This window comes from Lysinibacillus sp. EB271-A1-10B, assembly GCF_058791335.1.
This window is the reverse complement of sequence record NZ_JBYTDL010000024.1, coordinates 1-57,671: the sequence shown is the minus strand read 5'-3', so window position 1 is coordinate 57,671 and position 57,671 is coordinate 1. Positions and strand designations below refer to the sequence as shown.

At 37.4% G+C, this 57,671-nt stretch carries 54 protein-coding genes, 1 tRNA gene, 1 rRNA gene and 2 riboswitches; of the genes, 13 read left to right on the top strand and 43 right to left on the bottom strand.

The window, feature by feature from the left end:
• Positions 1–109: 109 nt before the first annotated feature.
• Both AC3WSK_RS22140 and AC3WSK_RS22135 read left to right on the top strand, forming a co-directional pair.
• Positions 110–451, top strand: coding sequence for a P-II family nitrogen regulator (locus AC3WSK_RS22140; protein ID WP_079563650.1), 342 nt, complete (start codon positions 110–112; stop codon positions 449–451).
• Positions 452–464: 13 nt separating this feature from the next.
• Positions 465–1,760, top strand: a complete 1,296-nt coding sequence (locus tag AC3WSK_RS22135) for an ammonium transporter (protein WP_427484786.1) — start codon at positions 465–467, stop codon at positions 1,758–1,760.
• A 93-nt stretch (positions 1,761–1,853) separates the two neighbouring features.
• Here the strand turns inward: AC3WSK_RS22135 and AC3WSK_RS22130 are convergent, their stop codons facing one another.
• Positions 1,854–2,354, bottom strand: a complete 501-nt coding sequence (locus AC3WSK_RS22130) for a methylated-DNA--[protein]-cysteine S-methyltransferase (RefSeq protein WP_079563648.1) — start codon at positions 2,352–2,354, stop codon at positions 1,854–1,856.
• A 104-nt stretch (positions 2,355–2,458) separates the two neighbouring features.
• On the opposite strand from AC3WSK_RS22130, the gene AC3WSK_RS22125 reads away from it, so the two are divergent.
• The 3 genes from AC3WSK_RS22125 to AC3WSK_RS22115 all read left to right on the top strand — a co-directional run bounded on the left by AC3WSK_RS22125 (position 2,459) and on the right by AC3WSK_RS22115 (position 4,992).
• Positions 2,459–3,190, top strand: coding sequence for an ABC transporter ATP-binding protein (locus AC3WSK_RS22125; RefSeq protein WP_079563647.1), 732 nt, complete (start codon positions 2,459–2,461; stop codon positions 3,188–3,190).
• Entirely contained in the window at positions 3,187–3,939 is a 753-nt protein-coding gene (locus tag AC3WSK_RS22120; RefSeq protein WP_079563646.1) for an ABC transporter permease, read from the top strand. The genes AC3WSK_RS22125 and AC3WSK_RS22120 overlap by 4 nt, the downstream gene beginning before the upstream one ends.
• Positions 3,940–4,017: 78 nt before the next feature.
• The gene (locus AC3WSK_RS22115) at positions 4,018–4,992 is read left to right on the top strand and encodes a proline dehydrogenase family protein (RefSeq protein ID WP_079563645.1); all 975 of its coding nucleotides are present in this window, start codon (positions 4,018–4,020) and stop codon (positions 4,990–4,992) included.
• Positions 4,993–5,229: 237 nt separating this feature from the next.
• Here AC3WSK_RS22115 and AC3WSK_RS22110 read toward each other — a convergent pair whose 3' ends face one another.
• The 11 genes from AC3WSK_RS22110 to AC3WSK_RS22060 all read right to left on the bottom strand — a co-directional run bounded on the left by AC3WSK_RS22110 (position 5,230) and on the right by AC3WSK_RS22060 (position 21,894).
• On the bottom strand, positions 5,230–5,772 hold the full coding sequence (locus tag AC3WSK_RS22110) for a hypothetical protein (protein ID WP_079563660.1): 543 nt from the start codon (positions 5,770–5,772) through the stop codon (positions 5,230–5,232).
• A 172-nt stretch (positions 5,773–5,944) separates the two neighbouring features.
• A complete protein-coding gene (locus tag AC3WSK_RS22105) occupies positions 5,945–6,556 on the bottom strand; it encodes a response regulator transcription factor (RefSeq protein ID WP_079563644.1) in 612 nt (203 codons plus the stop codon).
• 16 nt (positions 6,557–6,572) lie between these two features.
• The gene (locus AC3WSK_RS22100; protein WP_427484787.1) at positions 6,573–7,721 is read right to left on the bottom strand and encodes a sensor histidine kinase; all 1,149 of its coding nucleotides are present in this window, start codon (positions 7,719–7,721) and stop codon (positions 6,573–6,575) included.
• A 138-nt stretch (positions 7,722–7,859) separates the two neighbouring features.
• Positions 7,860–8,891 (bottom strand): Delta(5) desaturase DesA, encoded by a 1,032-nt coding sequence (desA, locus tag AC3WSK_RS22095; protein WP_079563643.1) that lies wholly within the window; start codon positions 8,889–8,891, stop codon positions 7,860–7,862.
• Between the two features lie 443 nt (positions 8,892–9,334).
• A complete protein-coding gene (locus tag AC3WSK_RS22090; protein WP_427484804.1) occupies positions 9,335–9,835 on the bottom strand; it encodes a GNAT family N-acetyltransferase in 501 nt (166 codons plus the stop codon).
• A 73-nt stretch (positions 9,836–9,908) separates the two neighbouring features.
• Positions 9,909–13,340, bottom strand: coding sequence for a methionine synthase (gene metH / locus AC3WSK_RS22085; protein WP_492414492.1), 3,432 nt, complete (start codon positions 13,338–13,340; stop codon positions 9,909–9,911).
• The gene (locus AC3WSK_RS22080; RefSeq protein ID WP_492414493.1) at positions 13,333–15,180 is read right to left on the bottom strand and encodes a bifunctional homocysteine S-methyltransferase/methylenetetrahydrofolate reductase; all 1,848 of its coding nucleotides are present in this window, start codon (positions 15,178–15,180) and stop codon (positions 13,333–13,335) included. Before AC3WSK_RS22080 ends, metH begins: the two co-directional genes overlap by 8 nt.
• A gap of 341 nt (positions 15,181–15,521) precedes the next feature.
• Positions 15,522–15,621, bottom strand: a riboswitch (SAM riboswitch).
• 125 nt (positions 15,622–15,746) lie between these two features.
• A complete protein-coding gene (locus AC3WSK_RS22075; RefSeq protein ID WP_079563640.1) occupies positions 15,747–17,135 on the bottom strand; it encodes a protoporphyrinogen oxidase in 1,389 nt (462 codons plus the stop codon).
• 243 nt (positions 17,136–17,378) lie between these two features.
• Entirely contained in the window at positions 17,379–18,668 is a 1,290-nt protein-coding gene (locus tag AC3WSK_RS22070; protein WP_079563657.1) for a globin-coupled sensor protein, read from the bottom strand.
• Between the two features lie 617 nt (positions 18,669–19,285).
• Positions 19,286–20,572, bottom strand: coding sequence for a tetratricopeptide repeat protein (locus tag AC3WSK_RS22065; RefSeq protein ID WP_427484790.1), 1,287 nt, complete (start codon positions 20,570–20,572; stop codon positions 19,286–19,288).
• 308 nt (positions 20,573–20,880) lie between these two features.
• Positions 20,881–21,894, bottom strand: a complete 1,014-nt coding sequence (locus AC3WSK_RS22060; RefSeq protein WP_079563638.1) for a YdcF family protein — start codon at positions 21,892–21,894, stop codon at positions 20,881–20,883.
• A gap of 281 nt (positions 21,895–22,175) precedes the next feature.
• Here AC3WSK_RS22060 and AC3WSK_RS22055 point away from each other — a divergent pair, with 281 nt between their 5' ends.
• Together AC3WSK_RS22055 and AC3WSK_RS22050 are read left to right on the top strand one after the other, a co-directional pair.
• A complete protein-coding gene (locus tag AC3WSK_RS22055) occupies positions 22,176–22,637 on the top strand; it encodes a hypothetical protein (protein ID WP_492414494.1) in 462 nt (153 codons plus the stop codon).
• A complete protein-coding gene (locus tag AC3WSK_RS22050) occupies positions 22,625–22,912 on the top strand; it encodes a DUF2653 family protein (RefSeq protein ID WP_079563636.1) in 288 nt (95 codons plus the stop codon). Before AC3WSK_RS22055 ends, AC3WSK_RS22050 begins: the two co-directional genes overlap by 13 nt.
• A gap of 53 nt (positions 22,913–22,965) precedes the next feature.
• Here AC3WSK_RS22050 and AC3WSK_RS22045 read toward each other — a convergent pair whose 3' ends face one another.
• The 4 genes from AC3WSK_RS22045 to AC3WSK_RS22030 form a co-directional block, all read right to left on the bottom strand.
• Positions 22,966–23,334, bottom strand: a complete 369-nt coding sequence (locus tag AC3WSK_RS22045; protein ID WP_427484792.1) for an ion channel — start codon at positions 23,332–23,334, stop codon at positions 22,966–22,968.
• Between the two features lie 457 nt (positions 23,335–23,791).
• Positions 23,792–25,414: an S-layer homology domain-containing protein gene (locus AC3WSK_RS22040; RefSeq protein WP_079563634.1), complete on the bottom strand. Its 1,623-nt coding sequence runs from the start codon at positions 25,412–25,414 to the stop codon at positions 23,792–23,794.
• Positions 25,415–25,609: 195 nt separating this feature from the next.
• Positions 25,610–26,776, bottom strand: a complete 1,167-nt coding sequence (locus AC3WSK_RS22035) for an endonuclease Q family protein (protein ID WP_079563656.1) — start codon at positions 26,774–26,776, stop codon at positions 25,610–25,612.
• 77 nt (positions 26,777–26,853) lie between these two features.
• Positions 26,854–27,024 (bottom strand): hypothetical protein, encoded by a 171-nt coding sequence (locus tag AC3WSK_RS22030; protein ID WP_170939060.1) that lies wholly within the window; start codon positions 27,022–27,024, stop codon positions 26,854–26,856.
• A 147-nt stretch (positions 27,025–27,171) separates the two neighbouring features.
• On the opposite strand from AC3WSK_RS22030, the gene AC3WSK_RS22025 reads away from it, so the two are divergent.
• The 3 genes from AC3WSK_RS22025 (at position 27,172) to AC3WSK_RS22015 (ending at position 28,488) form a co-directional block, all read left to right on the top strand.
• A complete protein-coding gene (locus AC3WSK_RS22025; RefSeq protein WP_427484795.1) occupies positions 27,172–27,750 on the top strand; it encodes a TetR/AcrR family transcriptional regulator in 579 nt (192 codons plus the stop codon).
• A gap of 70 nt (positions 27,751–27,820) precedes the next feature.
• Positions 27,821–28,174 carry a DMT family transporter gene (locus tag AC3WSK_RS22020; protein WP_079563632.1) on the top strand — a complete coding sequence of 118 codons (354 nt, stop codon included), beginning with the start codon at positions 27,821–27,823 and terminating at the stop codon, positions 28,172–28,174.
• Positions 28,174–28,488 carry a DMT family transporter gene (locus tag AC3WSK_RS22015; protein ID WP_079563631.1) on the top strand — a complete coding sequence of 105 codons (315 nt, stop codon included), beginning with the start codon at positions 28,174–28,176 and terminating at the stop codon, positions 28,486–28,488. Before AC3WSK_RS22020 ends, AC3WSK_RS22015 begins: the two co-directional genes overlap by 1 nt.
• A 381-nt stretch (positions 28,489–28,869) precedes the next feature.
• Here the strand turns inward: AC3WSK_RS22015 and AC3WSK_RS22010 are convergent, their stop codons facing one another.
• Together AC3WSK_RS22010 and AC3WSK_RS22005 are read right to left on the bottom strand one after the other, a co-directional pair.
• Complete coding sequence (locus AC3WSK_RS22010) at positions 28,870–29,664, bottom strand: heme ABC transporter ATP-binding protein (RefSeq protein ID WP_079563630.1); 795 nt, start codon at positions 29,662–29,664, stop codon at positions 28,870–28,872.
• Positions 29,665–29,670: 6 nt separating this feature from the next.
• Complete coding sequence (locus AC3WSK_RS22005) at positions 29,671–30,717, bottom strand: FecCD family ABC transporter permease (RefSeq protein WP_079563629.1); 1,047 nt, start codon at positions 30,715–30,717, stop codon at positions 29,671–29,673.
• 264 nt (positions 30,718–30,981) lie between these two features.
• Positions 30,982–31,173, bottom strand: a riboswitch (cobalamin riboswitch).
• Between the two features lie 166 nt (positions 31,174–31,339).
• Here AC3WSK_RS22005 and AC3WSK_RS22000 point away from each other — a divergent pair.
• Positions 31,340–31,936 carry a biotin transporter BioY gene (locus AC3WSK_RS22000; protein ID WP_492414495.1) on the top strand — a complete coding sequence of 199 codons (597 nt, stop codon included), beginning with the start codon at positions 31,340–31,342 and terminating at the stop codon, positions 31,934–31,936.
• A 350-nt stretch (positions 31,937–32,286) separates the two neighbouring features.
• Here the strand turns inward: AC3WSK_RS22000 and AC3WSK_RS21995 are convergent, their stop codons facing one another.
• From AC3WSK_RS21995 to groES, 15 genes are all read right to left on the bottom strand, one after another.
• Complete coding sequence (locus AC3WSK_RS21995) at positions 32,287–32,829, bottom strand: NADPH-dependent FMN reductase (protein ID WP_079563627.1); 543 nt, start codon at positions 32,827–32,829, stop codon at positions 32,287–32,289.
• A 277-nt stretch (positions 32,830–33,106) separates the two neighbouring features.
• Positions 33,107–33,724: a nitroreductase family protein gene (locus AC3WSK_RS21990; protein ID WP_079563626.1), complete on the bottom strand. Its 618-nt coding sequence runs from the start codon at positions 33,722–33,724 to the stop codon at positions 33,107–33,109.
• Between the two features lie 94 nt (positions 33,725–33,818).
• On the bottom strand, positions 33,819–34,796 hold the full coding sequence (locus AC3WSK_RS21985; RefSeq protein ID WP_427484796.1) for a ring-cleaving dioxygenase: 978 nt from the start codon (positions 34,794–34,796) through the stop codon (positions 33,819–33,821).
• Positions 34,797–34,846: 50 nt separating this feature from the next.
• A complete protein-coding gene (locus AC3WSK_RS21980; RefSeq protein WP_079563624.1) occupies positions 34,847–35,281 on the bottom strand; it encodes a MarR family winged helix-turn-helix transcriptional regulator in 435 nt (144 codons plus the stop codon).
• 226 nt (positions 35,282–35,507) lie between these two features.
• On the bottom strand, positions 35,508–37,742 hold the full coding sequence (locus AC3WSK_RS21975; RefSeq protein WP_492414496.1) for a YcdB/YcdC domain-containing protein: 2,235 nt from the start codon (positions 37,740–37,742) through the stop codon (positions 35,508–35,510).
• 139 nt (positions 37,743–37,881) lie between these two features.
• Complete coding sequence (locus AC3WSK_RS21970; protein WP_079563655.1) at positions 37,882–39,171, bottom strand: glycoside hydrolase family 18 protein; 1,290 nt, start codon at positions 39,169–39,171, stop codon at positions 37,882–37,884.
• 121 nt (positions 39,172–39,292) lie between these two features.
• Positions 39,293–39,847: a hypothetical protein gene (locus AC3WSK_RS21965; protein ID WP_492414497.1), complete on the bottom strand. Its 555-nt coding sequence runs from the start codon at positions 39,845–39,847 to the stop codon at positions 39,293–39,295.
• Complete coding sequence (locus AC3WSK_RS21960) at positions 39,847–40,392, bottom strand: hypothetical protein (RefSeq protein ID WP_492414498.1); 546 nt, start codon at positions 40,390–40,392, stop codon at positions 39,847–39,849. The genes AC3WSK_RS21965 and AC3WSK_RS21960 overlap by 1 nt, the downstream gene beginning before the upstream one ends.
• Positions 40,392–40,901 carry an RNA polymerase sigma factor gene (locus AC3WSK_RS21955; protein ID WP_170939059.1) on the bottom strand — a complete coding sequence of 170 codons (510 nt, stop codon included), beginning with the start codon at positions 40,899–40,901 and terminating at the stop codon, positions 40,392–40,394. The genes AC3WSK_RS21960 and AC3WSK_RS21955 overlap by 1 nt, the downstream gene beginning before the upstream one ends.
• Positions 40,902–41,295: 394 nt before the next feature.
• A complete protein-coding gene (locus AC3WSK_RS21950) occupies positions 41,296–42,027 on the bottom strand; it encodes a hypothetical protein (RefSeq protein ID WP_079563619.1) in 732 nt (243 codons plus the stop codon).
• Positions 42,020–43,357, bottom strand: coding sequence for an AAA family ATPase (locus tag AC3WSK_RS21945; protein WP_492414499.1), 1,338 nt, complete (start codon positions 43,355–43,357; stop codon positions 42,020–42,022). The genes AC3WSK_RS21950 and AC3WSK_RS21945 overlap by 8 nt, the downstream gene beginning before the upstream one ends.
• Positions 43,358–43,892: 535 nt before the next feature.
• The gene (locus tag AC3WSK_RS21940) at positions 43,893–44,435 is read right to left on the bottom strand and encodes a DUF6241 domain-containing protein (RefSeq protein ID WP_492414500.1); all 543 of its coding nucleotides are present in this window, start codon (positions 44,433–44,435) and stop codon (positions 43,893–43,895) included.
• Positions 44,436–44,604: 169 nt separating this feature from the next.
• Positions 44,605–44,958 carry a site-specific integrase gene (locus AC3WSK_RS21935; protein WP_492414503.1) on the bottom strand — a complete coding sequence of 118 codons (354 nt, stop codon included), beginning with the start codon at positions 44,956–44,958 and terminating at the stop codon, positions 44,605–44,607.
• Between the two features lie 378 nt (positions 44,959–45,336).
• Entirely contained in the window at positions 45,337–46,968 is a 1,632-nt protein-coding gene (gene groL, locus AC3WSK_RS21930) for a chaperonin GroEL (protein WP_492414501.1), read from the bottom strand.
• Positions 46,969–47,315: 347 nt separating this feature from the next.
• Positions 47,316–47,600, bottom strand: a complete 285-nt coding sequence (groES, locus tag AC3WSK_RS21925) for a co-chaperone GroES (RefSeq protein WP_079563614.1) — start codon at positions 47,598–47,600, stop codon at positions 47,316–47,318.
• Between the two features lie 172 nt (positions 47,601–47,772).
• Here groES and AC3WSK_RS21920 point away from each other — a divergent pair, with 172 nt between their 5' ends.
• A complete protein-coding gene (locus AC3WSK_RS21920) occupies positions 47,773–48,537 on the top strand; it encodes a CPBP family intramembrane glutamic endopeptidase (protein ID WP_079563613.1) in 765 nt (254 codons plus the stop codon).
• A gap of 102 nt (positions 48,538–48,639) precedes the next feature.
• Here the strand turns inward: AC3WSK_RS21920 and tatC are convergent, their stop codons facing one another.
• The 3 genes from tatC to AC3WSK_RS21905 all read right to left on the bottom strand — a co-directional run bounded on the left by tatC (position 48,640) and on the right by AC3WSK_RS21905 (position 50,531).
• Positions 48,640–49,461, bottom strand: a complete 822-nt coding sequence (tatC, locus tag AC3WSK_RS21915) for a twin-arginine translocase subunit TatC (protein WP_079563612.1) — start codon at positions 49,459–49,461, stop codon at positions 48,640–48,642.
• 17 nt (positions 49,462–49,478) lie between these two features.
• Positions 49,479–49,664, bottom strand: coding sequence for a twin-arginine translocase TatA/TatE family subunit (locus AC3WSK_RS21910; protein ID WP_010857065.1), 186 nt, complete (start codon positions 49,662–49,664; stop codon positions 49,479–49,481).
• Between the two features lie 231 nt (positions 49,665–49,895).
• On the bottom strand, positions 49,896–50,531 hold the full coding sequence (locus AC3WSK_RS21905; RefSeq protein ID WP_132364235.1) for a redox-sensing transcriptional repressor Rex: 636 nt from the start codon (positions 50,529–50,531) through the stop codon (positions 49,896–49,898).
• A gap of 225 nt (positions 50,532–50,756) precedes the next feature.
• Between AC3WSK_RS21905 and AC3WSK_RS21900 the strand changes: the two genes are divergently transcribed.
• On the top strand, positions 50,757–52,700 hold the full coding sequence (locus tag AC3WSK_RS21900; protein ID WP_492414502.1) for an ABC-F family ATP-binding cassette domain-containing protein: 1,944 nt from the start codon (positions 50,757–50,759) through the stop codon (positions 52,698–52,700).
• Between the two features lie 472 nt (positions 52,701–53,172).
• Here the strand turns inward: AC3WSK_RS21900 and tsaD are convergent, their stop codons facing one another.
• The 7 genes from tsaD to rrf form a co-directional block, all read right to left on the bottom strand.
• On the bottom strand, positions 53,173–54,192 hold the full coding sequence (gene tsaD / locus AC3WSK_RS21895) for a tRNA (adenosine(37)-N6)-threonylcarbamoyltransferase complex transferase subunit TsaD (RefSeq protein ID WP_427485173.1): 1,020 nt from the start codon (positions 54,190–54,192) through the stop codon (positions 53,173–53,175).
• Entirely contained in the window at positions 54,189–54,641 is a 453-nt protein-coding gene (gene rimI / locus AC3WSK_RS21890; protein ID WP_079563608.1) for a ribosomal protein S18-alanine N-acetyltransferase, read from the bottom strand. The genes tsaD and rimI overlap by 4 nt, the downstream gene beginning before the upstream one ends.
• On the bottom strand, positions 54,634–55,341 hold the full coding sequence (gene tsaB / locus AC3WSK_RS21885; protein WP_079563607.1) for a tRNA (adenosine(37)-N6)-threonylcarbamoyltransferase complex dimerization subunit type 1 TsaB: 708 nt from the start codon (positions 55,339–55,341) through the stop codon (positions 54,634–54,636). The genes rimI and tsaB overlap by 8 nt, the downstream gene beginning before the upstream one ends.
• Positions 55,338–55,787, bottom strand: a complete 450-nt coding sequence (gene tsaE / locus AC3WSK_RS21880; RefSeq protein WP_079563654.1) for a tRNA (adenosine(37)-N6)-threonylcarbamoyltransferase complex ATPase subunit type 1 TsaE — start codon at positions 55,785–55,787, stop codon at positions 55,338–55,340. The genes tsaB and tsaE overlap by 4 nt, the downstream gene beginning before the upstream one ends.
• 469 nt (positions 55,788–56,256) lie before the next feature.
• Positions 56,257–56,592 carry a hypothetical protein gene (locus tag AC3WSK_RS21875; RefSeq protein ID WP_079563606.1) on the bottom strand — a complete coding sequence of 112 codons (336 nt, stop codon included), beginning with the start codon at positions 56,590–56,592 and terminating at the stop codon, positions 56,257–56,259.
• A gap of 378 nt (positions 56,593–56,970) precedes the next feature.
• Positions 56,971–57,046, bottom strand: a tRNA-Asp gene (locus tag AC3WSK_RS21870).
• Between the two features lie 551 nt (positions 57,047–57,597).
• Positions 57,598–57,671: ribosomal RNA gene (gene rrf / locus AC3WSK_RS21865) — 5S ribosomal RNA — on the bottom strand; the annotation flags it as partial.

Genomic DNA, 57,671 nt, shown 5'->3' with positions numbered 1-57,671 from the left:
TCGAATTATTACATGTAATAAAACGTAACATGAATATTCAAATAATTATTGCGCCGTTTTTCATAGCGTTTTAACATGTAAATTAAATTTACTCAAGGAGCTGATATGGATGAAAAAAATAGAAGCAATCATCCGTCCCGAAGTTTTCGGCGCGGTCAGGGATGGTCTTGCACAGGAAGGAATTGCAGGGCTCAGTGTTTCAGAAATTGCTGGCTGCGGTCGTCAATTAGGGCGTACAGGGTTATTTCGTGGAAATACCTACGAAATTGAATTTTTGTCGAAGTTGAAATTAGAAATGATTGTTGATGATGAAAAAGTAGATTCCATTGTTGAAGTTTTATTACGTAAGGCAGCAACTGGCAAGGTTGGAGATGGCAAAATCTTCATTTTTCCAATAGAACAAGCAATTCGTATCCGTACAAAAGAAGTCGGATCAATTGCAGTAGAATAAGGGGGCGATATATATGGATGAGATAACAATATCTATAAATTTAGTTTGGATGATGCTCGGTACAATTTTAGTATTCTTTATGCATGCAGGATTTGCAATGGTTGAAGCAGGCTTTACACGCTCAAAAAACGCAGTCAATATTATTATGAAAAACTTCCTAACTATATCACTTGGCGGCATTGTCTATTTTCTCTGTGGTTACGCTATTATGTTTGGTGATTCAGTTGGCGGTATCTTCGGTACAAGTGGCTTTGCCTTAAATGGTGTAGATGATCTTTCCTTCTTTATTTTCCAAACGATGTTTGCAGCAACTGGAGCAACAATTTTATCTGGAGCAGTGGCAGAACGTACTAATATTTTTGCTTATATTTGCGTAATTATTCTCATGTCGTTACTTGTTTATCCTGTTGTTGGTCATTGGGTTTGGAGCGGTCATGGATGGTTAACAAATCTTGGTTTTATCGACTTTGCTGGATCAACCGTTGTACATTTAACAGGTGCAGTTGCGGCATTTGTAGCTGCGGTAATGGTCGGTCCTCGTCTCGGTAAATATGAAAATGGTCGTGTTAACGTTATTACAGGACATAGTATTCCATTAGGAGCTTTAGGCGTATTTTTACTTTGGTTTGGTTGGTTTGGCTTCAATGGTGCCTCAACATTAGCTGCTGATCCTAAACTTGTTCCTAGCGTAATTGCAAATACATTTTTCGCTGCTGCTACTGGTGTTGTGGTTACAGCCCTTTATACGAAATTTCGATATGGTCATATCGATGGGTCACTCACATTAAACGGTGCTTTAGCAGGGCTTGTAAGTATTACCGCTGGTGCAGCTAATGTTAGTATTGTCGGTTCACTCATTATCGGATTAATTGCTGCTCCATTATTGGTCGAGGGCGTCCGCTTCATTGAATGGAAATTAAAAGTCGATGATCCTGTTGGTGCCATCGCCGTCCATGGTATCTGTGGTATTTGGGGTACTCTAGCAGTTGGCTTGTTTGATATTGGTGGTCAAGGATTATTTTATGGAGGAGGTTTCGGCCAATTAGGAGTGCAAGCGATTGGGGTTATTGCTACCATTGCTTGGGTTAGCGTTTCAGTAGCTGCTGGTTTACTTATTATAAAAGCATTTGTCCCATTACGAGTTTCTGCTGAAGATGAAGTCACTGGCCTAGATGTCATCGAACACGGTGCTCCGGCTTATGAGTTTCAGGATATTTTCAAGGGCTCTGCAATGCGAGGAGAAACATTTGCTCATCGTTTAACTCATTTCGGTAAAGCAAATAACAATGTCCAAGAAGAACATGTATAGTATTTATTGAACTCCATCTTCTTTAATACAAAAAACAAGAATCTGCAATCTCTTCGGCCAACTGTTTCCCCAAAGGTTATGCAGATTCTTGTTTTATGCTCTCTCTAGCTCCAGTAAAAATTCTTTCATAGCAAGCCCACTACGGAAGCCGGTTAGTTTACCATCTTTGCCAATCACACGATGACAAGGAATAATCGCTAATATTGGATTGGCGCCGATTGCACTACCTACAGCTCTTACTGCTTTCGGATTGCCGATACGGTGTGCAATATCTGAGTATGTTGTAGTTGTACCATACGGTAGTTCCTTCAAAGCATCCCATACTGCTAGTTGAAATGGCGTCCCTTTAACATGTATTGGTAAATCAAACTCAGTAAGTTCCTTATTGAAATAAGCCGATAATTGCTTAACATATTGCTGTAACTTTTCTTTATTTTCTTCAAAACGAAAGCCTTTAAATGGCTTTTTCGCCCACACTTCCACCTCTTCGAATGGCGCATTTGGTGTTCCGATATATACTAGTCCATCATCTGAGGCAATGATATACATTGTGCCTTGTGCATATGTTAAAGTATCTACATATAATATATCCATTCTCTATCCCCCTTAACTTTATTACCCAATGTTAAATAACTTTAGCTTCCCTTTGTTTCATGCTACAGTTATTTTACCTATTAGTATAAAGGAGTTTTAACTTTATGAATACGTCATATGAGCCTGCCATTCACTTTCAACAGGTTAGCTTTTCAGCGAATGACAAGACAATCTTACGATCAATTACTGGGTCATTCCCTAAAGGAAAAATCACTACATTAGTCGGCCCTTCAGGTGCTGGTAAAACAACTTTACTTAAATTGTGCAATGGACTATTATCACCTACTGATGGTCAAATATTAATTGATAATCAAAACATTTCTACATATGAACCAACCGCTTTAAGAAGACATGTGAGTATGGCTCTTCAAGCGGCCCCTATGATAGAAGGTTCTGTATTTGATAATCTTGCACTTCCTCGCTCGTTACAAGGAGAAAAGCTTACAGAGCAGGAAGCGATCCAATATTTACATGATGTCGGACTTGATCAAAGCTTTTTACAACGCCCTACGAATAAATTATCAGGTGGACAACGACAAAAAGTTTCTATTGCTAGAACACTTATTAATCAATCCTCCATTTTATTGCTAGATGAAATTACATCTGCACTAGACCGTCAATCCGTGCAAGAAATTGAGACGCTTATTGCTACAATCAATAAAAAGTTTAATGTCACAATAATTTGGATTACTCATAATTTACAGCAAGCACTAACAATCGGCCACTTTACATGGGTCATGATGGATGGGGAACTAATTGAAACTGGACAAAGCTCCTTACTTCACGCACCTAAAAATCCACGTGTCGCTGAATTTGTACAGGGGGTGAATGAATGACGTATACTTCGCTTTCCTTAACGTTAATTTTTGTGTTAATTCCACTTCTACTGTCAAAAACCTTAAAGCTAGGACTTGAAAAAGATACTCTCATCGCTACTATTCGTTCTATTATTCAATTACTTGCCGTCGGTTACATTTTAAAATTTGTCTTCGATGCTCAAAGCTATATTTATATCTTCCTCATGATTGCATTAATGATTTTAGCAGCAACACTCAATGCTCGTAAAAAAGGGAAAGGCATTAAAGGCATTACATGGAAAATAGCAGTAACTCTCATTACCGTTGAATGTGTTACACAAGGGGTATTGCTTGGTTTTGATATTGTACCATCAACAGCGCAATATATTATTCCAATTAGCGGCATGATGATTGGTAATTCAATGGTATTATCAGTACTGTTTTTAAATCGTTTTACATCAGAAATTGCAAGTCATCAGAACGAAATTGAGTTAATATTATCGCTTGGCGGCACACCAAAACAGGCTATTCATCGACAGCTAATGCAGGCGATAAAAGCAAGTATGATTCCTACGATTGAAAGCCAAAAAACAATTGGTCTTGTTCAATTACCAGGTATGATGAGTGGCCAAATAATCGGTGGAGCAGACCCTATTCATGCGGTGCAATTCCAACTATTAATCATTTTCGCCCTGCTAACAGCAGCGACATTATCAAGCATAATGATTGGTTTTTTAAGTTATCCTGCACTTTTTAATGAACGCATGCAAGTTCTTGAAACGAAATAATCGTTATATTAAAAACAATATATATTTTCTAAATTATGTTATAATAAAAAGAAAAATGCAGCAGTGAGGAGAATGACCATGTTATTACGCGATTTTTTCATCCATTTATCTGAAAACCAACTATTAAATAGTACTGCAAAAAAATATGGCCTAAAATTAGGAGCACAAAGTGTAGTAGCTGGTACAAATATTGAAGAAACGATTGCTAGTATCAAAGAGCTAAACGCGCATAATATCTCTTGTACAGTAGATAATTTAGGGGAATTTGTTTCAACCGAAGAAGAAGCAACAAAAGCTAAAGAACAAATCCTTGCTGTTATCGAGGCTATTCACGAAAATAGCGTTGATGCGCATATTTCGTTAAAGCCATCTCAATTAGGTTTAGATATTGATGTTGATTTTTGCTACGACAACTTATATGAAATTGTAGAAAAAGCAGCAGCATATGATATATTCGTAAACTTTGACATGGAAGACTATGATCGTTTACAAACTTCTTTCGATATGGTTGAAGAGCTTTCCAAAACGTTTAATAATGTGGGTACTGTTATCCAATCTTATTTTTACCGTGCAAAAGACGATATTGAAAAATTCCAGGACTATCGCCTTCGTATCGTAAAAGGTGCTTATAAGGAGCCTGTAGAGGTTGCTTTCCAAGATAAATTAGATATTGATTTAAATTTCATTGAGTTAATTGAATATCATTTACTACATGGTAAATTTACGTCCATCGCAACACATGACCATAATGTTATTGCACACGTAAAACGCTTTGTAGAGGACAATAATATTCCACTAGATAAATTCGAATTCCAAATGCTTTACGGCTTCCGTACAGATTTGCAAAAAGAGCTTGCAAAAGAAGGCTATAACTTCTGTGTATATGTACCATTCGGCGAAGATTGGTACGGCTACTTTATGCGCCGTTTAGCGGAGCGTCCTCAAAATCTTAATCTTGTTACAAAACAAGTATTTACGAAAAAAACGAACACAGTCCTCGCTGTAGCAGCAGGTGCATTCGTTCTTGGACGTTTAACAAAACGTAAAAAATAAGGTCTAACATAATGAAGCCAGAAGCTTAATTGATTAAGCTTCTGGCTTTATTCTTTCAAGAACGTACTTTCCACAGGCAAACACTAAACCGCTTCCCTCACTTACTGATTTATTTCAGATTCTCAGTTTATCTGTTGTTCTCGCAAGTAAAATTCCATTTATCGGAAATATATTGAAAACGTGTAATAAAAATAATCAGTGAGGGTGATGAAAAGCCCCACTGATTAAAGTTTTATATTATTCAACATGTAAAGCAATGGTAGAAACAATGGCTTCTGCTGCATACTCCCATTTACCATCAATAAGACTACCTAATTTTTGCCCAAGCTCTTGGATCATTTCTAGCGTAATCGGGATATCATTTTTTTGCGCTAATGTAGCAATAAACGGAGCAGATAAACTTGTCCATCCGCCTCGATCAATTTTGATCTCCACTTGTTTTACTTCTCCGTTTTCTTTTTCAATGCGATAGTATAGCTGATCATCTGGACGCCAGCTTAAGTGATGGGATATTTGCCCATTTACAACTGTTAGATGATCCATTTTCGAAATAGAAACAGGTTTTACATTAAATTCATGACCTAGTACATTTAGTTTTTTGATTTCAGGTCCAACTAATGCTGCCTGAACAGCTTGATCCATACTACTTTCTAATGGGATAGATGAATCTGTCTCAACTATATCGTTGCTTGCAGCCAAAACGGCTGAAGGATTTGCGCTTGTCACGACAAATGTTGTTGCTAAAAAAGCTATTGAAGTAATTTTCGAAATTTTTTTCATAATCATTTCCATCCTTCCCATTAAAACGTTTTACTTTTACTAAATATTATCATTAGTAGTTAAAATATACAATATCAATTATTCTTTTATAATGACAAAAGGCACTGAATTTTAATTATTCAATGCCTTTTGTCTATTTTTTTCTTATTTTTTTCTTAGTATAAGTGTATTACTACTTATTCCACCCTTTTTCCTTAAAACGAGCGATGGCTTCAATACGATTTCCAACATTTAATTTTTCTAAAATAGTGGAGATATAGTTGCGGACAGTTCCTGCTGATAAAAACAATTCTGCAGCAATTTCTTTTGTCGTCTTGCCCTCTGCAACAAGTGTCAGTACCTGGCTCTCGCGGTCAGTTAAAGGATTTTCACTATCATCCTCATAGACAAAATCAACGAGTTCAGGCGCATATATTCTTCTGCCGTCCATAATTGTCCGAATGGCACTGGCCAATTCTTCTATCGGACTATCCTTTAGTAAATAGCCACGAACGCTGGCTTTTCTTGCACGCTCAAAATAACCTGGCCTTGCAAATGTCGTTAATATAATCACTTTACAATTAGAACCTGAGGCATGCAGTTCCTCGGCAGCATCCAATCCAGTTTTTACTGGCATTTCAATATCCATAATACAAATATCAGGCTGATGCTCTTCAACAAGCGCCAATGCTTCCTCACCATTTTTTGCTAAGCCGACGACCTCCATATCATCCTCCATACTAAGTAATGAACGGAGTGCGCCTAATAGCATACCCTGATCTTCAGCAATTACAATTCGTATCATGTCACAGTCCTCATTTCTATATGTTCTTCAGATTTTCTTTGACCTTCTGATGCGTAATCGCCACTGGAATCGACACTGTTAATGTAGTGCCCTCTTCACTTTCGATTTTAAAAGAACCGTTTATAAACTCTAACCGTTCTCGCATTCCCTTTAATCCGTTACCCGTTTTCCATGCTTGTTTTTTGGTGATTCCTTGCCCATTATCACGAACAACTAAATATACTTCCTTAAAATTTTGATGGAAGGCAATTTCGCATTTTGTAGCACCACTATGTTTAACGACATTATTGACTGCCTCTTTTAAGCACATGGATAATACATTTTCTACAAGCGGTGGAACTTGTAATGCATCTTTATCACCATCAAATACAAATTCCATTTCAGCAGCCTTTAATATTTGGGCAATACGCATAAGTTCGTCCTCAAACCTAGCCGTTCGCATACCCGATACTAATTCACGTACTTCTTTTAATGCGATACTCGCCGTTTGACGAATATCCTTAATCTCTGTTAGAGCCTGCTGTGGATCACGTTCAATTAATCTTGAAGCTAAGTCGCTTTTTAAGCCTATCATCGACAACTTTTGACCGAGCGTATCATGTAAATCCCGAGCAATACGTTGGCGTTCTTCAAAAACAATTAACTCAGCTATTCGTTCATTAGCAGTCTCAAGCTGACCTTCTAAATTTTCGCGTTTATTTTTTGAATAAATCGTTAGTGGGAGAAGCACAACCGCTAAAATTGTTAAAACAACAAATGGTAGTTGTGATAAAAATAACTGTAGCTCAACAAAAAAGCCAACACCTGTAGAAATAACCGTAAAGCCAATATGTAGACCGTATATAATAAAGAAGCCAACCGGTTTACGAAGATTTCCAATAAAGAAAGCTGTGAAAATTGATAAATACACATAGCCATACAATATCGTCATAACGATATTAATAACCATTTCAAAGCTAATCCACATATAAACAAGACCGTTTTTCGAATTCATGGAAAATCGGTAGAAAATAAAATATAGCATTAAAAATGTAATGCCAATTGATATTTCTAGATAAGATGATTTTCTAAAAATGAAGAAAAACGGTAGGAAACAGAAAATAATCCATAAATATATACTGAGCATTGGACTATTCGGAATAATACTTTGCCATTTCCTCAACATAATCTCACGCTCTTTCCTACTTTTCCCTCATTATAACAAGAAAATTTATTTTATGCCTGCACATGATGTTTACTGAGCCTGTTGTACAATGTTTACGTAAAACAGCCATCCCTTAGAAGAGATGGCTGAAAAATTTTACTAAGCAGCTAAACTGCCTCTTTCTTTTCGCTTAATTATTTCATTAACGTCTTTAAAGGTTACAAACTTGCCTTGCTCTTCATCATACAACTTGTAGCGTAATGATTCTAAGCTTGTACGTAACGTAATTGTCGTTGCAGTGTGTAATGGCGGTATGTCATTATGCGCCTTTTCAAGATTATAGTTCGGTACACGAGGAGCTAAATGGTGTACATGGTGGAAACCAATATTGCCTGTAACCCATTGTAATAGCTTTGGTAATTTATAATACGAGCTACCTTCAACAGCAGCCTTTACATAATCCCACTCTGAGTCATGCTCAAAATAAGAATCTTCATACGTATGTTGGATAAAAAATAACCAAATGCCAAGAGAAGCAGCCACAAACAATGTTACTACATGCACTAATAAAAATGCTTGCCATCCCATAAAGAAAATTAAGGCTGCACAGATTCCTACGATGGCTACATTTGTTAAATACGTATTAATACGTTCTTTCTGTTTAGCATCATTTCGATTACGACGGTTTAAAATTAACACCATAAACAGTGGACCTAAGCCAAACATTACGAATGGATTACGGTAAAAACGATACCATAAACGTTGCCCTTTAGATGCTTGTATAAATTCTTCCACTGTCATCATATCAATATCACCGATACCACGCTTATCTAAGTTCGAGCTAGTTGCGTGGTGAATTGTATGCTCACGTTTCCATTTTTCATATGGGAATGATGTTAACACCCCAGTTACAAAACCAACCCAGTCGTTTGCTTTTTTACTTTTGAAAAATGAGCCGTGTGTACAATCATGGAAAATAATAAAAGTTCGTACGACAAATCCAGCAGAAATTACACTTAACCCAACTGTTAACCATGGTGAAACATCCACTAACATATAGCCAGCTACCCAAAGGGCAATTAAAGGTATAATCGTATTAACCATTTGAAAGATACTTTTAGCCGTATCAGATTTTGCAAATGGTGCTACATCTTGGCGCAGTTTTTTTGTTTTTTCTTTATCTGTTGCCATTATATTTACTCCCTCGTTTCCTTTTTTTCTTATGACCTCATCATAAAACAAGAGTACAATCATGCAACAGAAGCAAACATCATAAAAAGGATATGACATTTGTCATATCCTTTTATAATGTGTACAAAGGAATAAATATAAATTAATATGGCTCATCACTATAAAGTGGAGTTGATTTCCGTTCCGGCTGGGCGCTTTGTTGCTGTCGCTACGCTTTCGCACAGTTAAAACATTTGTTGTTGCTGTCGCTACGCTTTCGCACAGTTAAAACATTTGTTGTTGCTGTCGCTACGCTTTCGCACAGAGCAAAGCTTCCTGGGCGCCCAGCCTACACTCAAATCAACCTATTATACAACGCGTATTTCATCTTCAACTTTTGGTGATAAGAATGTGGCATTGATATGAGTAGGCAAGCTGAAAAGATATGTCATGTCGAATACTTTCTACACTTTTGGTCCAGTTAACTGTAGCTGATAAAATACAAGATCTAGCCACTGTCCAAATTTGTAGCCTGCGTTTTTTATTGTCCCCGCATATTCGAAACCTAGTTTTTCATGTACTTTTATGCTCACGATATTTTCACCATCAATGCCCGCTACGAGTGTTTTCACATCTTGCTCTTTAGCAATTCGAATAAGCTCATACATTAATTGGATAGCTATTCCCTTTTGATAATGATCTTTATGCACATATACAGAGTGCTCCATTGTGTGCTTATAGCCTGGATATGGACGGAACTGACTATATGTTGCAAAGCCGGCTACTGTGCCATTGACGTCAAAGACTAGCAGTGGATTACCGATTGCTTGCTGGTCCTTGAACCATCGTCTTTTTTCTTCTAACGATTGAGTTTCATATCGATAAACGGCTTTGCTCGTTAAAATAATGTCATTGTAAATATCTAAAACACCAGGTAAATCTTTCTCTTCCATTAATCGAATCATCATGCTCACGTCCTACTTCAATTATGCCGAGGCTTTAACCTCTTTACATAAAGTTATAACACTTTTCCTAGCATTACACATTAAAATACCGAGCATCTGGATGTGCAAAGACTATTGCTGAAACAGAAGCTTCAGGCTCCATCATAAAGCCTTCCGTTAAATGCACACCAATGTCTTCTGGTTTTAATAAGCCAAACAATTTCTCTTGATCCTCCAAGTTCGGACATGCAGGATAGCCAAATGAAAAACGCTGCCCTTGATATTTTGCGGCGAAACGATCACGCATTGTAAAATCTGTCTTATCCGAGAAGCCCCATTGATCACGAATTTCTTGGTGCATACGCTCCGCAAAGCCTTCCGCAAGCTCAAGTGCTGTAGATTGTAATGCATGACTTTCAAGGAATTTCCCTTCCTCTTTTAGCTGACGAGCTTTCGTCATAACCCCTTGTCCAGCTGTTACTACCATTAAGGAAATATAGTCCATTTCACCGCTTTCAACTGTTTTCAGGAAATCTGCAAGACATAAAAACGGTTCAACTTGCTGACGCGGGAAGGTAAATCGTTCAATTTCTGTTTTGCTATCTGCTGGATCATAAACAACTACATCATCCCCATCGGCTTGTGCAGGGAAAAACTGATACACACCCGAAGGCTTCAATAAATCACTTTGTAAATAATCGTCGACTAAATCTTTTAACTCTGTTGCCCTTGCATCGCCAGCATCAAGCAATTGCTGTACTTGACCTTTTAAGCCTAGGTGATGTCCAAGTAATGTCCGCATATTAACATATGGATATAAATGCGAAACCGCATAATCTCTCTTTACATGGCGTCGCAAATCAGCCGGAAGAAAGACAGAAGCTCCCTTTACCGTGCGTACAGGCTTAACAGTTACTTCTTTAGCCGGGCGAGCTGCTCTTTTTTCGTCTGCCTCTAAGCGTTTTTTGCGAGATTCCTCAATTTCAACTAAGAAATCCGCACGTGTACCTTTCCCCATTAACCGATTTACTTGCTCTAATCCTTGCATCGCATCCTTTGAATAAATGACAGGACCATTATATTCGCCAGCGATTTTTGTTTCAGTAAAGCGACGAGATAATGCCGCTCCCCCTACTAAAATAGGAACATCAATACCCGCTTCCTTGAAATCTTGAGCTGTAATAACCATTTGCTGTGCTGATTTTACAAGTAAGCCTGAAAGCCCGACGAAATCTGGCTTCTCCTTACGAATCGTTTCTATTAACTGAGCAGGTGTTACTTTAATGCCAAGATCAATTACCTTATAGCCATTATTACTTAAAATAATATCGACAAGGTTTTTCCCAATATCATGCACATCGCCTTTTACAGTAGCAAGTACCATTTTCCCCTTGCCAGCACTCTCTTCATTTTTCTCCATGAATTGCTCTAAATGTGCCACTGCTGCCTTCATAACCCCTGCTGATTGTAATACCTCCGCTACGATGAGCTGATTATCGTTAAATAAACGGCCAACCTCTGCCATTCCGTCCATTAATGGTCCATTAATAATATCAAGCGGTGTTTCAAAAATTTCACGAGCAGCATCTAGATCCTCAATAAGCCCTTCCTTTGTACCTTCTAAAATATAGTAAGCTAAACGACCTTCTACTGTTTTTGGAATATCTGCCTCTGTTTTTTCCTTCTTTTTATCACGATAGAAATCCGTGAAAACAGCTAATGTTTCATCATTTGTATGGAAGAGTAAATCATTGGCTAGCTTAATTTCCTCCTCAGGAATGGATGCATAACGTTCTAGCTTCTCCGTATTCACAATTGCATAATCTAATCCAGCCTGTGTACAGTGATATAAATATACGGCATTTAATACTTCACGACCTACTGGTGGCAATCCGAACGAAATATTACTAACACCAAGTACCGTTAATGTACGTGGCATTTTTTCTTTAATCAGGCGAATTCCTTCTACCGTTTCAAGTGCTGAACCAATATACTGCTCATCTCCCGTTCCTACTGGGAACATTAATGGGTCAAAGATAATATCTTCAGGAGCAATACCCCACTTTTCTGTTAACAATTTATAGGAACGTTCAGCAATCTCAAGCTTACGCTGTCGATCAACCGCCATGCCTTGCTCATCAATTGTCCCCACTACTAAAGAAGCACCATATTTTTTCACTAGCGGTAAAACTGCGTCAAAGCGCTCCTCGCCATCCTCTAGGTTTATAGAGTTAATAATCGCTTTCCCTTGAGAAAACTTAAGTGCTTCCTCAATTACTTTTTCATCTGTCGAGTCAATTACAAGAGGTACTTTTACTTTTTTTACAACCTCCTGCATAAAGCCACGCATATCTTCTAGTTCATCGCGGTCAGGGTTTGCTAAACAAATATCGATAACATGTGCTCCATTTTTCACCTGGGCACGCGCGATTTCTGCAGCTTCCTCAAACTTCCCGTCAATAATTAAATTTTTAAACTTACGAGAACCGATTACATTTGTCCGTTCACCAATAAATAACGGACGCATAGAATCGTCATACACCAATGGATCGATACCAGAAACTACATGACCATGTGTGGCATCTGGTAATTGACGAGGCTTTTGGTCCTTTAGCACTTCTCGAATAGCAGCAATATGTGCTGGAGTTGTACCACAGCAGCCTCCGATAATATTTAGCCACCCCTTTTCTGCAAAGCCTTTTAGCTTTTGTGACAGCGATTCAGGTGACTCATGGTAGCAACCTTCCTCGTCAGGTAAGCCTGCATTCGGGTAACAGCTAATATAGCCTGTTGAAAGCTCTGCTAGTGAACGGATATGATCCGTCATAAACTCTGGTCCAGTTGCACAGTTTAAGCCAACTGATAATGGCTTAATATGCTCGATGGAAATATAAAAAGCATCAATTGTTTGACCGGCCAATGTTGTTCCCATCGGTTCAATTGTTCCCGATATCATCACAGGTAGCTCTTTTTCAGTTGCCTTAAAAGCACGAGATACCCCCAATGTTCCTGCCTTAACATTCAACATATCCTGACTAGTTTCTAGCAACAGAACGTCGGCTCCGGCTTCGATTAATGCCTTGGCCTGAACATAGAAGTTTTCCTCTAACTCATCAAATGTAATACCACCTGTAACTGACAAGGTTTTTGTAGTTGGTCCCATAGCCCCCGCTACAAAACGTGGCCAATCGGATGTAGAAAACTCATCTACTACTTTGCGTGCAATTTCCACAGCACGTGTATTGATTTCTTCTGCCTTCGCACCAAGATCATATTCATTTAATACAAGTGGTGTACTTCCAAATGTATTTGTACAAATAATATCTGCTCCAGCTTCTAAATATTTTCTATGAACTTTTTCAAGCACATCTGGTCTAGTTAGCACGAGATTTTCATTACAGCCATCATATTCCTCGCCGCCAAAATCCTCTGCTGATAAATTTTCATTTTGTAGCATTGTACCCATTGCGCCATCAAGAATTAAAATTCGTTTCTCTAGTTGTTCTTCAATCAAGTGCTTAGCCATTTATACTTACCCCTTTTTTCTGTTCATCCAATTGCTCAATAAATTTCATCAATTCTAGTGTCATGTCATAGCGTAAAAATGGTGTGATGAGGTAAATACCATTGAAATATTCCGCTGCTACTTCTACTAATTCCTTAGCAATTGCAATTCCTTCTAGTGTTGCGCGTTCTTTATCATCGCCACATTCCTTCATACGGGTTAACACATCATCGGATAGTTTGATACCTGGCACTTCATGATGTAAAAACTCCGCACTTTTATAGCTCGTTACTGGCATAATGCCTATATAAATTGGTGTTTCTAAATGCTTTGTCGCCTCGTAAATTCCCACGATTTTTTCCTTTGTATAAACAGGCTGCGAAATAAAATAATCTGCGCCATATTCAATTTTCTTCTCTAATCGAGATACCGCGCGATCTAGTACACGTACATTAGGATTAAAGGCTGCCGCTACAGAGAAATTCGCCTTTTTACGAAGTGGTTTCCCCGAGAAAGATACACCTTCATTTAACTGTTTTATTAATTGGATTAGCTCCATTGAAGATACGTCATAAACGCTTGTGGCCCCTGGAAAATCGCCCACCTTCGTCGGATCTCCAGTCACTGCTAAAATATCGTGAATGCCTAGTGCATTTAATCCCATTAAATGTGATTGAAGTCCAATTAAATTACGATCCCGGCATGTTATATGAGTTAACGGTCGTACCCCGTGTGTTTCTTTCAGTAAGGCACCCATTGCGACATTACTAATCCTTGGGGAAGCAAGTGAATTATCTGCCATCATGACTACATCTGCGCCCGCCTCATATATTTTTCTTGCTCCTGCAATAAAGCCTTCAATTTCTAAATGTCTTGGTGTATCTAACTCCACTATAACGGAGCGTTCACGTTTTACTTTTACATGTAATGGTTCGTAATTTGCTGGCTCAGCCTCACGGACAATCTCTACTTTTTCTGGCTTTGCATACTTTTCTTCGACTGGGGATAACTCCTCTAAGTACTTTTTCGCTGCAGCAATATGCTTTGGTGTCGTACCACAACAACCACCAATTAAACGTACCCCCTGATCACGAAGCTCTACAGCTGCTCGACCAAAATAATCTGCCTCCGACTCATAAACGACACGGCCATCCTCTACATCAAGAAGAGACGCATTCGGATACGCTGACATAAATGCTTTCTTAGGAAGCTCTACACCTTCAAATGCTTGTATTGTATGGTGGGGACCTAAGCGACAGTTAACACCTACGAGATCAGCACCTAGCGCTTCAAGTTCATGTAAAGCGTTATTTAAGCTCATTCCATTTTGTAAAATCCCTGGTTCGTGCATAGAAATTTGAGCAATAATCGGTAATTTCGTTTTAGCTCGTAGCATTGCTAAAGTCGCTGTTAACTCTTCAAAATCATAATATGTCTCCAGTAAAAGGCCATCTGGATTTCCTGCAAGTAAAACGGTTGCCTGCTCATCAACTGTTGCTAAGATTTCCTCTAACGTTGCATCGCTTTTTCGAATACCACGGATTCCCCCAATAGTACCTAAGACAAATTGTCCACCATCTGCCGCTGCTCGTTTTGCAATCGTTATAGCAGCTTCGTTAAACTGCTGCACACGAGATTCTAATCCATAGCGGGCTAATTTTATGGCATTAGCTCCGTAAGTGTTCGTTTGAATAATATCGGCACCTGCCGCTATATACTCTCTATGAATCTTTTCAATTAATTCAGGTCTTTGTATATTCATTTCCTCGTGGCAATACTCCAAGCCATAGCCGTATAAAACTGTACCAATTGCACCATCTGCTGTAAGAACATGCGTTTTTAACCTTTCAAGCAATCCCATAAAACTAGCCTCTCTTCCTTTATTTATCAATTATGCCTCGGCATAATTGCATCCGGAATCGGCTTTGTGCTTAGGCCTGCACGAGGGCCGACACGATGTCGGTCATTTCGGTAATGCCACAGGAGGTGGCGTTTTTACCGATGCAGGTCAGTTAGCCATTATCGCATGGGTGCGATCGTTTTAGGCTAACATCCCCAAAGCACTCCTTTCCGATTCCGTGACAACCGCCGGAGGCTTTAACTTCTTTCAGTGGATATTTGGTACCCGCTGAAAGAAGTTAAAATAAAAAAGCCTTCTTTTACAAAAAAAGAAGGCTTTAACGTTTCGTCATTGTTTTTTCCTTCTCATCTTCGACACTATGGTCCTCTGGATTTAGCACCTGACAATAAGTTGGTTGCTGAAGCTTCATAGGGCCAGTCCCTCAGCTTCTCTTGATAAGAATGTTGTATGAATTTTTTAAATAATTAAAAGAATCATATCGTTTACGAACGATTGAGTCAAGACTATTTCACAGAACAGAGGTAAAACTTCACGAAAAATACCAGATTTTGATTTAAATCAAACAATTACGATAGTTTTTCAGCAAGCTCCTCACCAATTTTTTTACCATTTTGAATACACGCACCTATGCCTACTCCGAAATAAGAGCACCCCGCTATTGATAAATTCGGATAGTTTTTCTCAAGCTCTTGTACGAGACCTTGCAACGCTTCACGATGTGCCAAATCATATTTTGGCATTTGGTCGATCCATTTTGTCACATCCACAATTGTTGGTGTTTCCTCAATACCCAAGCTTTTTCTTACATCCTCTAGAGCAACCGCTGCTAACTCTTCATCTGACATCAAACGCAATCTCTCATACTCAGGGTTAATGCTCTTATAAAAAAGTCGAACTAGTAATTTTCCTTCTGCTGACGTGTGTTTCCACTTGCGACTTGTCCACGTTGCTGCATTACAAATAACATCTGAATTATGTGACGCAATATAGCCTGTTCCATCCGCCGGTAATCTATTATCGGGTACATCAAACCCTAAGTAAATCGTAATGGCGGATGCAGTATTGAATTGTTCAAAATAGCCGTTCAAAGATTCATCCTGCACTAAGCTTTGTACCGCTTCATTTGGCAGTGCCATGACAACATGATTTGCTTCAATTATTTTACCGCTTGCTAATGTAACGGAGTACTGATTCTCCTGCTTTTTAACACTTGTAGTGGCAATCCCTTTTATAATTTCTACATCCGTTAATGTTTCTTCAAGTCGATCAATTAGTGATGATAAACCATTTTTAAATGAAATAAATTTTTTATTAGCGGCTTTCAAAAATTGTTCCCTGTTTGCATCAAAGCCTTTAATAATACTACCGTAATCGTTTTTGTAATCGATTAAATACGGTAAAGTGGAAGCAATTGAAAGTTGATTTAAATCTCCCGAGTATACACCTGCAAGTACGGGCGCTATTTGGTTTTGAACAAGCTCCTCACCTAAATAGTACGTTAGAAATTCCCCAATCGAACTTTCCTTAGTAAACCCTTCATTTGGCATGGTTAAATCCGTTAATGCTTCTTTTTTACCTTGCTCTGATACAAGCGTGCTTTCCTCAAGAGATTGTAAGCTCATAGGAATACCAAACGTTGAATCCGCTGGGATAGCATGTAGCTCATTATTTGTGTAAATATACGAAACACCCGTTTCGTTATACACAAGATTTTGTTCAAAATTAAGTTCTTCTACTAATTCCATAACACCTTTATGACGCGCTACTATAGAATCAGCACCTGTTTCCAAGATAAAGCCTTGTTCATATGCAGAATGAAGCTTGCCACCAAGGTATGTATTTTTTTCAACGAGTACAAGCTTTACATGTAAGTTTTTCTCCTGAACTTGGCGTTGTAAATAATGCATCGTACACAAACCCGTAATTCCGCCACCTAATACAACAACTGTTTTCATATTAACCGCCCCTATTTTTAGTTCTTAATTTCAGTATAAACTTTTTTTATCGAAAATTACGTTAAACCCTTTACAAATTTAGCAAAAATGGAGCTATCCAGCACATGGGATAGCTCCATTTTTTTCTATGTTCAATTAGTATATATTGAATTTAACAGCATATTTTCACCGGTATCTTTTATCTACCTAGCGGATCGTATATATTAATAGTTGATATAGTGTTATTTATAGCTTTTCACTTCATTAATTTAAATTTTGTGCAAAACTAGCTAGTTCTTCAGCGGAATTTTTCACTTCATTAAAAGCAATACCTAATTGACTTAGTACTTCTACTATTGCTTGTACTTCTTTTTCCATCTGTCCATTTTGTTCTTTGGCTTCGGTCATAGCGTCCAATATGTTAGTAAATTGACCTTCCGTTTGAACCATATTTTCCTCACCAGAAGTTACCTCTTCTTGAATATTACTAAGCGAGTGAACAAGTTTATCAGTCCGCTCATTCGTTTTATGTAGTAAAGTCGCAACCGATGTGACAGATTCCTTTGTTTGAATCGATAGCTTTCTCACTTCATCTGCAACAACACTAAAGCCTTTACCCGCTTCTCCAGCGCGAGCCGCTTCTATTGCCGCATTTAAAGCCAACAAGTTTGTTTGATTAGCAATATTTGTCACAACATTCATAATCGATTCCATTTCCCTTGACATATCTGCCAACTGTGTAATATTTTCCGCTATACCATCAAGCGAGTTAATAATATTACTCATATTTTGCGATTGATTCTTTAATCGTTCACGACCCTCTAATGCCTGACTCTCAGCCATAGTCGACACTTGAAGTGATTTTTTTGCCAGTTGTTTAATTTCATCCGATTGTTCGCTTAAGCGATAAAACGAGTTGTTTGTTTCCAATGATATTGTGGCAAGACCTTCCGAAGACGCTACGATCTTTTTCTCTATTACTTCTTTTCTACGTTCTATTTTTTCATGAAGTTGCTCAATGGTATGCTCAAAAGCCTCTAAAACTAACTGTTGCTCAAAATTAGATATTTTCGAGATAGCCCTAATTGTATTAAGTTGATCCATTGGATGATGAACATGTTCTTCAACTAAGTCAATAAATGATGCCGTTAAATCTTGAAAAGCACAAATATACCATTGTGTTTTAAGCCCGATATGTACATGTACTTTAGCAATTTTAACTCTTCTTTGATAAAAATCATCATCAATCGTACCATTAAACATTTCAATAATATGACGTCTTAAAGTAATTTTCAGCTTCTCTACAGAACTATGTTTATTAATAATATCTACTAGAGTACGTTCAGTTACAATCATTTCATAAAATCGATTAACAATGTTATCAATATTGCCTTCTACAAAAGGTTGAAAGGCTTTTAAATATTGTAAATCTCGCTTCGTCAATTTAAGCAAATCAATTTGCTTTTTTATTGAATGGCGATTCGCTATATCCATTTTTACAATGTATTGCTCTAAATCTAACGCCGTTGTCTTTCTCTGTTTTTGAAAAATCACACATTTACCCTCTTTCATGCCGTGTACTTTTAAAAGCTGAGAAAAATTTAATTCCATTCACTAAAAAATAAAAAAACATCACCATAAAGTAGAATTGATTTCCATTCGGGCTAGGCGCCTTCCTGTGGAATTGTCATCCCTAACTTTTAGTGAGAACACCCTCAGGATATTTATATATATATTACCTGTGACTCTGTCTTTTGTTACGGGCTACAATCAACTAAAAATGGTAACTTTATAATTAGCTATCGCTACTAACTACCTTTCAAAATCCCTCATATACCTTATACATTTTATAAATAGCTGTCAATTTTCAAATATACATTTTTTACCATTAATTGAACAAAAAGTACCTGTTGTCTTACTTATTATCTAAAACAGAAAAAAAGCTACCACAATACTTTTGGGTAGCCAATTGACATCATCTCTGTTTTTTTTATGCTTATTTTTCCTTTGTTTTAGTTCGAGGTAATACCACTTTATTATATTGATATTTTTACCACCAATCACAACCGATAATATATACCTATCTATTGCACCGGAATTGAAACTTATTATCCATTCAACAAATAGCGATAATTAATTCTAAAAACCTATTACTTTTTAATAAAAAATACTTACTTTCCTTTCAATTCTTGCAGTAAAATTGCCGCCTCCGCACTTCCTGCATCTGCTGCAAGTCCATACCATTTTATAGCCTCTTTAATATTTCTAGCTATTCCTTCTCCTTTATTGTATATGTGCCCTAGTTGTAATTTTGCTTCCGAATCACCTTGAAGGGCGGCCTGTTTAAACCAATGAATACCTTTTTCAATATTCCGTATACCTGTTAACCCTTTGCTCCAAATAAAGCCCAAATCATAAAAGGCATCGACATGATATTGCTTTGCTGCTCTTTCATACCAATATAATCCACGGTTCACATCTTTCGGTTGCCCTAACCGACCCTCTAGATAGATACCTCCAAGCCTATATTGTGCCTCAACATAGCCTACTTCAGCAGATTTTTTATAATAGCTACAAGCTTGCGCCTCGTCTTTGTCGACTCCTAATCCCTGCTCGTATATAATTCCGAGTGTAAACATGGCCTCTGCCACACCTTGTTGTGCGGCAAATTCGAACCACTTCTTCGCAAGTACCAAATTTTCTGGCACTCCCTCACCGTTAAAATACATATCCGCTAAATTATTCGCGGCATCTGGATGCCCTTGCTTTGCTGCAGCCTCGTACAGCGAAAAAGCCATGTTATAGTTTTCTTCTACACCTATACCTTCAAAGTGAAAATTACCTAGTGCATATTGTGCATCAGCATTATCTTGTGATGCTGCTAACTCGAACCACTTCACGGACTTTTCTGGTTGGAAATATGTCCCGTCGATTGCACTATAATATTCACCAAGTTGAAACTGTGCATCCGCATCCTGTTCCTCGATGGCATCTTTGTATAAGTCAATGATTACTTCATGATCAAGATCTTCTTCGTCAAATGCTTCAACTTGCTCATTTTGATGAATAAAATACCATTCCAATATATCAAGTACATCATCAACAACCTCAACGCAATTAGCTAACTTCTCCAATGAAGAAATTTGCCAAATGAAAATATAAATAGGGAGTGGAATTGCTTCACGCAGTAAATCATCATATTCAGCTAAAAGCGTTAGCACATTCTCCTGTACTGACTGTGTCTGTTCTGGATGAATAATTTGTAAATGTCGTTGTTGTTTTTTTTTCAATAGCCCCTGCACAACTTGATATACAATTTTGTGCAAGGCTGCTAACTGTACTTCTTTGACTGCTATCAAATCAATGTTTTGCGCAAAACACGTATCTTGTGTTTGCGCGAGCTTTTGTAGGGACCCTATTCGCTCTTTATTTTTTTTTGCTAAAAATTGCCCATACATTCGTTTCCCCCCTCGCACACTACTATCAATTTCACCTTGGCATAATTGTTGCTGTCGCTACGTTGCACTGCGCTTTCGCACAGAAAGCATTTGTTGCTGTCGCTACGTTAACACTTCGCTTTCGCACAGATTAATCGCCACAGGAAGTGGCACTCTTAGACTGAGTCCCCCTATTTCAGCAGGTATTTAGACACACTCTGAAAAAGGAGCCCCATCCGCATTCATTTCACCACCTTGAAGTGGGAGTCTTCTACTGAATGAAAAAAATGCACCTTGCCACTATTATATGGAAGACAGCTCTATATTGGTTACACATATGCTCTCAATATTAAGCCAATAAACAATGTAATAAACAAAAAGACAGTTACATGAATCCATTTATACATTTCTAATAAACCAATAAATTCACGAGTAAATGCATTAGGTACATAATAAAAGGCTGTCTTTGAACCAACACCTTGTGCATCAAGCTTCGCCTTTTTAGCATAAATACTTGCACGGAAAACATGAAAATTATTCGTTACGAATAAGGATCGATATTTTTTCCCCTGAGCATGTTTATCCATAATTTCTTTAGAGAATGCCATATTCTGCTCAGTATTTGTCGATTGATCTTCCATAAATACTTTTTGAGACAGTATTTGATGTTCGTCAACTATATATTTTTTCATAGCATATGCTTCTGATACTTTTTCATCACTTCCCTGTCCACCTGAGACGATAATGTAAGGTCGTTCATCATATTTTTTAAACTGCTTTACTGCCTCGTCTAAACGGCTAGCTAAAAGCGGCGGTACTTTATCTCCTATTAGCCCTGACCCTAACACAATAATATAGTTAGGCTCATAAAAGATAGGCGTAAAATGATATAGAGTAGCGTAGGCCATTATGCTTGTATATAAAAACATTGTATAACCGAAAACCAAGAACCCATAGAAGAAAAGAATATGCCAAAGATCATTTTCGATATTCATAAAAATCACAAATACATACCAAATCATCATAATAAAAAAACTCAAACCAAAAACAGCTAACAATAGATTTCGTACTTTACGTCCTTCTTTTTCAAGTAAAACTCTACTATTAAAAAACGTAGCTATCGATAAAATAAACATAATACTCGGGAAACTTCCAAGTATTACGACTATACCCATCTTCGACACAATCCCCTGCTCATTCGGGAGAAATACAGGATGACTAAGTACATTGCCTAAAATAAACAACCCTACAAGGCCCAGAACTACTGCATTGAAAAACCGTCTTCTTTCCGTTATATAAAAAATTAAAAAAATTGAAATTAATAGTAATAATGTTGAGATCATCGTTTCACTCCTTTCTTTCCATATACCCTTTTTAAGGCTTATCCTCTTAACTCGAGGTTGATTTCCGTTCCTACTAGTGGCGGACGTCCAACCTCACTACAATTAACGATATACGTAATGCATGTCCAATATTTGGATTAGCATTGTCACTACTTGTTCAAATTTGTGCATATACATAAATTGATGAAAGCGTTTATTTTATTTTTTGAGATGGTTCATGTAAAATTACTATTAGATTAGTTTATGACAAAACTAAAAATTATATTGGAGGAATGTAAGTAATGAAAAAAATTCTTGCCGCTCTTTTTGCAGCGACACTTATGTTTGCAACTGTAGGTGCAACATTGTTCATCTCAGATACACCAACTGCAGAAGCTAAATCCTATAAGTCAGGTAAAAAAGGCTTCTCAAACAATAATAATAACAATAGCTCAAATTTCCAAAAATCTCAGGATAAATCTAAAGATCAAAATAATGCAACAACAAATAAAAGCACTAACAAAACGGATTCAACAGCTAAGAAAGGCGGCTTCTTCTCAGGCGGTCTTATGAAAGGCTTAATGCTTGGTGGCTTAGCTGGCTTACTATTCGGAAGTCTTTTCAGTGGTATGGGTATGCTTGGTAATATTTTAGGCTTATTAATTAACTTTGCAGCCATCATGGTTATCATAATGCTAGTTGTAAAAATTGTTAATATGTTTAAAGATAAAAAGCGTAAAGAGGAAGCACAATGGCACAAATAATTAATGAGCAAGATATAATTAATGCAATTTGCTTATCTCAGGCTTACTATAAAAACATTCGCCCTGAGGATGTATTTGTAGAACTAACATACGATGATGACGCGGGCTTCGGTGCAGAAGTTGAAACGAATGGTCAAGTCGAGATGTTCAATACATCAGCAATGATTGGCGCACTACGTGTATGGATTAAAGACGTCCTACATGGTGATCCATTTTCAACAGGAATCGAATTAGTCTTAGACGATGAAGAAGGCATTATTGCTAGACTATCGTAAATAAGTAAAGAATAGCAGTTCAGTAAATCTTATAGATTTATTGAACTGCTTTTTTATTTTTTCAGACGTTGTATTGCTTGTTCTTTCTTTTCTTCCTCAATTGTAAAATCGACTATTGATCTGCCGAGCATTAATAGCGTAATAAACATGACGCCTGTTCCAACGATTAAATAAATCATCGTAAATATCTTTGAAAAATTACTAGTAGGATACAATCCCGTCTCAACACCGGTTGGAATTAAACTCACTACTGCAAAATACATGGCATCAATCCAATACCATCCTTCCGTTCCTTTATAAAACATTGTCCCTGAAAGAATGATAAAAAATAACGTTGTAAACAAAGATAGAAACTGCGGACGCTTGAATGACTTCCACATGCCTACTAACAATCTTTTCGCAGATAAAATAAATGACAGCATCGCATTCTCCTTTGATCCATTTTCACTCCAGCGTTATTACAACTCTAAATTCGTTTCTCGCCATAACGGTTGATTTCCGTTTCGACTGGGCGCTTTGTTGCTGACGCTTCGCTTTCGCACAGTTAAAACATTTGTTGTTGCTGACGCTTCGCTTTCGCACAGAGCAGAGCTTCCTGGGGGCGTCCGATGAGCCGCTTTTGTTGTTGCTGTTGGTCACGGAGGCGTTACCACAAAACGTGATGCTTTTAGCCTTCGTTCCTCTAAATCGCTAATCCCCAAGGAGTCCCCAGCCGTAACGAAGATCAACTGATCCATATGGTAAACTTTCCAACAAACATCATCCCAAACTTTGAATGAGGAACTCCTAAATTGTACTAGATATCCATCGCAATAAAAATAACATATGCAAACGCCTAAAGGTAGAGGTTTCTATTCACAACCTCTACCTTGAATGATTTCATTTCTTTAATAGACTATTAAAGTTCACAAATATTTTCGCTGCATGGCCACGTTTTGTAGGAGCCTCGGGTGAAAATCCCCCTTCACTACCTATAATAATACCTTGTTCATACAACATAGTGATTGCATGTTTTGTTTCTTCATCATAAGAGGCAATATCTGAGAATGGAGCTTTCCCTTTCACCACATAAGGTTTCTTTTGCTGATATACGTAAGCACGATTAATCATTACTGCTAGTTGAGCGCGAGTAACTGGCAGCCCTGCGTTAAACGTCCCATCCATCCCCTTAGTTAGCCCATATGCATAAGCTGCTGCAATTTCTGACTGAGTTCCGACATCATAGCTTGCAATGTCTGTAAATGGTGCCTGTTCCTTCGTCGTTAAACCGAGACTTCTAACAAGCATCGAAACGGCCTCTGCACGAGTTAAAAATTGCTCAGGCTTAAACGTACCATCTGGATAACCGTTCATAATACCCGCTTCAGCTGCATTCAATATAAACCCCTCTGCCCAATGCTTTTCTATATCAGGAAAGCTTAAAGTTCTTCCAGTAGTAAAAGTAACTGTTGGACTTTGAACACTTTCATTCCCAGCCGCATCAACCGCTTTAATTGCTACTGTATATGCTGTATTCGCTATTAAATTATTCAAAGTTATAGCGTTTATTGCAGCATCTTGTGTAAATGTCAGCTTACCGTTTACATATACTTTGTAACTAGTGACACCTACATTATCCTTTGCTTCCTGCCAGCTTATTTTTACCGTTGTACTATCCATCATGTTTGCTTGGATCGTTTTTGATACATCCCATAACGTACTTGTTTTAATCGCTGGTAAAAACGCCTCGTTCGCTACTGCTAAATAGCCTGCTTCACTTAAATGAATATTATCAGGGTTTGGTAAATAGCTTGGAACATCTTTTGCTACAATATTGTATGTCGGTACAAAAATGGCACCCGCTTTTTCAGCAGTTGTTTTTATCGTTGCATTCATAACTTTTAATAGCATTTTAAATTGTTGCTGTACATCCTCACTATAGTACGGAAAAGAATTATAATAGCCCATCACATAAATTTGAGCATTCGGATTAAGCTTCTTAATTTCTTCTAAAATAGCAGCAATATTTTTTATTGCTCCCTGGGAAGCTTTTAGCATCATTGCTGCATTAATGCCTGTTGTCTGAGACTCTTCTAAAATAGGTATTAAATCATTGGCACCAACGGTTAGTGTAATAATTTCAGCCTCTTTAATAGATGTGCGAACCTTTGCCTTCTCGCTTGGATAACCGAATCCTACCACTGACTTTTCCACATTATTTTGTATATCCTTTAATATATCACTCGTTGTATAGCCTGAATTGGCAAAACCCTTATTATAAGACGTAATTAAACCATCTTGCTGTAAAGCTTGTGCAACAAAATCCGTGTAACCTAACCCAATCATACCAACCTCATTCATACCATGTGCTAAGGAATCACCCAGTGCCACATAATCTGCTTGAACTACCCAACTTGGCGCTATGTAGTCTCTTTGTTCCTCAGCATTTACACCTATTGGTACTACTAATTGACATGCCAGAATGCTAGCCGCTAAAAACCGAAATTTCTTTGATGATTGCACACCCTCACTCCTCCAAATTTTACTAATTACTATTTTAATATACAGGAGATGGAAATAGGCTAAAAAAGCGTAATTATTTTTTCGTGGTCATCACCAAAAGTTGTGATGACGTTTGCTAAAATGTACGCCAAGTCTTCGTTCCGGCTGGGCGACTCCTTGGGGATCAGTGAACTGCGCCTATGTGATGAACCTTCTTTATTCCAGTTGAACCTTCCCATAAATGCCGCCACCACCAACTTCGATTGTCAATTGCCCCGTTCTTGCTAATTCAATCATCTTGGCAATTTTATGTGGCACGATTTGTTCGAGTTGTTCTAGCGTAACTCGATGCAAGATGTTCATCTCTGTACCAAATGCTTGTACTAATCGTTCCATCATTTTCGGCCCTAATCCTGGAATAAAGTCTAGTGGTACTTGGTGAATATATGGTGGTCGTGCACGTTTATCAGTTCCTTGCTCTGAAAGCTCCTTTATGCGTGTTGCAACCCCTTTTATAATTTGCGTGCTTTCGCAGTTTGTACAAATTATTGTCGAGTTGCTGAGTTGCTCACCACATTTTGCACAGACGGTTTGATGATATTTACCAAGCAAAGGATTTAAACCATAATTGGCTGTTACTGCTCGACCTTGTTGCTCATGAAGCGCCATCCTTAATTCTGTAAAATTTGCATTAGAAAGTCTCAATTTTTGATACTCACGTGCAATTTTCCCAAGTGAATGTGCATCAGAATTGCTGACAAATGTATATGCTTGCAGTTCTCTAATGTTACTCACCATATCAGTATTGGAGCTTAGCCCAAGCTCTATCGCATCTATAAGCTGAGGGTCAAAAACTTCTGTTAAACTACGATGTACACCTTTACCGAACAAACTTTTAAATGGTGTGAAGACATGGGCAGGAATAAAAAGACCGCCTAATTCATGAACCTTTTGCTGCAATGTGCGCCCATCGCAATAAATTCGCTGAGAGCTTAAATGGATATTTTTCATATGATTAGACATCCAGTCTGAAAATTCCCTCATAAGCGAAAGTGTTGGAAAATAAGCAAGCACATGAATGGGTCCAAGGCAATGCTGATCATAAATCTCAATTTCAGAACCTGGAATAAGTGTAGTTTCTTGAAAACGAAGTCCTCCCTGTTCCAGCTCCTTCAATTCGCCCTGTTCTATCATCTTTGCCATTTCATCCATTACTTCTGGTGAATGACAATCAATAATCCCGATAATCTCTAGTCCCTTTCTTGCGCTTGAATTCTCTAAAATTCTTGCTAATGTTAACGTTTTACTGCCAGTTATTTTAACAGCACGCCCACTTGAAGTGCGTCCAATATGAATATGTAAATCTGCATAGAAATCCTGCATCATTGTAACCAACCCCTATCCACTCTTTAAAGTGAAATAAAAAAACCTCACATTGCTGCAAGGCATTTTATTCGTAATTATGATGGATGATTGCTGTGAGTACTATTATTTGACTCAAAGGCACCCGAGCCCTGTGATGACATTGTTGAAGAATCATAGGCTACTAAGGTCACCCCAATGTTCTTTTCTAGCTCATTAATTCTTTCAAGCTGTTGCTGATTTAGTTGCGCAATTTTTATCTCTTCCATTTTCATCAAATCCTTTCACGAATAAAGTTCCCTAAACAAGAAACATATATACACGAAATAAATGACTGACTGTCAGTCATTTTTCATTGACTTTATTTCAGCTATTTTGTAACATAATAAATAAGCAGGCTAAAAGCGAGGGATTCCATGTCAAAAGAAGAGAAAATTATTCAAGCTGCAATTGAAGTTTTTCGTGAAAAAGGAATTGAAAAGACAAAGGTTTCAGATATCGTAAAAGCTGCAGGTATTGCGCAAGGGACATTTTATCTTTATTTCCCATCACGGCTTTCAGTTATGCCTGCCATCGCAAAAGTTATGGTTGAGAAAATTATTGCTGATATAAACGATGGTATTTCAACACAGGAGCCTTTTGCAAAGCGGCTTGAAAAGTTAGTAGATATTGTTTTTTCTCTAACAGAGGAATATCGAGATGTATTTGCACTTATCTATGCTGGTATTACACAAACCGAGCATATGAAAGAATGGGAAAATATATATGCTCCCTATTACGAATGGATGAATAATTTCTTATACGAAGCTCAACAAGAAGGAACGATACGTGAATCTCTAAACACTACACGTTCTTCTAAACTTATCATCGGTCTAGTAGAATCTGCTGCTGAACAAATTTACTTGTATGATGACAGTGAAGAAGAAACAATTAGACTTCAAAAGCTTGAGCTCCTCGACTTTTTACATCATGCACTCGGTTTACGTCACGCCTAAGTGACGTTCTCTTTTACACTAAAAATGACTGAATGTCAGTCATAATCATGGATAAATGAAAGGAATAACTATGCAAAAAGATTGGATTTATGTTGGATTAACTAGTTTGTTTGAATTGTTTTGGATATTTGGTTTTAATGTTGCCGGTGCTTGGTGGCATTGGATTATTATTGTGTCCTTAATTGCATTGGATTTTCATTTCTTATCGAAGGCTTGTGAAAACCTACCTACTGGCACAGTTTATGCGACTTTCGCAGGGGTCGGTGCGATTGGTACTACATTAATGGACATTTTTATTTTCGATGGTGAGTTTAATACGATTAAAGGAATTTTCATGTTCATTTTAGTATTGGGTGTTATCGGTCTTAATTTAGCTGATAACCCTTCGAAAGATTATGATGAAAAGAAAGGAGCTAATGCATAATGGGCTGGTTACTTGTTTTATTAGCCGCAATTTCAGAAATTATCGGTGTTGTAGGTTTACGCTTTTATAGTCAGAACAAAACTATACGTAATTTATTAATATATGTTGGCGGCTTTGGTATGTCCTTTGTGCTTTTATATACCTCCTTTAACTATCTACAGTTAAGCATTGCCTATGTAGTGTGGATTGGTATTGGTACAGTTGGGGCTGTTCTCGTGAATATTATATTCTTCGGTGAATCTAAAAACCTGACGCGAATTATTAGTATCATCGCCATTATCATTGGTGTGGCAGGCTTAAAAGCAGTATCTTAATTTGACTTCAATTCTTTAATACTGTGAATAAGCCTTTTGAAATAAACTTTTTCGTTGAAACTTTATTTTATAACTATGTAAATAGTGTATCTTGAGGATTTTATCACTATTAATTAGAGTGACAGGCCAGAAGATATATACTATATACAGTGGTTGATCTTCGTTACGACTGGGCGACTCCTTGGGGCTCATCGGACGCCCCCAGGAAGCTCTGCTCTGTGCGAAAGCGAAGCGGGCAGCAACAAATGTTTTAACTGTGCGAAAGCGAAGCGTCAGCAACAAAGCGCCCGGTCGGAACGGAAATCAACCCCTCGCTTTGCCAAAAACCATAATTACAACCTTAATTTTTTTGACATAATAGGCTTTGATATATCAATCACTTTATGTAGTTTCTAAAGCTTCCTTCGTGAATTGCTCTGGGATATACGTTAAATATGGCTTACCTGTCAGTGAATGTGTTTGAATATCGGCATAAACCCCAAATACATCTTGTAATAATGCCGGTGTAAGTACTTCTTCTGGCGTGCCAAAACAAACAATTCGACCTTGCTGTAAAACATAAATTTGATCGCAATACATAGCCGCAATGTTTAAATCGTGGATTGCAGCAACAACTGTTAATTGTAAGGTTTGGATTAGATCCATAAGCTGCAATTGATGCTGAATATCTAGATGATTTGTTGGCTCATCTAAAATAAGCACTTGTGCTTGCTGAGCAAGGGCACGTGCAACCATCACACGCTTTTTTTCGCCACCTGAAAGAGAGCTATAGCTACGTTTCTCTAAATGAACGATACCCGTTTGCTTCAGTGCATCCTTTACGATTTGAAAATCTTGCTCTTGATCAAGCTCCAATAGTTTTTTATGGGGTGTTCTTCCCATACTCACTAAATCATGCACTGTAAAATCGAATAAGACCGGTGTTTCTTGACTCACAACTGCTAGATTTTTAGCTATATTTTTACTCGATTGCTTTAGAATATCTTGTTCATTTAATAACACTGTTCCACTTTCTGGTTTTAACAAACGATACATATTCTTTAATAGCGTTGACTTCCCACTACCATTAGGACCGATCAACCCAACAAATTGCTTGTCCTTTATTTGAACATTTACTTCATGTAATATGCGTTCATCAGAAATGGAGAATGATATTTGTTTCGCTTCTAATGTCATATATTTTTAATCTCCTTCACCGAAAGAATAATTGTTACGACGTAGCAGCCAAATGAAAAATGGACCTCCGCAAAAAGCCGTGATAATTCCTATCGGCATTTCCTCAGGGGCAATTAATATTCGAGCAAGTGCATCAGCCCAAACTAAGAAGATCCCCCCTAATAATGCGCTAATCGGTATGACATACTTATGATTTGAACCTACAATTAGCCGTACAATATGTGGAATGATTAAACCAACAAACCCAATTGAGCCACTTACAGCAACCAGCACACCCGTTAATAATGATACTAATAAAATAAGCTGTATTCGAAATTGTTGTAAGTTAACCCCTAATGTAACTGCTGCTTCTTCTCCAAGAAGTAATAAATTTAAGCTGCGATAGTTGAGCCATAACAAGGCAAATACTACAATAAAAATGACTGCAGGAATTACAAGAATACTCCATTTCGCACCTGCTAGGCTTCCTAGCATCCAAAACATGACTGCCTTCATTCCCCCCTCTTGCTTCGACAGCATTAAGATAAAATTTGAAATAGCAGATAAAATAAATGACACCGCCATCCCTGAAAGTAAAAGTCGAAAGACGGACACTCTACCGCCAACATGTGATAAGAAGAAAACTAACCCCATTGCTGTGAGAGAGCCTAAAAAAGCTGATACGGACAGAGCATAAACGCCCAGAAATGAAAAGGCACCTAAAATGATGACAGCCGTGGCACCAACCGTCGCTCCAGAAGAAATCCCTAAAATATATGGTTCTGCAATTGAATTACGAACGAGTGCCTGAATAGCTGCTCCTGCAATTGCCAAGCCTGCTCCGACGATAGCAGCGAGTAATACACGCGGAGCCCTTATTTGCCAAATGATAATTTCCTGTGAGCGACTCCAATCTTGTACGATTGAGCTTTGTATAATAGGGATTTTAGAAAGGATAACCTTCCATACATAAAGTGGTGTAACGGAAACCGATCCAACCATAATTGCAATTGTCATTGAAATTATAAGTACTAGAAAAAGGGTCATTGAAAGTAACATAAATTTTCTATTCATCTGTTTATTAACTCCTAATCATTAAACATCAATTTCACCAAGCCGTAATTGTAGCTGATGCTTCGCTAACATTAGCAGAACGAAGATAAATGAAAGAAAAAAGGGTATTCCATACACATGCGCATGGAAATACCCTAGAATCAATTAAACCTCGGCATAATCGCGTCTTTCAGCGTGTGTTTGGACACCCGCTTAAAGAAGTTAAACATAGTTAGATTATCTTCTACTATTGTCCGTAATCGCTTTCATCCTCGTGGGCATTACAGGAATTATAACTAAATGGCAGGTCTCCTGACTTCGAATCAATGCACCTATGATTGCCTTCCCATCCTAGAACAGTGGCTAAGTCATCATAGAACTCCTCGTTACAGTTGCGGGACAGTGTCGGATTTGCACCGACTTCCCTTTTAAGTGACACTTTGTAAAAGATGTCACACCATTAGCATCGAATAATTTAAAATTATGACAATTCTATCATATATTTCAATAGTTAGTCTATACTATCAATCATTTATCAAGTTAAAAAACACCTTTACGTTAACCGGAAATAACAATCAAGTTGACACAAAAACTTTATTTTTTTACACTATTATTATCAACTTTACTTTTTAGGGGTGAAATAATGACAACCGTTGTGGAACATACACATCAAAAATTAAGAACAGTAGATATTGCATACATTGGACTATTTTCAACATTAATGATGATAGGAGCTAATATTACGTCCATTGTACCTTTCATGGTTGTAGGCGGCGTACCGATCACATTGCAAACATTTTTCGCTATTTTAGCGGGACTTATTCTCGGTAGTAGAAAAGGGGCTCTCGCTTGTACTGTTTATATGTGCATCGGTTTAGCAGGCGCACCTGTATTTGCACGATTCAGCGGTGGCTTTGGACAAATTTTAAGTCCTACATTTGGTTTCATTGTCTCTTTTATATTAGCTGCATTTGTCGCAGGGCTTATTGTAGAACGCAGTGGAACGAAGAAAAGCTATATAGTTGCTGCATTAGTTGCAACTGCTATTAATTATTTACTAGGGACAAATTGGATGTACTTTGCCTATAAGCTATTGGCTAGTGCGCCTGATGCTTTCACTTATAAAATAGCATGGCTTTGGATGATGCCTCCTTTGCCAAAGGATATTATTTTAGCTATATTCGCGGGTATTTTTGCATACCGTCTTCAAAAGGTATTAAAAATAATTCCAATTAAATAAAGAGATAAAAAAACTGTCCAAAAGTATATAACATACTTAATTGGACAGTTTTTGGTTCATCACCAAAAGTTGTAAATGACTTTTGTTAAAACGTTTATAGTTGATTGTAGTGTAGACTGGGCGACTCCTCGGGGATCAGCGATAGGGGAACGAAAGCTAAAAGCATCACATCCTGTGATAACGCTTTCGTGACCAACATCGTGTTGGCCCGAGACCCTGCAGCGAAGCGAAGCGGCTCATCGAACGCCCCCAGGAAGCTTTACTCTGTGCGAAAGCAGCGTCAGCAACAAAGCGCCCAGTCGGAACGGAAATCATCCACACGTTTCGGTGCTGATTCCAGTTTTTTATTTTTAAACGTATGTTTTCATCCAGTTTAAGAAGTTAGCAATAACTACATCTAGGAATTTAATAGTACCCTCATCTGTTAAATTGCCTTCAGCATCAAATTTAGTGTGTACTGCGCCGATATAAACATCATTACCACTAAGCAATGGTGAATTTACTCCAGGTGAGAATAAAATATCTCTTAAGTGTAATTGTGCTTTAACAGTACCTAAATTACCCATTGATGCGCCCATCATGAATGATGGCTTGCCAATCATTACTTTATCAACGCGAGATAACCAATCGATGGCGTTAACCATAACACCTGGCACTGTACCATTATATTCTGGAGTCAGCCAAAGAACGGCATCCGCCTCTTTTACTTTTGCTTTAAAATCTAATACTGTTTGCGGTGCTTCATTTTCGATATCTTGGTTATACATTGGTAGGTCATTTAAGCTTAATACTTCAAGATCTAATTTCTCCGCATAACGCTTTTGAATAAATTTCGCTAACTGCAGATTATAAGATTCTTTACGGATACTACCTACGATTGCTACTACTTTCACAATATTTCCTCCTAAATGTGCATTACTTTATTATTTGGATCATCACCAAAACGTGTGGTTGATTTCCGTTCCGGCTGGGCGCTTTCCTGGGGGCGTCCGATGAGCCGCTTCACTCGCGATGCTCGCTCCAGGGTCTCATCTGTGACGCTAATCCCCAAGAAGTCGCCCAGCCTCCACTCCAATCAACTTATTTACATAGTATACGCTTTAACAAAAGTAACCCACAACTGGCCACAAACCTACCATTTGTGAAACTCCCTATTTTATACAGCTTCTTTTAATAATAGGTTGCAAATTCTTCAACTGGTTTACGATAACCACGCAAGCGACGACTACTTTCTTTTTCCTTACCAATTGTAATCATTAGCGCAATTTCTTGTGTTTCCGGAACATTAAAAAGGGCTCTCATTTGTTGCTGATCAAAGCCAATCATTGGACATGTATCCCATCCACGATTTTTGGCTGCCAACATAAATAACATAGCTGAAAGTGAAGCGTTACGAATGGCTTCCGCTTTCTTAAACTCCTCGCCGCGCTCTTCATAAAATTTTGTATTTTCTTCGACAAGATTTTCTAACTCACAAGCATTAATAATGCCTAAGTCTACCATCCCTTGACTAAGGTTAGCAGTATTTTTATAGGCTTCTTTATCTCCTAAAACAAGTATAACCGCTGAGGCTGAGTGCACTTTATACTGCCCATATGCCGCTTCTCTTACTTTTTCTTTTTTTTCTTCATCTAAAACAACGATGTAATTAGTATGCTGTAAATTAAAGGCAGATGGAGCAAGTTTGACATCCTCCAAAATGGGACGTATATCTTCTTCGCTCATTTTAATGCCCTCTATAAAATTATTCACAGAACGACGCTTATCTATTACCTTTGCAAATTCCATCCAATTGACCTCCAATCATTTTCTTTCAAAAATATGTAATTTCCATTCAGCGAGGCTTGTGTTTCTCTACTGAATGGAATTAAAAATATTACTCTTATTCTTTATCGAACGTAATCGTACTTCTTACAGTGTCTATAGGACGAACAAGCTCTTCAATTTGTGCACGCTTTGGCTCTAAAAACGGTGGCAACGATAACTTTTCACCTAATGTTTCATAAGGCTCATCCCCCATAAATCCTGGACCATCAGTAGCTAGCTCAAATAAAATTTGTGGTGCAACTCGCGCATAAAGTGATTCAAAGAAGTGACGGTCTACATAACCCGAAGTATTGAAGCCAAAGCTTTCAAATCGTTCAGTCCATTCATCTAATACAGCGCGATCATCTACGCGGAATGCAGCATGATGTACTGTACCGAAGCCTTGACGAGCTACTGGTAAAACTGCGTTAAACTCTACAACGATTTGTGCACCGTTTCCGCCTTCACCAACCTCAAATAAATGGAAATCCTCTTCCTCTGCAATTTCTGTAAAGAGCATCACTTTTTCTAGCATTTCTTTGAAATATTTAAAATTAGCAACTCTTATAAAAACCGGACCTAAGCCTGTAATTGCATACTCAAGAGGAATCGGTCCATCTTGCCATGGAGTACCTGATGCAACGCCTGTATTGTTTTCATCAGAAATAAGTTGATATTGCTGATCATCAAAATCTACGAATGATAAAGTTTTCTTGCCAAATTGCTCTTGTATACCTGTATGTTTAACATTTAATCGATCAAAACGTTTTACCCAATAGTCCAATGCCGCATCTGTAGGCACGCGGAATGAAGTTTTGGAAATTTCATTAGTTCCATGCACACCTTTTGGGATGTTTGGGAAATCGAAAAATGTCATATCAGTACCAGCACTACCTTTATCATCTGCAAAGAATAAATGATATGTTTGGATATCATCCTGATTTACTGTTTTTTTCACTAATCGCATCCCTAATACATAAGTAAAGAATTTATAATTCTCTTCCGCACTACTTGTAATAGCTGTAACGTGGTGAATTCCTTTTAAATGATTCATTTTATGTTCCTCCTATTTATCTCGAATTCGAGATATATACGTAAAATTTTTTATTTTTCAACTGCGTTTAAACCAACCTTTTTTAAAGACAGGATCATTGTGTCCATCTCCTGTTGATCTAATACTTCAAAAATCTCATTAATTTTTTGTTCATGCTTTGGAAATATTTCTTCCATCAACGTTTGTCCTTCATATGTTAATAAAACATATGTGACACGACGATCCTTTGGGCAAGCTCGTCGATACACAAAACTTTTTTGTTCGAGCTTATCAATAACATACGTAATACTACTGCTTGCAATTAAAATTTTCTTTCCAATCACTTGAATTGGTTGCTCACCATGGTGATATAAAAACTCAAGTACTGAAAATTCGGTTTGATTTAAATCGTATTGAAGTAAATCTCTCTTTGTTGCATCCTGAATCGTTTGATACGCCCGGAACAAGACCGTAAAAGCTTTTAAATTACGATTGTTTTCCTTCATACGACTCCCTCTTCTCATTTACTTCGAATTAATTTATCTTTAATTCGAGATAATAATAACATATAAAATTATTAACGGCAATCCTTTTGTTTTACTGTAATCATCAATTATGCCTCGTCATATTTGTAACTGCCGTTTCGCTTTCGGTACAGAAAACAACTGCTGAAAGAAGTTAAAAAGGGCATCCCCTAAAATAGGAGATGCCCCTTCATATATCGATTACTGATTAATAGTAGTAATGGCGGCCGTTGTCTTCCTCATTAATAGCCTTTGCTAGACGAACTGTAGAAATCGCCAAATCTGCATACGTCACTTTCCCAGTAGCATTGAATTTATTTTGCTGTCCATCAATTAGACCCATCGCACTTGCTAAAGCAATATAACCTGCGTATTCCTGTTTAATTGAGCTTGCATCAGCGAAGTTTAATTTGTAAATGTCACTATGCTTAGCAGCACTCTCTAAATTTAATATACGTACTAACCATTCTGCAAGCTCTTGACGAGTCAATTCTTTATCTACTGCAAATTGATCCGCAGGTTGTATAATATTCATGCCTACAGCTTGTTCAACGACTCCATATAATGGATGCTTTTTGTCAATGTTATTAAAGGATTGCTTCTCGTCACCTCTTCCATAAGGACCAAAATCATAATATCCGTATGTTAATGATTTAACTAAAATTTTCAAAGCTTCGCCCTTGTTTACAGCTGTATCAGCGTTAAAGTTCGCTGGGTCTTTAACTTCTAATACATTTTGTTGTAGTAAATAATTTAATTCTCCTCCAGCTGTTGGATGTGAAATAGCTGGTTTTTCTTTGGCATCATCAACATCTTGAAGCCATTTACCAGTTGTTGCATCAATACTATTGAATAAGCTTCCATCATAAACTGGAGAGTATACTAAATCATAGTGATGTTTATCCTCTCCATCCTGTTTTGCATACTGAAGCTCCAAGCCTAGCCCCTTATTGAACGTTTCTTTTGCTTTATCAGCAGGAATAGCTTTATTCACAGCTGGCCAATTATCAATCTTGTGATTACTAATATTTAATGAACTTAATTTCCCATCTGCACTAATACCTACAGAAATTTCATCCCCTACTACAGCAATACCATTGACAATACGTGGGAAGGAGAAGTAATAACGTTTACTATCTTTATCATATATTGTTTCTTCTATTGGTTTTGAATAGTTATGAAGATAGGACGGAGCCCACTCTTTTAAGTAGTCTATCGCTTTTGCTAAAGCAGCTTCTTTTGCGATCGGTTCAACTTTCTGATCTGTCTCCATGAAATCTCTACGTATATCCCAGTAGTCTGTAATCTCACCCGTTGCCTTGTTCACTTCGAATGATGCGCCATAGCCACTATTTGCTAAATGATACATATAATTCACTGAATAAATTGTCTCACCATTGTCATTTTCTCTTTCATTAACCGACTCAATTTGTAGCTTCACTTTGTCTGAATCAACTTTCAAGAAAGACTTAGCTAACTCTTCAACTTCTGCTACTGTAACGTCCTTCTTTCTAGGTTCAAGTGGTTGCGATGCCAGTTTTTCTACACCTTTTGCCGTTGGTACTTGAGAAGTAAAACCATTTAATGTATGCCACTGCCCATTTAATGCATGCACACCCGTGAAGTTTGTTGGTGGCATATACACAAGCTTCGCAATAGATTCGCCTGTTTGGTAGTTATAATCCACCATATAGCGTAAATCTACTGACAAATTTTCGCGAACTTGTGCAAGTATATCTGATTCATTCTTTTTCTGATCTACATTATCAAATGTTGCCTTACTAGTTGACTCAGTATTACGATACATACTTACAACTTCACCATTTGCTAGAACAGTAATATTGAGATTCTCATTACTTAATGGTACACCATTATGTGTTGGCGAATAATTGAATGAATACGTAATTGGTTCAGATAAAGGTCTACTAAAACTAAAACCAAAATCACCAAACCAATCGTCTTCACGAAGCTTGTAATTTGCAGTATTCGGCAATTTCTTTAAGAAGTCTTGGGCAATTTTCTTTGCCTCAGCCTCTGAATACTTCACTGGATACAATGCATCCGCTATATTGGCAGGTTGATAGTGGAAATATTCTAATTCTAAATTTTCGCCTTTAAACGTAAAATCACCAAAAACATCTTTGCCATTGATTGTCTTTTGGAAGCTTAAGTCATAGCGTATTGTAGCATCATCATTAAAGTAATGCGCTTCCCCCATTGAGAAATCTTTCTCTGATACAAATTTGAACTTGCCTGGGAATAATGTATTCAATTGCTTAATAAGCTCACTTTTTGTAACCTTTGTTTCTGTTGAAGCTACTTGGATTGCAACTCTCTCTTGTGATTCTTTTACATTTGCTGAAGCTTGTGCCATTGGCGAAATTACACCCACTGAAAATGCAGTAGACGCTAGTATGATACCTAACTTTTTGAATTTATCCAAAATATACCTCCTAAAATATCATTTACCATTATTATAATATATATTTCCATAAATGGAAATGTCATTTCCAGATAATTAATATTTATTAGAAAAGGGAATGAGCTCCTTTTGCAGAGAAAGTATTTACTCCTTAAGATTCTCATTTCTTTACTACATCAAAATTTGATCCGATCAATAGCCAATTTTGCGGGAACGGTAGACCTAATTTCCAGTAGCCCACTCCTCTAAGGTTGTACCTTTTGATTAAATTGAACTTCGCTTGAATAGATCTTGCATCCTCGAACCAAACCACATGTGCTCTACCTTGCTCATCATAGTATTCAAAGAACGGAGCTTGAGATCTCAAATCAAACTGAATAGCGGCATTATATTTTTTAGCAATCTCAATTGCTTTTTGTGGACTAATTGCTTCTGCATTCGGGCCCCCTTGTACAAAAGGCAATGTCCAGTTATATCCATATAAATTCTGTCCAAGTATAATTTTGTTACGAGGTATCTCGCTTACTGCATATTTTACAACCGCCTCTACCTCGGGAAGTGGCGATACAGCCATAGGTGGCCCTGCAGAATACCCCCATTCATAAGTCATTAACATAACAAAATCCACTATTTCTCCATGTGCTTTATAGTCATGCCCCTCCGTCCATGGACCACGCTCACTAGCACTTGTTTTTGGGGCTAGTGCTGTCGATACGGTATAGCCTTGTGGGTGGAATCGACTCACCGCTCTCCTTAAAAAATTGTTATACGCTTCTCGTTGATCGCCCGGCAAATTCTCAAAATCGAAATGAATATCTTTAACGCTTCCTAAACGCTTTGCCTCTTCAAGAATATTACTAAAAAGCAAATCCTGTACTGCTGTACTTTGAAAAATATCTCGCGCTAAATCACCGCTAAAACTAAAATTCTCCAAATTTGAGACAACCATCGCTAGAGAAGCTCCTGTATCATTAGCAATCTGCGTCACCCCTTGACTCGGGGGACTCTTAAGCGTTCCATCCCGCCTTGCCTCATAGCTAAATAAAGCTAGATACGTTAAAAACGGACCCGCTTCTCTTGCTTGGCTCAATAATGCCTCACTAACGAATGTCCCTCTCGGCTCTAAATACGCCAATGTTTCAGCTTTTGTTTTTGGTTGAGGTGGAATATAAAGTCGCATACCAATCGATAAAGGCTGACTCGGACTAATATTATTGACTTGAGCAAGTGTTAAATAATTAATGCCAAAGCGTTGGCCGATTGAATATAAACTATCCCCTGACTGAACATAATAAAAATTTCCGACAATCGGTATTACAAGCGCTTGCCCGACAACTAATCGATTCGGTTCAGGAATTTGATTGGCATCTACAATACTTTGAACTGTTGTCCCATACGCCTGCGAAATACCCCATATGGACTCCCCTGCCCGTACAACATGTATTTGAATGACAGTGCCTCCTTCTTGCTTGATAAAATTACACCTATAAAGCTTATGAATTAGAAAAGGAAAAGATGTCATTACTCAGTAAGCACAGATTCCCTAAAACAAAAAAAAGATCCATCGCTTGTTACAGCGACTGAACCTTATTACCATTAATTTTTTTATAGTATTTATGACACGCTCGATAATAGAATATGAATAGAAAATAAGCAAACAACTGAAGTATAGAACCTATAAAATGAACATTTTCTCGCATACTTGTATCAACATTTATTGAAAATGCCTGTATGACAAAACCGCAAAGCATAAATGCCATGAATTTCTGGTATGTTTTAAATGTTTTAACTTCAAGAGGTTTATTATTATGAATGTGTAATAATAATTGAAAAACCCAATACATGAAGATGATGAATAAAAATTGCATAAACTGTACACCAATTTCACCTAGTATACTATGTCCTAGCCATTGACCTAGCTCTAAGAAAAATGTCATTACCGCCAAAATAATAGCGGAGTTTTTCGACCAACGCTTTAAATTATGGAACGTTGGCAGTAAGTGAATACCATATGCAAAAAATATATATCCAATAAAATCTGGGAACATATCCGGTAATCCGAAAAAACTTGAATCTACAAAAACAAAGCATACCCCGTTAAATAAATGATCGTAAGGATTTTTCATTATTTCATACCCCTCTCATTTGTTTTCATCAAATAGTTACCATGTTCCTGTTGAATTTCATCTAAATAGTACTGCTTACTCGTATAATCGTAGGATTCGCTATAGCTTGGTTGTACAATAGGTTCATCCATATTTTGATGCTCTGCATAAACTAGGTTCCCTACCCATGCCAAGAAAGACAAAGAAAATGTCATGTAGACAAGTCTTCCCTTCGTAAGCCCTTTGTAATAAACGAACAAAATAAACAATGAGAGCGTAAGCATGAGGAACATACACACTATATTAGTAAGATCTTTTTCCGGATTGATAGTTAACTGTGCTGCATTTTTCAAATGGAACGATTGTCCTGTACCCATGCTGAATACAAATAGAAGAACAACTAGCGTCACTGGAACGGTTAGTATGGTTGCGATAGTAAATCTTTTTGTCTTTTTTATATGAGTCATTTCGAGTTCTTGACGTAATTGATTTGAGAAATCTATATCTGGATCTTTATCAGGGCGTTTTTTTAGTGCGTCAACTAAATCGTAATCACGTTCTTCCATCAATCATCCCTCCCAACCTTTTTTCGAAGCCTTGCCATTGCTCGGTGAAAATCAACACGTACCTTGACTTCCGAGATACCTATTATCGCTGCTGTTTCTTGTATCGTGTAGTCTTTTAGCATTCTGCAAATAATGATTGTCCGATCATGTGATTTTAATGTCATTAATGCTTCTTGTACTGCCTGCCATTGCTCATTTTTCTCCACAATCTCTAAAGGCTTTGGTACTTCCTTCAAGACGGGCTGCCAGCTAAGTTTTTCTGTTAATAAACGCTTTATTTTCTGCCTTCTATGTATATCTACTGCTGTATTCCGTGCGATTGATAAGAGCCAAATTTTCACTTTATCTTTATCCTTCAAATTATGTAACTGCTTCATCGCCTTAAAAAACGTTTCTTGTGTAATATCCTCTGCCTCTTGTTTGCTATTTGTATAATAAAGCGCAAAATGATACACATCACGATGATAACAATCGTACAAATGTTCAATTTTTAATATATCCTGACGCAAAACTTCACCCCACTTTCTACACTTACAAATAAGTCGTCGCAACTAATTATTTGTTACACTTTTTCAAATTATTTTCACAACTAGCGTAAAACACCTCGTTGTAAATATTAATCAGGTTGGTAGTGTCAATTCCGAGGCAAGCCATTCTAAAATGGATATGCGTAGTGTTATTGTGGAGGAATTAGCGAAGTTATTCCCGTCTGGGCGATGTCCAGTCTCCACTACAATCAACTATGTATCTTCTGGCATGTTGCTCTTTTTATATTTTGTCTTTTAAACAATAAAATGCCCTCCAACGATTATGGAGGGCATAGGCATAAACTACCCATTAAAGCCTTATTGGTGAAACAAAAAATCAGTGGAAGATGTGGACCCCACTGATTAAAGTTACACTTTATTGTACATCTGATTTAATCATCTCAAATAATAACGGCACGTTCGTTCCGCGTTGTAACGAATTACAGCCCTCCATTAAAAATGACCAGCTCATTTTCATTTTTTCTTTATACGAAAGCTCTGCATTAACTGGAAGATAGTCTTTTAAAAACTCTTCTATAGAACTCGATAAATTGTCCATAAATTCATCTGCCTTTTGCACCTTTTCCGTTGCTATTTCATTGCGCTCATTCCATAGTACATGCTCTAAGTTTGTAGAAAAATAAAATAGCTGGTACGGTATTCTTAATCGCTGAATGCTAAAATGATCATTCGCCACAAGGATTTTGGCATTATTCGCCTTCATTTCATTGCGTTGCTCGATTTGTTCCTTACGCTTCTCAGTTTTCACCAATATTGCATCTTCTGTATAGTATAGTTTTTGCTCAATATCTTCCTTTACTTTGACAAATTCGGGGTCAATAAAACAACCGTCTGCATCGGTAATATGAACAACAGCAGTTAAATCCTTCGCTAAAAACTTATACTTTTGCAAATAGTTCTGAATCACTCGCGTAACGCTATTTTTAATATTAGGTATCCGTTTATTGGCATCCCACTTCGTTAAAATATCTTCCCGTTGTACATCAAAGCGAATCGTAGAATTTGCAAAATGTTCATCTAGATAATCCTCTAAAACAATTTGCTCCGTCTGCCCCTCTACAATAATTAAAAGAACTTTTTTAGTCATGCTGGACACCCGCTTTTCTAAAGGCACGCTTAATTTTAAATATCTTCGTTTCTTTATAAACCTCTTCATCCTGTCCGCCCAACTGGATTGCACGTAAATAAACATCTCGAGCATTATTTACCTCTTTAATACCTTTTAGCTGCATATAACGACGTTCCTCGTTCGTTGTCGTAAACCATAAGTTTTTAATAGCAAGCACCTCTAACACGCGTAAATTATGAGACGTAAAAATAAGCTGGCCTTTTCCGTCCTCATCAATCACTGTTAACAACTCGCCTAATAAATATTCAAAAACACCAGAATCTAACTCATCAATTACTACACAAGCATTCGGGTTATTATAAACGGCAATGAGCACACTGAGTACAGAAATAATTTTCAAAATCCCTTCTGACTCTGTTCTTAGTGGTAATTCGCGCTCCCCTCGCTGTGATAAAAATTCAAAACGGACCCCTTTTTCTCCATTATCCATCGTTTGTTTTGTAATGACATTAATCTTAATAGTTAGACCCGGAATAATCGCTGATAATACACGATTACTTTGTTCTATTACTTCACATAACACATTAAACGTATCCTCTGGCAATAACGCTGGTCCTTTCAAATTGTAAGGGATAGAACCTCGAGTTTTTTCTAGATGGATACTAAATGGCATGCTGCGCTCCTCAAATAATGGTGCGATATTTTGATTATTAACAACATGTAGATCTCGATTAAAATCTATTGCTAAATTATGAAGTAATTGCATTTCTAGCTCTGACAATCTGTCTTGTAATAATGGCTTTAAATCTTTGTGAAAGATAAAGGACGTATATTGTTTTTTAGATAGTTGATGAATGACTAGTAATTGGATACGCGTTTTTTCATTCATATCAGAAAGAGTAGCTTTACGTAGTTGTATGTCTTCCTCTGTAACATTAATTAGAATTTTTGAACGCTTACCTTTCTCATTCTCTCTGTAAGCTATACGTTCAACCGTTGTGTACAGTCTGTTTTGATCTTCTTGTAACTCTACGTAATAATTAAGAAAAAAAGTGCCAAATGGATTTTCTACAAGAAACTCAAACTCAATACTTGCCGTATCCTCTCCTGCCATAATTAATCTCTTTTCTTGAGACGGTAATTTTATTTCAGTAATCCAGCCGGAGATCAGTGCCTTTAACAAGCCAAATGCATCAACAATAGTTGTTTTCCCTGAACCGTTTTGTCCGTATAAACCTACAACGTTAGCCTTAAAAAATGTCTCAAAATTCACCGTTAAAACAATTTCGCCATGTCGTACATTTCGTAAATTTTGTATCTTAATTTTCTTGATTTTTATAATGGCCATTTATCTAAACATCCTTTAAATGATATTTTCTTCTATTATAATTAATTTTGATATATTTTATAACATTTTCTACTTTAACGAATTATATCTTTATCGAATATGTACCTATTTTAATGCCAACAACGATCATAATAGAAGGCATATGTAGAGAGGAAAAGTGAAGAAAGATGTGTTTCATTAGCCAATCCGTATTTAAATCTCGACGATATTGTTATTAACATTCCGTTTTACCTGGTTCCGAAAAAAGCAAAAAACCACTTCTCAAATTGAGAAGTGCTTTTATTAGCTAGAGCTGTAGGTTACATCATTCTTGGCATGCCGCCCATACCAGACATAGCTGGCATTGCTGATGCTGGTTCTGGAATATCTGCTACTACTGCTTCTGGTGTTAAGACAGAACATGAAGTAGTGTTATCTATTCTACTGAATCCTCACATTCAACTGCTAGTATATCTACGTAGTAATTTGGTGGATTTTTAGTAATTAATTATGATAACAGACTGGTAAATGGCGTACAAATAGAAAATTTCTCTCATTAATGAGTGCCATCATATAAATCATATTTTAAATTGTGTTCTACATACTGTGCTTCTTCCTCGGGCGATAGCAAACGAATTGCTTTCCCTGAATTTCTTGATTCATCGCCACCTTGAAGTTGCCATATGGAATTGTGTTCGTCAACGGCGTTTGAAAAATCACCTTCCGACCATCTTTCCAATATTGAAATATAAAGTTCTTTATATTTATAATTGCTTTTTTGGGAAATTTCCAACAATCGGCCAACTTTTTCTTGTGTTATTTGTTCATGACCCCATTTTACTTCAGCTTCAACCTTTTGGTGAGACATGCTGTGAATGGCTTCGTTCACTTTGTGTTCTATTAAGTTGTCAGGATAAAGCAACTCTTCTTTTGTAACAGTTTTACTTTCAAGAATTACTCCATTATGTTCAACAGTTGCTTTTTCTTTTTCAGGAACAGGTTTCTCCATTTGTTCAGTGAATTTGATGTAACCAAAAATCCCACCAAAAATGGCCATTATTACAATAATGACGATAACCGATTTTGTTTTTCTCTGCATATTATTAAACCTCACTTATAATTTGTATTCATTATGAAATTTGGTTTATTTTATGTAATTTGTTTAATAATAACAGAAGATTGAAACGAGGTACAATAGGTACTTACCGTTTTAGAGAGCACCTGTTCCGAAGTGTTTAATAAACACATCAAGCCAAAATCGTGGGTGGCTAGCATTTTGCTAGGTACATAACGTTTCGTTCGAATTTCGCCAACTTGTCCGTAATCGGCATCGTTTCTTTCCTTCTTGTTTTCCCAAAGATTGATATTGACCTATTTGCGAAATCAACATTGCTCCATTGCAAATTACAAATTTCACCTCTCCTAATAACTGTGCCAAGAATCAACACAATGATTAAGTAGTCACGATATGCCATGTATGTTTTCTCACGTCTTTTGATACGTCTATAGAAATTGAGCATTTGTTTAATCTGTTCGTCCGTAAAAACTTCAACTTTAGTATCCTGTTTTTGCATTTTGACCTTATGTGCAGGATTTTTCGCAATGACTTCACATTCAATCATGTAATTCAAGAACGCTCGTATTCTCAAAATTTTGGTATTAATTGTGCTTGGTTTATCACCTTTTTCTTGGCAAACAATCAAATGTTGTCGGACATGATTATAAGTAATATCCTCAACATTTATTACTTGGTTCTAAGTGCAATAATCAATGAATTTGCCTAAAAGCGTTTTGTAGTTTTGAATATTTGCTTTGCTCGTGTTTTTAAATTTCCTATCATCTAAAAAGTCTTGATATGCAAATTTAAGCAACAAAAAAAACCACTCCTCTTGTTTACCGAGAAGTGGTTTTTGTTATTGAAATTAATTATTTACATAACTGCTTCACAAATTGGGTGAAAAATAGTAGTAACTATTTCACAAGATGAAGGAGAAAAACCCTTACATCATTCCTGGCATGCCGCCCATACCAGACAAATCTGGCATTGCTGATGCTGGTTCTGGAATATCTGCTACTACTGCTTCTGTTGTTAAGAATAGAGCCGCTACAGATGCTGCGTTTTGTAGAGCTGAGCGAGTTACTTTCGCTGGGTCTACTACGCCCGCTTCGATCATGTTTACCCATTCGCCTGTCGCAGCGTTGAAACCTACACCAATTGCTTCACGTTTTAGACGATCCACAATAATTGAGCCTTCAAGACCTGCGTTGTTTGCGATTTGACGTACTGGCTCTTCTAAAGCACGTAGAACAATTTTCACACCTGTTGCTACGTCGCCTTCTTCTGCATCCGCAACTTTTTCAACTGCTGCATATACGTTAAGAAGTGCAGTACCACCACCTGATACAATACCTTCTTCAACTGCTGCACGAGTTGAGTTTAGAGCGTCTTCAATGCGAAGTTTGCGTTCTTTTAGTTCTGTTTCTGTTGCAGCACCAACTTTGATTACTGCTACACCACCTGCTAATTTTGCAAGGCGTTCTTGTAATTTTTCTTTATCGAATTCTGAAGTTGTTTCAGCAAGCTGAGCACGGATTTGACCAATACGGCCTTCGATTGCATCTGCACCGCCAACACCTTCTACGATTGTTGTATTATCTTTTGTCACAACCACTTTTGCGGCGCGACCAAGTGATGTAATATCAGCTGATTTAAGGTCTAAGCCTAATTCTTCTGTAATTACTTGACCACCTGTTAAAATTGCGATATCTTCAAGCATTGCTTTACGACGGTCACCGAATCCTGGAGCTTTAACCGCTACAGCATTGAATGTACCACGAAGCTTGTTCACTACAAGTGTTGCAAGAGCTTCACCTTCAACATCTTCAGCAATGATTAACAGTGGACGACCTTGTTGTACCACTTGTTCTAATAATGGTAATACTTCTTGGATGTTTGTAATTTTTTTATCAGTAATTAAAATGTATGGATTATCCAATACAGCTTCCATTTTATCTGTATCTGTTACCATGTAGTGTGATGCATATCCACGGTCGAATTGCATACCTTCTACTACATCAAGCTCAGTTGTGAAGCCTTTAGATTCTTCAATTGTAATAACACCGTCGTTACCCACACGTTCCATTGCTTCTGCAATTAATTGTCCTACTTCATCATCAGCAGCAGAGATGGCCGCAACTTGTGCGATTTCCTCTTTGTTGCTTACTGGACGAGAAATAGCGTTTAATTCTGTAAGTGCTGCTGCAACTGCTTTGTCAATCCCTTTACGAATGCCTACAGGATTTGCACCAGCTGTTACGTTTTTTAAGCCTTCACGAATAATTGCTTGAGCTAATACTGTTGCAGTTGTTGTACCGTCACCAGCGATTTCGTTCGTTTTAGAAGCAACTTCCGCTACTAATTTTGCACCCATGTTTTCGTATGGATTTTCTAGCTCGATTTCTTTTGCAATTGTTACACCATCATTTGTAATAAGTGGTGAACCGAATTTTTTTTCTAAAACTACGTTACGACCTTTTGGCCCTAGAGTAATTTTTACTGCGTTTGCTAATTTATCTACACCTTGTAGCATTAATGCACGTGCTTCTTCTGAGAATTTAATATCTTTTGCCATTTGAATTTACCCTCCTGGAATGGAATATTCGTTAAGCTTCATCAATATATTTATAAAAATTTCGCCATACTGTCATTGTCACTAATATGTTTTTCGTGACAATCACTAGCAGTATTTACTTTAAAAGGAATTCTCACCAAAACGTGTGGTTGATTTCCGTTCCGACTGGGCGCTTTGTTGCTGACGCTTCGCTTTCGCACAGAGTAAAGCTTCCTGGGGGCGTCCGATGAGCCATTGATCCCCAAGGAGTCGCCCAGCCTCCACTCCAATCAACCTATTTATACATAGTAGACGTTTTAAAAAATGTCATCCACAACGTTTGGTGATGAATCTTTAAAAGTATTAATTTATTCAATAATCGCAAGAATATCGCTTTCGCGTAAAATTAGGTATTCATTACCTTCATATTTAACTTCTGTACCAGAGTATTTAGAGAAAATAATGCGGTCGTCAACTTTAACGTCAAGCTCTACACGTTGTCCGTTCTCTAATATACGACCTGTCCCAACTGCTACAATTTTACCTTCTTGTGGCTTTTCTTTTGCAGAGTCTGGCAGTACAATACCGAATGCAGATTTTTCTTCTACCTCGATTAGTTCGATTACAATACGATCTCCTAGTGGTCTTAACAAGTGAAACAACCTCCTATTAATTAATTATAAGATTAACTCTATTAGCACTCTACCCATACGAGTGCTAACACAATTATTATGATAATCAATCACACTTTTTTTTGCAAGTCAGAACTTCGAAAAATTTTGTTTTCTTTCCATATTCCTCTACAATAGAAAGGTAACATAATGAATGGAAAGGATTTTGACTGTGAACAATTCTACAAAAATAAGTAAGCATAAAAAAACAGCCCTTTATGTTTTAGTGATTTATATCGTCATGCATCTATCAGGGATATTGCTAGCAAAGCCGTTTCACAAGCTTATTATGAGTACAACTGGTTTGCCTAGCGAGCAAGCTGCTCCTCTTACGCAAGGTTGGTATATTGCACTTAGCTTTGCCACTGCGTTAATTCTAAGCTTAATCCTAACATCTCGCGATAAAGCGTTTTGGGATATTTATAAAGGGAAGAAAGAAACGATACCACTGTCAATTATGTGGGGAATTATTGGTTTCTTCTTAGTTTTCTTTGGCCAAATGATTGGCGCAGCGATCGAAATGGCCATATTCGGTATCCAAGGTGGATCGCAAAACACAGCTGATATTGTAGCTATTGCAAAAGGTGCTCCTATTGCGATATTAGCGATAGTTGTTTTTGGACCAATATTAGAAGAGTTCGTCTTCCGTCGTGTTATTTTTGGATCGCTTGTCCAAACAACTAATTTCTGGATAGCCGGTATAGTAAGCGCCATTTTCTTTGCCCTTATTCATATGGACTTCTCACATATCTTGCTTTATACAATTTGCGGATTGATCTTTGCCTTCTTATATCACAAAACAAAACGCATTTGGACGTCCATTATCGCCCATGTCATGCTGAACGGTTTTGTGACACTTGTACAATTGTATGCAGAACCATTGCAAAAGTTTCTTCAAGAACTAGAAAAAATGCAATAAAAATCAGCGGGTGTTTGGACACCCGCTGAAAGAAGTTAAATTTAACTGTATCTATCACGACGAAAAAGCTCGATGCTACTAATTAGCATCGAGCTTCTATTATTATTGATTCAATTCTTCGATTTGACGTCTCTGCTGTTCAAGTGCCTCTTCTATCTGACGTTTTTGCTCAGCTTCTTGTTCTTCCTTCATTCGCATTTCCTCTGATTTTAAGTATTTCTTATAACCAATACGAGAAATCATAATGCTAATTTCATAAAGAACAAACAACGGTACTGAAACCATTAAGTGCGAAGCTAATTCAGGTGGCGCGATTAGTGCAGCACATACAAATAAACCAAAGTATGAATACTTACGAATACGAATTAGTAACTCAGGAGATAAAATCCCAATACGTGAAAAGAACAAGACTACAATCGGTAATTGGAAAAGGAAACCAAAAGGTATTGTAAGCTTAAATAAAAACGAAAAATATTCATGTATACCAATTGTTTGTTGAATTTCTAAATCGTTTGATAAATTCATCATAAACTTTATGACATAAGGGAATAGTAAAAAATACGAAAAAGACAGCCCTGCTAAAAACAATAAAAATGAATACGGTATATAGCTTAAAGTTGCTTTTCGTTCTACGTCCCTTAATCCCGGGCTAATAAAAGCCCACAATTGATACATCAATACCGGTGAGGATAGGATAAATGCTATTAAAAAAACTACTTGGATATAAATTGCAAGTGGTGTTACTACATCAAATGCATGGAGCTCTATATTGTAATTCGCTCCAGTACTTTGAAGGTATTTAACAAGTGGCTTTGCAACAAAGAAGCCGCCAGCCATAGCTAGAACAAAGAAAACGGCAACAATGAAAAGCCGTTTTCTTAATTCTTCTATATGTTCAATGACAGTTAGATCTCTTGGATTCATTCCACAAACATCCTAACTTACTTATCTAATTCTTTCTTTTTCTTGTCATCATCATCTTCGTCGGCTAAACCTTTAGTAGCATTTTTGAATTCACGTAATGTTGAACCAAATGCTTTACCAAGCTCTGGTAACTTCTTAGGACCAAAAATTAGTAATGCGACAATTCCGATAATAATGAGGCTCATAGGACCAATACCACCCATTAAAGCCACCTCCTCTTTATATCCATCATTTTAACGCATATTTAGCCATTTTGCTAACTAATTATATGTGAAAGTTTTTCGTCATTCTCTCAATTTTATACATACTTCTATTGAACAGAAACTGTGAGCTATGCTATCAATTATACCTCAGTCTAATTACGCCCTAAGGCTTTAACTTCTTTCAATGGGCGTTTGTACACCCGCTGAAAGAAGTTAAATTATGTACAATGATCACTCTTCCTGATTACGAATTAAATAAATAAGCGCCTGCAACTCTACCGACAAATCGATTGTTAAAAGTTGCATTTTATCTGGTACTGTAATACGCTCTGGCGTAAAGTTCAAAATTCCTTTTGCGTTCATCACTGCTAATCTATCAGCCATTTTCTGTGCAGAGCGTGGTGAAACTGTTAAAATTGCAAGCTCCGCTCCATATTCCGCATATTTTTCTTCCAATAAGTCAGGGTGAAAAACAGGAATATTGCTAATCATTTTCCCTTCTTTTGGGGCCTTCGAGTCAAATGCAACAACGATATGAGTATTGTGGTTTTTTTGAAAATTATATTTTAATAAAGCACTACCTAAATTCCCTACACCAATTAACGCAACCTTAGTCGCTTCATGTTGATCGAGCGTTTGGCTAAAAAATTTTAAGAGATGCTGCACATCATAGCCATATCCCTTTTTCCCAAGAGCACCAAAATAAGAAAAATCTCGGCGAATAGTTGCAGAATCAATTTTCATCGCTTCACTTAGTTCCTTCGACGAAATGCGTTCCATGCCTTCTTGTGCAAAGTTTTGGATAAAACGATAGTAAAGAGGAAGTCTTTTCGTAGTGGCTTGTGGAATTTTCAATTCTTGTTTCAAACTTTTTCCTCCTTAAAATGTATCAAATTCTATTTATGATACAGGCTTTATATTTCTAAATTTATAATATTCACTGGAGGATTTTCCTTTAGTTAATGGCGCTTTTACGCCACTAAATAAAGGGAAATCGTTTCAATCTTACATGACAGCTTGGAATAAGTAAAGCATCGACATTGCAAGCCAATCGCTCATCCATTACACTAAGGAAGAATTGAGGTGTCATGAATGATTGTTTTACAGGTCAATCAACTATATAAATCCTTCCTTGCAGATGAAATTTTAAGTGGCGTAAAATTAGAAGTTCAACATCGTGACCGAGTTGCATTAGTAGGTCGTAACGGTGCTGGTAAATCCACTTTACTTAAAATTATTGCTGGTCAAATGTCATATGACTCTGGCGATATTATTATCCCGAAAGGTATACAAATTGGATACTTAGAGCAGCATGCTGGTTTAAACTCAACATTGTCGATTTGGGATGAAATGATGACAATTTTTGAGCCGCTTATTGCCCAAGAACAAACGCTACGATCATTAGAACAACAAATGGCCGACCCAGCTGTTTATGAAAATCCTACTTTATATGCAAAAATAATGTCTGAATACGATCATTTACAACATAATTTTAAGGATGCGGGTGGCTATCAATATGAATCGGATACACGTTCTGTGCTTCATGGTATGCAGTTTTATCCTGAGGATTACCAAAAGTCAATTAGCTCACTATCAGGGGGACAACGGACGCGGTTAGCACTTGCTAAGCTTCTTTTAAGTAAACCTGACCTATTAATCCTTGATGAACCTACTAACCATTTAGATATTGAAACCCTCTCTTGGTTAGAATCATATTTAAAGGGTTATGAAGGGGCTATTCTAATTGTTTCCCATGACCGCTACTTCTTAGACCAGGTTGTTTCCATTGTCTACGAAGTATCTCGTCATCGCGTCACAAAATATACAGGCAATTATAGTGCCTATTTAGATGAGAAAGCGAAAAATTATGAGCGTGATTTGAAGCTATATGAACGTCAGCAAGATGAAAAGGCCAAGCTAGAGGAATTTATTCAAAAAAATATTGCTCGTGCTTCTACTACTAAAATGGCACAAAGTCGTCGTAAAATGCTCGAACGAACAGAATGGATGGACTCTCCCGAAGGTGATGAAAAGTCAGCAAGCTTCGGTTTTACAATTGAACGCCAAAGTGGTAACGATGTATTATCTATCGATGACTTAACGATAGGTTATGCTGATAAGAAAATATCAAGCGGCATCACACTACGCACTTTCCGAGAAGACCGCATTGCACTTGTTGGACCCAATGGTGTTGGTAAATCCACTTTATTAAAAACCATTGTCAAAGATTTGCTACCATTCACTGGAGAGATTCGCTATGGTACAAATGTTCAGATTGGTTATTATGATCAAGAGCAGGCAAAGCTATCGAGCAATAAAAGTGTTCTAAAAGAGCTATGGGATGAATGGCCTTTAATGAATGAAAAAGATATTCGCACAGCGCTAGGCCGCTTCTTATTCAGTGGAGTTGATGTAGATAAAACCGTGTCGTCTTTATCTGGTGGAGAAAAAGCCAGACTTGCATTAGCTAAGTTGATGATGCAAAAGGCAAATTTCTTAATTCTTGATGAGCCTACCAATCACTTAGACTTAGATAGTAAAGAGATACTGGAAAACGCACTTATTGATTATCCTGGAACGCTCTTATTCGTATCGCATGACCGATATTTTATCAATCGAATCGCTACTAAAGTAATCGAACTGTCTGGTGATGGTTCCTTTGAGTACTTAGGTGACTATGATTATTATCTTGAGAAAAAACAAGAGCTAATAGAAATCGCCCAAATGAAGGCTGCTGCTCAGCCGCAAGCGCAAGCTGATGTACCTGAGAAGATCTCTACTTCTAAAATTGATAAAGAGGCTAAAAAACGAGAGCGTCAAATTAGACGCACGCTTGAGGAACTAGAAGAGAAAATGCAACAAGAAAATCTTGAAATAGCTCGCTTAGAGGAAGCTCTTTGCGATCCTGAGATTTTCACAGACCACGAAAAAATTACACAACTCCAGGATGAATTATCCACTTCTAAAGAACAGTACGAATTATTTGAAATGGAATGGCTGGAGCTAAGTGAAGAACTTGAAAATATTACCTTATAACATCCCCTACCGAACTTCTTTCTTTACATTGGGAGTATTGTAAAGCCATGTGCCTTGTCGCATGGCTTTTTACTTTACTCGTCTTCATTTTTCATATATATTGGTCAAGTGCTATTTTTCGACAAAAAATGCCCACAACTTTATACACACTATAAATCTAGTAATACCAACATATCAACAGACTTTTCCACATTGTCCACAATTCAAAAATATTTTATTCACATGATTCTGTGCAAAACAGGCTACTATATATTGAATAATCACAAGTTATGCACAAGTTATCAACATTTTGTGCATAAGTACGGATGTTCGCTCTTTTATTTTCGCCTTGCCTGTGGATAATTTTCTGAAAAATTTGTCAACTAATCAGATTTATATTTTCTTATGTCCACTGTTTTCTCAACATTTTTTTCACAAAAGCAAAAAAGAGGTGTTTTAGAATTAAATCTAAAACACCTCTTTCTGAAAGAATTTATACCCAGGATTTTAACTCCATTCCAGGACGACCGTTCATTGATAAATTGCCTCGAATAGTCATTTCAAACATAGGTGTTGCTGCTGCCCCTATCATAGCGGCATTATCTGTACACAGCTTTAATGGCGGTACATACAACGGGATACCTTCTTCCGCAAATACTGACTCAAGTGATGTACGTAAGCCTTTATTTGCCGCTACACCTCCAGCTGCAATAACTTGTTTCACTTTATATTCACGTGCTGCCCGTAATGTTTTAGCTGTTAACACTTCAACTACGCTATCCTGAAATCCTTTGGCTACGGCAGTCGGAGAAATCTCTTCTCCACGCTGATCCATATTATGCTTATAATTAATAACTGCTGACTTTAAACCGCTAAAGCTAAAATCATAAGAACCTTCCTCTAACCACACTCGTGGGAAGGTTACAGCCTCATCTCCCTCGTGTGCTAGTTTGTCAATACGTGGACCACCTGGATATGGTAAGCCTAAAACACGTGCAACCTTATCATAAGCTTCACCAGCTGCATCATCTCTCGTCTCACCAATGACTTCAAAAGAGCCATGTTCTTTCATATAAACTAGCTCTGTATGGCCACCTGATACAACTAGTGCTAATAATGGGAATTCCATCGGCTGTACAAGTGCGTTAGCATATATATGTCCAGCTATATGATGCACACCGATTATCGGTAAATCATTGGCAAATGCAAAAGCCTTCGCGGCATTAATCCCAATTAACAATGCACCTACAAGACCAGGACCTTCAGTAACTGCCACAGCGTCTAAATCAGTTGGCTTCATATTTGCCTGCGCTAATGCTTCTTCAATAACCACTGTAATTTGCTCAACATGATGACGAGATGCAATTTCAGGTACAACCCCACCAAATCGTTTATGACTTTCTATTTGAGATGCAACCACATTTGAAACAATTTCAGAGCCATTTCGAATAATCGCTGCTGCTGTTTCATCACAGCTCGATTCTATTGCTAATATAATTCGATCTTCCATCATAAATTCACCCACATGACAAGGGCATCCTCCCCGTTATCTGTATAATAGCCTTTACGTATGCCACCGTCTTGGAAATCAAGCTTTCGATAAAGATTTTGAGCAACTGTATTTGTCACTCGTACCTCTAAACTCATGACTTCCATACTATGGTCTTTCGCAATACGCATTGCCTCTCGCATTAACCCTTCACCAATTCCGCGACCGCGAGCAGCATCTATAACGGCTACGTTCGTAATTTGCGCTGCGTCTATTACCATCCACATTCCACAAAAACCGATAATGTTATTATATTCATCTATAGCTAGCACATAATGTGCATACTGATTTTCATGCACTTCATAATAAAAAGAGTCTAACGTCCATGGTGTAGTAAATGTAGCAAGCTCAATTTCATACACTACTGGGACATCTTCAGATACCATTTTACGAAATATTACATTACTACTCATGTGCCTTCTCCTTTTGTTCCTTCAGCCAATTCGCCTCCGCCTCTGCAATACGTTTGTATTGCGGGACAAAATGATGAACAGCATCCACACTTGGTAGCTCCACTTTCGTCGCTAATCGAACTGTTTCACTTGCTCTTGGCAAGTCATGACTAAATGGTATACGTTGAGCATAGTCACCTAGCACCTCTACGATTTTATGCCAAAACACATCTACATCTACTCCAACAAATAAAATCGGTGCCTCTAAAGCCTGTAAACGCTCTAACAGGCCATCAATATGATCGTGATAATCATCTATAATTGTTTCAAGCTCACGCCCTTTATAAACGGCCGTATAAACATTGCCTCTGCGCGCATCAAAAATAGGACAAATAAACCCATCATATAGTGCTGCATTTGCGGCTAATGACTTTAAGCTAGATACTCCAACTAAAGGCTTTTTCAATGTCCATGCTAATGTTTTTGCAAGCGTCACGCCTATTCGTACACCTGTATAAGAACCAGGCCCTTCTGATACAGCAATCGCATCCAACTCGCTTGGCTTTATGCCAGCGTTTGCTAGCACTTCTTCAATGGCTGGCATAGCACCTGCCGAATGCGTTAATTTTATATTTTGTACAATCTCTGCGACCACTTTACCATCCCGTATTACAGCAATAGAAAGTGGTGCATTCGCTGTTTCAATCCCTAACCAAATCATTTCATTAGCTCCTCACATAATGCCTCATATCGCTTTCCCAGAGGTGTTAATACAAATCGTCGTTGATTTTCTCCCATTCGGTAAATTTCTATTGCAAGGCGCTCCTGTGGTAAATCCTGTTCAATCAAATGAGCCCACTCGACAACTGACACCGCATCACCATAAAATAACTCGTCCCATCCAAGGTCTTCATCACTTTCTGCTAAACGATAAACATCTAAATGATTAAATGGTAAACGCCCTTCATATTGCTTTACAATCGTAAATGTCGGGCTATTGACTGTTCTCTTCACGCCAAGCCCCTTCGCTAATGCTTTCGTAAATGTCGTCTTGCCAGCGCCCAAATCACCCTCTAATGTAATTGTATCCTGGGCTTCTAGTACGCTTGCTAGCTTCAGCGCAAACTGCTCAGTATCATCAAGTGAATTCATTATTTTTTCATACATCATCTCTTTTTTCCTCTCCTAGCTCCATTACTTCTAGTTTACCGAAACAAGCGTAAATGTTCAAAGCATCCAATGGATTTTAAAAAAAACAATTACACCTTGGCGTAATTGTTGCAGCTTGTCGACAAAAGGAATATAAATTACTGTATATCGAATTAACAAAAGTGATGCTCATCATGGGATGAGTCGATAACTTGAAACTACTAATCAATTATGCCTCGGCATAATTGCGTCCGGAATCAGCTTTGTGCTTTGGCATGAGGGTAGGTTTGCCTAGTTTTTATACAAGGCAAACCTATTCATGTAGATTGCTAGAGAAAAACGAGATCATTTCAACGTCACTACTATACAACTTATGCAAGAAAGCATTCATCAAAAACCTAAAACAATTATGCCTTGGAGTAATTATCGCTATCGCTACTACAACATGTGCAAAATGAAGAGACAACATCCTTATAAAAAGAAGTGCTTATTTTTTTTTACCCTTTATCTCACTAATCTCTTTTTTAACCAATTTATCATCTTTAAATTGTACATTATAAGCTTTTGTCATAAGTATTTCATCATTCCAGCGGTATTGATCTTTTTTCAATGTTTCTCCTGCTCCCCCTGCAATTTTTACTACCTCCATATATGTCATACCTTCTTTTATTTTTTCAAATTCCGCTTCATTCATATTTTTTTGCCAGTGGTACGCATTGGATTCCTCAATATCTAAGATAGAATCTCCACAGCCTACTAGTATTACAGCAGCACATATGAGCAAGCTTATATTAAGACGTTTTATGTAATAATAATTTCTCATGTAACACCTCCAAATCTTTTTCACACGAGAGAAATCGATAATATCATCGTCTTTTTTATAGTTAATGCCCTATTTGTTAGATTTATTACCTAGCTCTTTATTTCTATCACTCTTCATCAACTGTAGTGAAACGTAATGGTAAGGTCTCTACAAAAGCTACATCCTGTCTACTGACTTGTTTGTTAACACGGGCACTATAGGGTCTTTTCTAGTCTGTTTTATGCAGGGGTTCGAGGTATTCACCCCCATCTTAAATTGGATTGAATAAAAGAAATAATATTTTTAGAAATTATACATATCCACTAATTTCCTTATAATAACAATAAAAAAAGTTCTTATGATTTAAAAGCATCATAAGAACTATATTATCAATTATAATGGCGGTCCCGACCGGGATCGAACCGGCGATCTCCTGCGTGACAGGCAGGCATGTTAACCGCTACACCACGGGACCTCTTTAAGACATTTATAAATATATCATATGTAATTGAAGTATGCAATACTTTTTTATATATTTTTATTTTTATATTCTCTATCTTTTTCGTATCGACTTTGCAAATCTATTATGTCGACGTAAGATTGGATTTGACTTTGGCTTATGCCTGCAGATTTTTGCGTGAAAGCGAAGCGGCAGCACAACATGAAGGTCGACACGATATCGGTCATTTCGGTAATGCCACAGGGCGTGGCGTTTTTAGCCTTAGCTTTTCTATTTCAACGGGCGTTTGGCCCCCCTGAAAAGCAGCTTAACTTCGCATTCCTCACACCGTAGAGGTAGGAAAGTTTTGTATCTGACGCTATGCTTACGATACAAAAGACATTTGTAATTAATGTTTCACTTTCGCTACGAAAACACTCTTGCTGAAAAAAGAAAGAAGGTAAATATAAAAAGAGCAACTACAAAACACTAGTCTTGTAGCTGCTCTTTAATTGTTTTATCGTCAACAGCTTTAGCTTCTTGTCTATAATAAAAAAACAGCCAGCACACAGCTGACTGTTTATATTGCCTAGCGACGTCCTACTCTCACAGGGGGAAGCCCCCAACTACCATCGGCGCTAAAGAGCTTAACTTCCGTGTT

Excerpts from the sequence above, each read along its gene's own strand:
- AC3WSK_RS22140 (WP_079563650.1), top strand. The coding sequence starts at position 110 with ATGAAAAAAATAGAAGCAATCATCCGTCCCGAAGTTTTCGGCGCGGTC.
- AC3WSK_RS22135 (WP_427484786.1), top strand. The coding sequence starts at position 465 with ATGGATGAGATAACAATATCTATAAATTTAGTTTGGATGATGCTCGGT.
- AC3WSK_RS22130 (WP_079563648.1), bottom strand. The coding sequence starts at position 2,354 with ATGGATATATTATATGTAGATACTTTAACATATGCACAAGGCACAATG.
- AC3WSK_RS22125 (WP_079563647.1), top strand. The coding sequence starts at position 2,459 with ATGAATACGTCATATGAGCCTGCCATTCACTTTCAACAGGTTAGCTTT.
- AC3WSK_RS22120 (WP_079563646.1), top strand. The coding sequence starts at position 3,187 with ATGACGTATACTTCGCTTTCCTTAACGTTAATTTTTGTGTTAATTCCA.
- AC3WSK_RS22115 (WP_079563645.1), top strand. The coding sequence starts at position 4,018 with ATGTTATTACGCGATTTTTTCATCCATTTATCTGAAAACCAACTATTA.
- AC3WSK_RS22110 (WP_079563660.1), bottom strand. The coding sequence starts at position 5,772 with ATGAAAAAAATTTCGAAAATTACTTCAATAGCTTTTTTAGCAACAACA.
- AC3WSK_RS22105 (WP_079563644.1), bottom strand. The coding sequence starts at position 6,556 with ATGATACGAATTGTAATTGCTGAAGATCAGGGTATGCTATTAGGCGCA.
- AC3WSK_RS22100 (WP_427484787.1), bottom strand. The coding sequence starts at position 7,721 with ATGTTGAGGAAATGGCAAAGTATTATTCCGAATAGTCCAATGCTCAGT.
- desA (WP_079563643.1), bottom strand. The coding sequence starts at position 8,891 with ATGGCAACAGATAAAGAAAAAACAAAAAAACTGCGCCAAGATGTAGCA.
- AC3WSK_RS22090 (WP_427484804.1), bottom strand. The coding sequence starts at position 9,835 with ATGATTCGATTAATGGAAGAGAAAGATTTACCTGGTGTTTTAGATATT.
- metH (WP_492414492.1), bottom strand. The coding sequence starts at position 13,340 with ATGGCTAAGCACTTGATTGAAGAACAACTAGAGAAACGAATTTTAATT.
- AC3WSK_RS22080 (WP_492414493.1), bottom strand. The coding sequence starts at position 15,180 with ATGGGATTGCTTGAAAGGTTAAAAACGCATGTTCTTACAGCAGATGGT.
- AC3WSK_RS22075 (WP_079563640.1), bottom strand. The coding sequence starts at position 17,135 with ATGAAAACAGTTGTTGTATTAGGTGGCGGAATTACGGGTTTGTGTACG.
- AC3WSK_RS22065 (WP_427484790.1), bottom strand. The coding sequence starts at position 20,572 with ATGTATGGGCAATTTTTAGCAAAAAAAAATAAAGAGCGAATAGGGTCC.
- AC3WSK_RS22060 (WP_079563638.1), bottom strand. The coding sequence starts at position 21,894 with ATGATCTCAACATTATTACTATTAATTTCAATTTTTTTAATTTTTTAT.
- AC3WSK_RS22055 (WP_492414494.1), top strand. The coding sequence starts at position 22,176 with ATGAAAAAAATTCTTGCCGCTCTTTTTGCAGCGACACTTATGTTTGCA.
- AC3WSK_RS22050 (WP_079563636.1), top strand. The coding sequence starts at position 22,625 with ATGGCACAAATAATTAATGAGCAAGATATAATTAATGCAATTTGCTTA.
- AC3WSK_RS22045 (WP_427484792.1), bottom strand. The coding sequence starts at position 23,334 with ATGCTGTCATTTATTTTATCTGCGAAAAGATTGTTAGTAGGCATGTGG.
- AC3WSK_RS22035 (WP_079563656.1), bottom strand. The coding sequence starts at position 26,776 with ATGCAGGATTTCTATGCAGATTTACATATTCATATTGGACGCACTTCA.
- AC3WSK_RS22030 (WP_170939060.1), bottom strand. The coding sequence starts at position 27,024 with ATGGAAGAGATAAAAATTGCGCAACTAAATCAGCAACAGCTTGAAAGA.
- AC3WSK_RS22025 (WP_427484795.1), top strand. The coding sequence starts at position 27,172 with ATGTCAAAAGAAGAGAAAATTATTCAAGCTGCAATTGAAGTTTTTCGT.
- AC3WSK_RS22020 (WP_079563632.1), top strand. The coding sequence starts at position 27,821 with ATGCAAAAAGATTGGATTTATGTTGGATTAACTAGTTTGTTTGAATTG.
- AC3WSK_RS22015 (WP_079563631.1), top strand. The coding sequence starts at position 28,174 with ATGGGCTGGTTACTTGTTTTATTAGCCGCAATTTCAGAAATTATCGGT.
- AC3WSK_RS22010 (WP_079563630.1), bottom strand. The coding sequence starts at position 29,664 with ATGACATTAGAAGCGAAACAAATATCATTCTCCATTTCTGATGAACGC.
- AC3WSK_RS22005 (WP_079563629.1), bottom strand. The coding sequence starts at position 30,717 with ATGAATAGAAAATTTATGTTACTTTCAATGACCCTTTTTCTAGTACTT.
- AC3WSK_RS22000 (WP_492414495.1), top strand. The coding sequence starts at position 31,340 with ATGACAACCGTTGTGGAACATACACATCAAAAATTAAGAACAGTAGAT.
- AC3WSK_RS21990 (WP_079563626.1), bottom strand. The coding sequence starts at position 33,724 with ATGGAATTTGCAAAGGTAATAGATAAGCGTCGTTCTGTGAATAATTTT.
- AC3WSK_RS21985 (WP_427484796.1), bottom strand. The coding sequence starts at position 34,796 with ATGAATCATTTAAAAGGAATTCACCACGTTACAGCTATTACAAGTAGT.
- AC3WSK_RS21980 (WP_079563624.1), bottom strand. The coding sequence starts at position 35,281 with ATGAAGGAAAACAATCGTAATTTAAAAGCTTTTACGGTCTTGTTCCGG.
- AC3WSK_RS21965 (WP_492414497.1), bottom strand. The coding sequence starts at position 39,847 with ATGAAAAATCCTTACGATCATTTATTTAACGGGGTATGCTTTGTTTTT.
- AC3WSK_RS21960 (WP_492414498.1), bottom strand. The coding sequence starts at position 40,392 with ATGGAAGAACGTGATTACGATTTAGTTGACGCACTAAAAAAACGCCCT.
- AC3WSK_RS21950 (WP_079563619.1), bottom strand. The coding sequence starts at position 42,027 with ATGACTAAAAAAGTTCTTTTAATTATTGTAGAGGGGCAGACGGAGCAA.
- AC3WSK_RS21945 (WP_492414499.1), bottom strand. The coding sequence starts at position 43,357 with ATGGCCATTATAAAAATCAAGAAAATTAAGATACAAAATTTACGAAAT.
- AC3WSK_RS21940 (WP_492414500.1), bottom strand. The coding sequence starts at position 44,435 with ATGCAGAGAAAAACAAAATCGGTTATCGTCATTATTGTAATAATGGCC.
- AC3WSK_RS21935 (WP_492414503.1), bottom strand. The coding sequence starts at position 44,958 with ATGATTGAATGTGAAGTCATTGCGAAAAATCCTGCACATAAGGTCAAA.
- groL (WP_492414501.1), bottom strand. The coding sequence starts at position 46,968 with ATGGCAAAAGATATTAAATTCTCAGAAGAAGCACGTGCATTAATGCTA.
- AC3WSK_RS21920 (WP_079563613.1), top strand. The coding sequence starts at position 47,773 with ATGGAAAGGATTTTGACTGTGAACAATTCTACAAAAATAAGTAAGCAT.
- tatC (WP_079563612.1), bottom strand. The coding sequence starts at position 49,461 with ATGAATCCAAGAGATCTAACTGTCATTGAACATATAGAAGAATTAAGA.
- AC3WSK_RS21910 (WP_010857065.1), bottom strand. The coding sequence starts at position 49,664 with ATGGGTGGTATTGGTCCTATGAGCCTCATTATTATCGGAATTGTCGCA.
- AC3WSK_RS21900 (WP_492414502.1), top strand. The coding sequence starts at position 50,757 with ATGATTGTTTTACAGGTCAATCAACTATATAAATCCTTCCTTGCAGAT.
- tsaD (WP_427485173.1), bottom strand. The coding sequence starts at position 54,192 with ATGATGGAAGATCGAATTATATTAGCAATAGAATCGAGCTGTGATGAA.
- rimI (WP_079563608.1), bottom strand. The coding sequence starts at position 54,641 with ATGAGTAGTAATGTAATATTTCGTAAAATGGTATCTGAAGATGTCCCA.
- tsaB (WP_079563607.1), bottom strand. The coding sequence starts at position 55,341 with ATGATTTGGTTAGGGATTGAAACAGCGAATGCACCACTTTCTATTGCT.
- tsaE (WP_079563654.1), bottom strand. The coding sequence starts at position 55,787 with ATGTATGAAAAAATAATGAATTCACTTGATGATACTGAGCAGTTTGCG.
- AC3WSK_RS21875 (WP_079563606.1), bottom strand. The coding sequence starts at position 56,592 with ATGAGAAATTATTATTACATAAAACGTCTTAATATAAGCTTGCTCATA.